The sequence below is a fragment of the Pseudomonas sp. genome (assembly GCF_017744435.1).
Taxonomy (GTDB): domain Bacteria; phylum Pseudomonadota; class Gammaproteobacteria; order Pseudomonadales; family Pseudomonadaceae; genus Aquipseudomonas.
In genome coordinates, this window is record NZ_JAGIBG010000008.1 from 1 (window position 1) to 56,037 (window position 56,037).

At 62.9% G+C, this 56,037-nt stretch carries 55 protein-coding genes (1 of these 55 only partly in view); 31 read left to right on the top strand and 24 right to left on the bottom strand.

The annotated features are described in order from the left end of the window. The 5 genes from J7573_RS07500 to J7573_RS07520 form a co-directional block, all read right to left on the bottom strand. The coding region (locus J7573_RS07500; RefSeq protein WP_294332583.1) for a hypothetical protein at positions 1-102 on the bottom strand (102 nt) is incomplete at its 3' end. A 101-nt stretch (positions 103-203) separates the two neighbouring features. Further along, complete coding sequence (gene phnX, locus J7573_RS07505) at positions 204-1,031, bottom strand: phosphonoacetaldehyde hydrolase (RefSeq protein WP_294331906.1); 828 nt, start codon at positions 1,029-1,031, stop codon at positions 204-206. Positions 1,032-1,055: 24 nt separating this feature from the next. Next, positions 1,056-2,396 carry an MFS transporter gene (locus tag J7573_RS07510; protein ID WP_294331909.1) on the bottom strand — a complete coding sequence of 447 codons (1,341 nt, stop codon included), beginning with the start codon at positions 2,394-2,396 and terminating at the stop codon, positions 1,056-1,058. Between the two features lie 224 nt (positions 2,397-2,620). Continuing rightward, a complete protein-coding gene (locus tag J7573_RS07515) occupies positions 2,621-3,787 on the bottom strand; it encodes a 2-aminoethylphosphonate--pyruvate transaminase (RefSeq protein WP_294331911.1) in 1,167 nt (388 codons plus the stop codon). Positions 3,788-3,914: 127 nt separating this feature from the next. Next, a complete protein-coding gene (locus J7573_RS07520; RefSeq protein WP_294331915.1) occupies positions 3,915-5,306 on the bottom strand; it encodes an FAD-dependent oxidoreductase in 1,392 nt (463 codons plus the stop codon). Between the two features lie 139 nt (positions 5,307-5,445). Between J7573_RS07520 and J7573_RS07525 the strand changes: the two genes are divergently transcribed. The 4 genes from J7573_RS07525 to J7573_RS07540 all read left to right on the top strand — a co-directional run bounded on the left by J7573_RS07525 (position 5,446) and on the right by J7573_RS07540 (position 9,855). Continuing rightward, positions 5,446-6,327 carry a LysR substrate-binding domain-containing protein gene (locus J7573_RS07525; RefSeq protein ID WP_294331918.1) on the top strand — a complete coding sequence of 294 codons (882 nt, stop codon included), beginning with the start codon at positions 5,446-5,448 and terminating at the stop codon, positions 6,325-6,327. Positions 6,328-6,427: 100 nt separating this feature from the next. Beyond that, positions 6,428-7,531 (top strand): polyamine ABC transporter substrate-binding protein, encoded by a 1,104-nt coding sequence (locus J7573_RS07530; protein ID WP_294331921.1) that lies wholly within the window; start codon positions 6,428-6,430, stop codon positions 7,529-7,531. A 36-nt stretch (positions 7,532-7,567) separates the two neighbouring features. Next, positions 7,568-8,986, top strand: coding sequence for an aminotransferase (locus J7573_RS07535; protein ID WP_294331922.1), 1,419 nt, complete (start codon positions 7,568-7,570; stop codon positions 8,984-8,986). A 53-nt stretch (positions 8,987-9,039) separates the two neighbouring features. Beyond that, positions 9,040-9,855, top strand: coding sequence for a LuxR family transcriptional regulator (locus J7573_RS07540; protein ID WP_294331926.1), 816 nt, complete (start codon positions 9,040-9,042; stop codon positions 9,853-9,855). Between the two features lie 6 nt (positions 9,856-9,861). Here the strand turns inward: J7573_RS07540 and J7573_RS07545 are convergent, their stop codons facing one another. Next, positions 9,862-10,503, bottom strand: a complete 642-nt coding sequence (locus J7573_RS07545) for a DUF1109 domain-containing protein (protein ID WP_294331927.1) — start codon at positions 10,501-10,503, stop codon at positions 9,862-9,864. Further along, positions 10,490-11,077 carry a sigma-70 family RNA polymerase sigma factor gene (locus tag J7573_RS07550; RefSeq protein ID WP_294331930.1) on the bottom strand — a complete coding sequence of 196 codons (588 nt, stop codon included), beginning with the start codon at positions 11,075-11,077 and terminating at the stop codon, positions 10,490-10,492. Before J7573_RS07550 ends, J7573_RS07545 begins: the two co-directional genes overlap by 14 nt. Before the next feature lie 195 nt (positions 11,078-11,272). On the opposite strand from J7573_RS07550, the gene J7573_RS07555 reads away from it, so the two are divergent. The 8 genes from J7573_RS07555 to J7573_RS07590 all read left to right on the top strand — a co-directional run bounded on the left by J7573_RS07555 (position 11,273) and on the right by J7573_RS07590 (position 17,332). Beyond that, the gene (locus tag J7573_RS07555; protein ID WP_294331931.1) at positions 11,273-11,560 is read left to right on the top strand and encodes a DUF2282 domain-containing protein; all 288 of its coding nucleotides are present in this window, start codon (positions 11,273-11,275) and stop codon (positions 11,558-11,560) included. Between the two features lie 16 nt (positions 11,561-11,576). Next, entirely contained in the window at positions 11,577-12,410 is an 834-nt protein-coding gene (locus J7573_RS07560) for a DUF692 domain-containing protein (RefSeq protein ID WP_294331934.1), read from the top strand. Next, positions 12,407-13,162 (top strand): DNA-binding domain-containing protein, encoded by a 756-nt coding sequence (locus tag J7573_RS07565; RefSeq protein ID WP_294331937.1) that lies wholly within the window; start codon positions 12,407-12,409, stop codon positions 13,160-13,162. Before J7573_RS07560 ends, J7573_RS07565 begins: the two co-directional genes overlap by 4 nt. A 10-nt stretch (positions 13,163-13,172) precedes the next feature. Further along, positions 13,173-13,640, top strand: coding sequence for a DoxX family protein (locus J7573_RS07570; protein ID WP_294331940.1), 468 nt, complete (start codon positions 13,173-13,175; stop codon positions 13,638-13,640). Positions 13,641-13,801: 161 nt separating this feature from the next. Then, on the top strand, positions 13,802-14,788 hold the full coding sequence (locus J7573_RS07575) for a DUF1852 domain-containing protein (RefSeq protein ID WP_294331943.1): 987 nt from the start codon (positions 13,802-13,804) through the stop codon (positions 14,786-14,788). A 27-nt stretch (positions 14,789-14,815) separates the two neighbouring features. Continuing rightward, positions 14,816-15,847, top strand: a complete 1,032-nt coding sequence (locus tag J7573_RS07580; RefSeq protein WP_294331945.1) for a methionine synthase — start codon at positions 14,816-14,818, stop codon at positions 15,845-15,847. Between the two features lie 24 nt (positions 15,848-15,871). Then, entirely contained in the window at positions 15,872-16,381 is a 510-nt protein-coding gene (locus tag J7573_RS07585; protein ID WP_294331948.1) for a flavin reductase family protein, read from the top strand. 15 nt (positions 16,382-16,396) lie between these two features. After that, positions 16,397-17,332 carry a LysR family transcriptional regulator gene (locus J7573_RS07590; protein WP_294331950.1) on the top strand — a complete coding sequence of 312 codons (936 nt, stop codon included), beginning with the start codon at positions 16,397-16,399 and terminating at the stop codon, positions 17,330-17,332. On the opposite strand, the gene J7573_RS07595 is transcribed toward J7573_RS07590, so the two are convergent. Continuing rightward, positions 17,324-18,238: a LysR family transcriptional regulator gene (locus tag J7573_RS07595; RefSeq protein WP_294331953.1), complete on the bottom strand. Its 915-nt coding sequence runs from the start codon at positions 18,236-18,238 to the stop codon at positions 17,324-17,326. The two genes, J7573_RS07590 and J7573_RS07595, sit on opposite strands and share 9 nt — an antisense overlap. Before the next feature lie 268 nt (positions 18,239-18,506). On the opposite strand from J7573_RS07595, the gene speB reads away from it, so the two are divergent. The 11 genes from speB to lipA all read left to right on the top strand — a co-directional run bounded on the left by speB (position 18,507) and on the right by lipA (position 33,816). Next, on the top strand, positions 18,507-19,478 hold the full coding sequence (gene speB, locus J7573_RS07600; RefSeq protein WP_103447747.1) for an agmatinase: 972 nt from the start codon (positions 18,507-18,509) through the stop codon (positions 19,476-19,478). A 15-nt stretch (positions 19,479-19,493) separates the two neighbouring features. Next, positions 19,494-21,002 carry an aldehyde dehydrogenase family protein gene (locus J7573_RS07605; protein WP_294331962.1) on the top strand — a complete coding sequence of 503 codons (1,509 nt, stop codon included), beginning with the start codon at positions 19,494-19,496 and terminating at the stop codon, positions 21,000-21,002. A gap of 94 nt (positions 21,003-21,096) precedes the next feature. After that, positions 21,097-21,276, top strand: coding sequence for a hypothetical protein (locus tag J7573_RS07610; RefSeq protein ID WP_196155382.1), 180 nt, complete (start codon positions 21,097-21,099; stop codon positions 21,274-21,276). Further along, entirely contained in the window at positions 21,273-22,742 is a 1,470-nt protein-coding gene (locus J7573_RS07615) for a cytosine permease (protein ID WP_294331975.1), read from the top strand. Before J7573_RS07610 ends, J7573_RS07615 begins: the two co-directional genes overlap by 4 nt. A gap of 4 nt (positions 22,743-22,746) precedes the next feature. Further along, complete coding sequence (betA, locus tag J7573_RS07620; protein WP_294331978.1) at positions 22,747-24,429, top strand: choline dehydrogenase; 1,683 nt, start codon at positions 22,747-22,749, stop codon at positions 24,427-24,429. A gap of 385 nt (positions 24,430-24,814) precedes the next feature. Beyond that, a complete protein-coding gene (gene cycA, locus J7573_RS07625; protein ID WP_294331980.1) occupies positions 24,815-26,239 on the top strand; it encodes a D-serine/D-alanine/glycine transporter in 1,425 nt (474 codons plus the stop codon). Positions 26,240-26,320: 81 nt separating this feature from the next. Next, a complete protein-coding gene (locus J7573_RS07630) occupies positions 26,321-27,853 on the top strand; it encodes a sigma-54-dependent transcriptional regulator (protein WP_294331983.1) in 1,533 nt (510 codons plus the stop codon). Between the two features lie 259 nt (positions 27,854-28,112). Further along, the gene (gene gcvH / locus J7573_RS07635) at positions 28,113-28,490 is read left to right on the top strand and encodes a glycine cleavage system protein GcvH (RefSeq protein WP_294331985.1); all 378 of its coding nucleotides are present in this window, start codon (positions 28,113-28,115) and stop codon (positions 28,488-28,490) included. Positions 28,491-28,504: 14 nt separating this feature from the next. Next, positions 28,505-31,375: an aminomethyl-transferring glycine dehydrogenase gene (gene gcvP, locus J7573_RS07640; protein WP_294331988.1), complete on the top strand. Its 2,871-nt coding sequence runs from the start codon at positions 28,505-28,507 to the stop codon at positions 31,373-31,375. Positions 31,376-31,436: 61 nt separating this feature from the next. Further along, positions 31,437-32,690, top strand: coding sequence for a serine hydroxymethyltransferase (gene glyA / locus J7573_RS07645; RefSeq protein ID WP_294331994.1), 1,254 nt, complete (start codon positions 31,437-31,439; stop codon positions 32,688-32,690). Positions 32,691-32,841: 151 nt separating this feature from the next. Beyond that, on the top strand, positions 32,842-33,816 hold the full coding sequence (gene lipA, locus J7573_RS07650) for a lipoyl synthase (protein WP_294331997.1): 975 nt from the start codon (positions 32,842-32,844) through the stop codon (positions 33,814-33,816). A 22-nt stretch (positions 33,817-33,838) separates the two neighbouring features. Here the strand turns inward: lipA and gfa are convergent, their stop codons facing one another. Continuing rightward, positions 33,839-34,417 (bottom strand): S-(hydroxymethyl)glutathione synthase, encoded by a 579-nt coding sequence (gfa, locus tag J7573_RS07655; RefSeq protein ID WP_294331999.1) that lies wholly within the window; start codon positions 34,415-34,417, stop codon positions 33,839-33,841. Between the two features lie 70 nt (positions 34,418-34,487). Continuing rightward, on the bottom strand, positions 34,488-35,621 hold the full coding sequence (locus J7573_RS07660; RefSeq protein WP_294332000.1) for an aminotransferase class V-fold PLP-dependent enzyme: 1,134 nt from the start codon (positions 35,619-35,621) through the stop codon (positions 34,488-34,490). A gap of 151 nt (positions 35,622-35,772) precedes the next feature. Between J7573_RS07660 and J7573_RS07665 the strand changes: the two genes are divergently transcribed. Then, positions 35,773-36,243 (top strand): hypothetical protein, encoded by a 471-nt coding sequence (locus J7573_RS07665; protein WP_294332002.1) that lies wholly within the window; start codon positions 35,773-35,775, stop codon positions 36,241-36,243. Between the two features lie 179 nt (positions 36,244-36,422). Here the strand turns inward: J7573_RS07665 and J7573_RS07670 are convergent, their stop codons facing one another. Together J7573_RS07670 and J7573_RS07675 are read right to left on the bottom strand one after the other, a co-directional pair. Continuing rightward, positions 36,423-37,658: a hypothetical protein gene (locus tag J7573_RS07670; RefSeq protein WP_294332005.1), complete on the bottom strand. Its 1,236-nt coding sequence runs from the start codon at positions 37,656-37,658 to the stop codon at positions 36,423-36,425. Between the two features lie 155 nt (positions 37,659-37,813). Further along, positions 37,814-39,046, bottom strand: a complete 1,233-nt coding sequence (locus J7573_RS07675; RefSeq protein ID WP_294332009.1) for a hypothetical protein — start codon at positions 39,044-39,046, stop codon at positions 37,814-37,816. 508 nt (positions 39,047-39,554) lie between these two features. Between J7573_RS07675 and J7573_RS07680 the strand changes: the two genes are divergently transcribed. Next, complete coding sequence (locus tag J7573_RS07680; RefSeq protein WP_294332011.1) at positions 39,555-40,256, top strand: alpha/beta hydrolase; 702 nt, start codon at positions 39,555-39,557, stop codon at positions 40,254-40,256. Between the two features lie 57 nt (positions 40,257-40,313). On the opposite strand, the gene J7573_RS07685 is transcribed toward J7573_RS07680, so the two are convergent. From J7573_RS07685 to J7573_RS07695, 3 genes are read right to left on the bottom strand one after another with little or no spacing between them, the layout of a single operon-like run. Beyond that, positions 40,314-40,652 (bottom strand): peptidoglycan-binding domain-containing protein, encoded by a 339-nt coding sequence (locus J7573_RS07685; protein ID WP_363263374.1) that lies wholly within the window; start codon positions 40,650-40,652, stop codon positions 40,314-40,316. Beyond that, positions 40,540-41,112: an N-acetylmuramoyl-L-alanine amidase gene (locus J7573_RS07690; protein ID WP_294332016.1), complete on the bottom strand. Its 573-nt coding sequence runs from the start codon at positions 41,110-41,112 to the stop codon at positions 40,540-40,542. The genes J7573_RS07685 and J7573_RS07690 overlap by 113 nt, the downstream gene beginning before the upstream one ends. After that, entirely contained in the window at positions 41,109-42,092 is a 984-nt protein-coding gene (locus tag J7573_RS07695) for a hypothetical protein (RefSeq protein ID WP_294332020.1), read from the bottom strand. The genes J7573_RS07690 and J7573_RS07695 overlap by 4 nt, the downstream gene beginning before the upstream one ends. Positions 42,093-42,404: 312 nt before the next feature. On the opposite strand from J7573_RS07695, the gene J7573_RS07700 reads away from it, so the two are divergent. After that, a complete protein-coding gene (locus J7573_RS07700) occupies positions 42,405-42,551 on the top strand; it encodes a DUF2986 domain-containing protein (RefSeq protein ID WP_294332023.1) in 147 nt (48 codons plus the stop codon). Positions 42,552-42,743: 192 nt separating this feature from the next. Here J7573_RS07700 and J7573_RS07705 read toward each other — a convergent pair whose 3' ends face one another. Both J7573_RS07705 and J7573_RS07710 read right to left on the bottom strand, forming a co-directional pair. Beyond that, positions 42,744-43,430 carry a hydrolase gene (locus tag J7573_RS07705; RefSeq protein WP_294332026.1) on the bottom strand — a complete coding sequence of 229 codons (687 nt, stop codon included), beginning with the start codon at positions 43,428-43,430 and terminating at the stop codon, positions 42,744-42,746. Positions 43,431-43,527: 97 nt separating this feature from the next. Next, positions 43,528-44,394, bottom strand: coding sequence for a pirin family protein (locus tag J7573_RS07710; protein WP_294332027.1), 867 nt, complete (start codon positions 44,392-44,394; stop codon positions 43,528-43,530). A 100-nt stretch (positions 44,395-44,494) separates the two neighbouring features. On the opposite strand from J7573_RS07710, the gene J7573_RS07715 reads away from it, so the two are divergent. Next, complete coding sequence (locus J7573_RS07715; RefSeq protein ID WP_294332030.1) at positions 44,495-45,400, top strand: LysR family transcriptional regulator; 906 nt, start codon at positions 44,495-44,497, stop codon at positions 45,398-45,400. Positions 45,401-45,426: 26 nt separating this feature from the next. Here J7573_RS07715 and J7573_RS07720 read toward each other — a convergent pair whose 3' ends face one another. The 3 genes from J7573_RS07720 to J7573_RS07730 form a co-directional block, all read right to left on the bottom strand. Beyond that, positions 45,427-46,263, bottom strand: a complete 837-nt coding sequence (locus tag J7573_RS07720) for an outer membrane protein OmpK (protein ID WP_294332033.1) — start codon at positions 46,261-46,263, stop codon at positions 45,427-45,429. Between the two features lie 78 nt (positions 46,264-46,341). Next, on the bottom strand, positions 46,342-47,271 hold the full coding sequence (locus J7573_RS07725) for a transporter (protein WP_294332035.1): 930 nt from the start codon (positions 47,269-47,271) through the stop codon (positions 46,342-46,344). Between the two features lie 73 nt (positions 47,272-47,344). Then, complete coding sequence (locus J7573_RS07730; protein WP_294332037.1) at positions 47,345-47,680, bottom strand: potassium channel family protein; 336 nt, start codon at positions 47,678-47,680, stop codon at positions 47,345-47,347. 196 nt (positions 47,681-47,876) lie between these two features. Between J7573_RS07730 and potE the strand changes: the two genes are divergently transcribed. The 3 genes from potE to J7573_RS07745 all read left to right on the top strand — a co-directional run bounded on the left by potE (position 47,877) and on the right by J7573_RS07745 (position 50,503). Continuing rightward, on the top strand, positions 47,877-49,208 hold the full coding sequence (potE, locus tag J7573_RS07735) for a putrescine-ornithine antiporter (protein ID WP_294332040.1): 1,332 nt from the start codon (positions 47,877-47,879) through the stop codon (positions 49,206-49,208). Further along, on the top strand, positions 49,205-50,119 hold the full coding sequence (locus J7573_RS07740) for a transporter substrate-binding domain-containing protein (protein WP_294332043.1): 915 nt from the start codon (positions 49,205-49,207) through the stop codon (positions 50,117-50,119). Before potE ends, J7573_RS07740 begins: the two co-directional genes overlap by 4 nt. 87 nt (positions 50,120-50,206) lie before the next feature. Then, on the top strand, positions 50,207-50,503 hold the full coding sequence (locus tag J7573_RS07745) for a hypothetical protein (RefSeq protein WP_294332047.1): 297 nt from the start codon (positions 50,207-50,209) through the stop codon (positions 50,501-50,503). Positions 50,504-50,528: 25 nt separating this feature from the next. Here the strand turns inward: J7573_RS07745 and J7573_RS07750 are convergent, their stop codons facing one another. Together J7573_RS07750 and J7573_RS07755 are read right to left on the bottom strand one after the other, a co-directional pair. Beyond that, positions 50,529-52,022, bottom strand: coding sequence for an oligopeptide:H+ symporter (locus J7573_RS07750; RefSeq protein ID WP_294332050.1), 1,494 nt, complete (start codon positions 52,020-52,022; stop codon positions 50,529-50,531). Positions 52,023-52,180: 158 nt separating this feature from the next. Then, a complete protein-coding gene (locus tag J7573_RS07755; protein WP_294332054.1) occupies positions 52,181-53,080 on the bottom strand; it encodes a LysR substrate-binding domain-containing protein in 900 nt (299 codons plus the stop codon). A gap of 161 nt (positions 53,081-53,241) precedes the next feature. Between J7573_RS07755 and J7573_RS07760 the strand changes: the two genes are divergently transcribed. Next, on the top strand, positions 53,242-54,411 hold the full coding sequence (locus tag J7573_RS07760; protein ID WP_294332058.1) for a M20 aminoacylase family protein: 1,170 nt from the start codon (positions 53,242-53,244) through the stop codon (positions 54,409-54,411). Between the two features lie 5 nt (positions 54,412-54,416). Here J7573_RS07760 and J7573_RS07765 read toward each other — a convergent pair whose 3' ends face one another. Then, positions 54,417-55,184, bottom strand: a complete 768-nt coding sequence (locus J7573_RS07765; protein WP_294332061.1) for a hypothetical protein — start codon at positions 55,182-55,184, stop codon at positions 54,417-54,419. Positions 55,185-55,368: 184 nt separating this feature from the next. Beyond that, positions 55,369-56,037 carry the 3' portion of a LysR family transcriptional regulator gene (locus J7573_RS07770; protein ID WP_294332063.1) on the bottom strand. 123 nt of this gene lie beyond the right edge of the window, so only the last 669 of its 792 coding nucleotides appear in the window; the start codon falls outside the window, past its right edge; the stop codon is at positions 55,369-55,371.

Consider the following 56,037-nt stretch of genomic DNA (forward strand, 5'->3'; position numbering starts at 1 on the left):
CTGGCCTTTGACCGGGGCCACGAACTCACCGCCGATGAAGTTGCCGTAGCGGCTCTTGAAAGTGACCTTGGCGCCTTCCGTGCCGGGATGTGCATAACGCATGTTGATTCTCCTGGGTGTCTCAGCGGTGCTGAGGGGTCGTTGTTCTTGTGTTGGCCAGGGCAGGGGCTGGCGCAGGGGCAAACCCCCGCCCTGGGCGTCAGTCAGGAGGCTTGCGGGGTTTCCCCCCGGGCCAGGCGCTGGTTGATGTCGTCGATCACGGCGGGCAGGTCGACGATGGTGTCGATCAGGTAGTGCGGGCGAGAAGGCTCGAACAGCTTGACGATGCGCGCACGCTCTTCAGCCAGCTTGTCCGAGGGCAACGCCTTGTAGAGCTGGTAGGGCAGCCCCAGCGCGTTGCCCGAACAGGTCAGGGCCACCGTCCACATGCCCGCCTTGCGGCCTTCGAGGATGCCGGGCCAGGTGTCGTCCACCTTCACGCAGGCCGCGACATCATCGATGCCCAGGGCGATGACGTTGGCCAGCGCCTGGGAAGGCCAGGGCCGCCCGTTGGGCGTTTCGTCGGTGGCCACGACATGGTCGGCGACGTAGCCGTTCTGCCGGGCCAGCTCGACCACCTTGTCCATCACCACTTTCGGGTAGCCAGAGCAGGAACCGACCTTCATGCCCCGGCGGCGTACCTCGGCGATGGTGTCCAGGGCACCCGGAATCAGCGCCGAATGGACGGCGATTTTTTCGATCTGCAGCGGCATGAAACGGTTGTACAGCGCCGTCACATCGTCGTCGGTCGGCGTGCGGCCAAACACCTTGCGATAACGTTCGGCAATGTCGGGGATGTCGCACAGGGTGCGGATGTGGTCCCACTTGCCCATGCCCATCGGGCCACGGGCTTCCTCCAGCGACACCGTCACGCCGAATTCGGCGAAGGCTTCAACGAAGATCTGGGTTGGTGCGAAAGAGCCGAAATCGACCACGGTGCCGGCCCAGTCCAGGACCACGGCTTGCAGTTTTGCTGGTTTTTCATAATTCATGGGCGTTGCTCCAGTGAGTGTTTTTCAGGCAGTGGTGCCGAGTGCTGCAGGTTGTACGGGCGTTGCCGCCGCGGCCGTGTGTTCCACCGTCCGCGGACGGCTGTTCCAGAAGGGCACCAGCATCGCGGCGGCCAGCAGGGCGGTGCCGGTGAACACCACGAACACCGTGATGGTGTCGAAATAGCCCGGCAGCAGGCCGCCGAGAACCGCACCGACCGAACCACAGCCGTTGACGAAGCCGGCGGCGGACGCTGCGCCATCCTTGCTGCCGAAATCGATGGCTGCCGACCCGCTGATCATCGAGTCCGGCCCGTACAGGGTGAGCCCCATCATGAACAGCAGGCCCACCACGACATACAGGCTGCCGCTCTGCATGGCCGGCACGAACAGCGCCAGGCAAGCCGTCAGCACCACCAGGCTGAGGACGCAAGCGGGGATGCGCCGGGCGCCGAAGTACTTGTCCGAGGCAATGCCGATGAGGATGGGCCCAACCAGCCCGGCCAGTTCGAAGGAGGTCGGGACGATGGCCGAGGCCACCTTGCCAATCTCGGGCATGCGCTCATAGATGATGGCCGGGCCCCACAGCAGGATGGCGTAGCGGGCGGGCTTGAGCATGAAGTAGGCCAGGCCCAGGAACAGCACGGTGCGGTTCTTCATCACCGTGCGCAGGCCGGCCCACACGCTGGTGCGGGGCCCTGCCGCCTTGCCGACGGCATCAAGCTCGATCTCCACGGGCGGCAGCCCTACGTCTTCCGGGCGATTGCGCTGCAACAGGAAGAACAGCAGGGCGACCACCAGCACCACGGCGGCGCTGCTGAAGAACGCGATGCGCCAATCGTGATACGCGTCGTAGGCCCACCAGCCGGCGAAGGGGGTCGCCACCAGCCCGCCGAACGCGTAGGAGGTACTCCAGTAGCCCAGTACGCGGCCACGTTCACGGGTGCTGAAGAAACTGCCCACGTTCTTGCACAGCCCGGACCAGCCGGTGGACTGGGCAAGGCCCTGGATCAGCATGCAGGAGGCAAAGATCGGCAGGGTGGCATAGGTGCCCATGAGCACCGCAGCCAGCGCAGAGATCAGCAGGCCGCTGAGGACCACGACCCGGGGGCCGAAGCGGTCGGAGAAGTTGCCCCAAAGAAACTGCCCGACGGCATAGGCCGTCAGATAGAGGGCATCCAGGTTGGCCATCATGGCCTTTTCAAGGACGAAATCCGGGTCTTCGCCAATGCCTAGCTTGGCGACGGAAAACGCCTTGCGGGTGAAGTAGAAGGCCGCATAGGCCACCCAGGTAATCAGGAAAACTTGAACGCGCCAACGCTGAAGCGATTTCCAGCCAGTCGCGAGAGGGCTTGCATCATGGTTCATGGTGTGCGGATCCCGTAGTGGGTGCCAGACAGCGCAAGGTCAGGGGTTTTGTTGTTGTTTTCGAGGCTGAACGATGCATCCATGCACACCCCGTCATCAGCTGCCCGCAAGCGGGCCTCGGCCAGACGTGTGATGGGGTTCCAGGGTGAAGAAAAGGTCCTTGCCCAGGGGGGCGATCCACTCGCCCCCCTGCTCGATCTGGCAAGGACCTTTAACCGGTGCGATCAGGCAGTGGCGTGCTGTATGTCGACATTCATCGCCAGCAGGCTGTCGGCGATGGCGCGCAGCAACTGATGAACGACAGATTCGTCGATCTGGCCGATACAGCCGATACGGAAACTTTCAGCGACGGTCAGCTTGCCGGGGTAGATGATGAAATTGCGCGACTTCAGTTCATCGTAGAAACGCTTGAACTCGAAGTTCGGATGTTCCGGGCTGAAGAACGTGGTGATGATCGGCGACAACCAGCGGTCTTCGAGCAGCGTCCTGAAACCCAGGTTGCGCATGCCGGCCACCAGCACATCGCGGTTGCGGGTATAGCGCGCCAACCGCCCGTGCACGCCACCTTCTGCGTCGTGTTGCTCCAGTGCCTTGTGGAAGGCCACCACGCTGTGGGTCGGAGGGGTGAAGCGCCACTGGCCGGTCTTCTCCATGTAGGCCCATTGCTCGTACAGGTCGAGGCTCAGTGAATTGGCGCGGCCTTTGGCGGCTTCCAGGAGGGTGCGGCGAATGATGACGAAGCCGAACCCCGGAATACCCTCGATGCATTTGTTGGCGGACGACACCACCACGTCGAACGGAATGTCCTGGACGGTCAGCGGTACCGCGCCGAACGAGCTCATCGCATCGATGATCAGGCTCTTGCCATGGGCCTTCACCACGTTGGCGATTTCACGCAGCGGGTTGAGGATGCCCGAACTGGTTTCGCAGTGAACCAGAAACACGTTGCTGACGTCGGGGTTGGCCTTGAGCAGGGCGTCCACTTCCTCAGGCTGGGGCGGCAGGTAGTCGCCCTTGTCCAGGGTGATGAAGGCGCGGCCCAGGTACTCCAGGGTCTTGGTGGCGCGCTGGCCGTAGGCACCGTTCATCAGCACCAGTGCCTTGCCATCGCGGGGGATGGCGGTGGCCAGCGCCGCTTCGACCGAGTAGCTGCCGCTGCCTTGCAGCGGCACGCAGGCGAAGCTGTCATCCGTTACCCCGGCCATGGCCAGCAGGTGCTTGCGAACATCCGCGGTTACTTCGTTGAAGGCCTTGTCCCATGAACCCCAGTCGCGGAGCATGGCTTCTTTGGTGGCCTTGGAGGTGGTCAATGGCCCTGGGGTCAACAGGTAAGGTTCGCCCAGTGCAGGGGCGGCCAGCGCTTGAGGAACGGGAAACTCGGCTTTGGTCATGATCTTCTCCGGCGGTCTTGTTTTTGTGGGGAGTGATGCATGGCGTGATCAAACCATTCGCGAAAAAATAAATAAAATCGATTTATCACATTTCACAAATAAGCCGAGCTTATGAGTTGATGCAAGCTCATGCCTTGTCCGCCTTGCCGGCTGCGGCAGCGAACCTGGCCAGGTGAACATCCAGCCGGCGAGGGCGCCGGTTGAGGTCCTCGGCATGCTCTTTGCGGCGAATGGCATTGCGCACCATCAATGAGCCCAGATAGCGGATGGGTTCCGGTGGGAAATGCCCGAGCGGGCCGTCGAGCAGCGGCGAACGTGTCCACGGGTTGTCCAGCCCCAGCACCAGCGATGACAAAATCTGACCGCCCATGTGGCAGGGGCCCACGCCACTTCCGGAATAACCGACGCCATAGAAGATATTGCCCCTGGCGCCCATGCGGCCGAAGAACGGCAAGCCGGTGACCGAGCGATCCGAAGGGCCGTTCCAGGTCGCCGCGATATCGACGCCGGTAAATGCCGGGAAGAACTTTTCCAACGCCCCACGCAGCAGGTTGGCATAGGGTGATGGCTGGTCGAACACCGGCAGCATGCGCCCGCCGAAGGCGAAGGTATTGCCGCCTTTGCCCAGCATGATTCGCCCGTCAGGGGTGTTGTGGTAGTAGTGGACGAAGATGCGCGAGTCGAGCACCGTCACGCCGCTGGTCAGGCCGATGCGCTCCAGCAGGTCCGGCCGGGGTTCGGTAATGATCATGTCGCTCGAGACAATGGCCACCGAACGCGAAAACTGTGGGAAGGCCCGGGCCATCCAGGCATTGATCGCCAGCACCACGTTGGCGCAAGTGACCTTGCCATGGGGGGTGATGACCGAGGTTGGCAGGCCTTCGTCCAGGCCGACCATGGGCGTGCCTTCATGGATACGCACGCCCAGCCCCAGTGCGACGCGGCGCAGGCCACGGACCAGTTTGGCCGGTTGCACGCTGGCTGCGGCGGGCGAGTACCAGCCTTCAAGGTGCTGGGCCGAGCCCGCCATCCGTTGCACGTCGGCGAGCGCGCGCTTGGTGAAGGTGTTGATGCCATGGCGCTCCAGCGCGGCGACCACCGCGTCGGTGGAGCCGACCTGCGCCTGGCTGGTCGAGGTGTACAGCGTGCCGTCGAGACGGTAGTCGGCATCCACACCGTACTTTTTGCAGAAGTCGCCTATTGCGTAGATGCTCTGCTCCGACGCCTTGACCAGGCGCACCGCCTCTTCGAGCCCGAACAAGCGCTCCAGGGTAAAGAACTTCGCCGACCAGGACAGCGCACAACCGCCATTGCGCCCACTGGCCCCCGCGCCGCAGATGTCCGCTTCGACGATGAGCACATCGAGTTCGGGGTTCTGTTCCTTGAGCATGATGGCGGTCCACAGGCCGGTGTAGCCGCCACCGACGATGCAGACATCGGCGCGGGTGTCCTGGCGCAGCGGCGGGCAGGGTTCGTCGGGCTGGTTCTTCAGGGCTTGCTCGAGCCAGAAAGGTCGCATCGTGTCTCTCCAGAAAGGGGGGCAGAGCAGGGCAGCGGTGAAGGCGCGCCTTGCGAAAAGCATCCTTGCAGTGCACTGTCCATAAATAAAATCGATTTATCGTATGCAGGCATAGGGCAGGGCTATAGAAGGCGGCGCCATGACAATCTCACACACCCAACTCAAGGCATTTCATGCCGTCGCCGTGAATGGCGGCTTCACGCGTGCGGCAGAGCAGCTGTGCCTTTCGCAACCCTCGGTGTCCGACCAGGTGCGCAAGCTCGAGGATTACTACGGGGTCCTGTTGTTTCTGCGCGAAAAGCGTCAGGTGCGCCTGACCGAGGTGGGGGAGCGCCTGTTCGGCCTGACCCAACGCCTGTTCGATATCAGCGTCGATGCCCATGACATGCTGATGGACTACCGCACGCTGTCCACCGGGGCACTGAACCTGGCGGTGGACGCGCCGGTGCACGTGTTGCCCTATGTCGCCCGCTTCTGCGCCCGCTACCCCGGGGTCGACGTGAAGATCGAGACCGGCAATACCGATGAGGTGCTGGAGCGGCTGTTCGGCTACAAGACCGACATTGCCCTGCTGGGGCGCAGCATCGAAGACGAACGCTTGCTGACCTTGCCGATTCGCAGCGACCCGATGCTCGCGTTCGTCGCCCATGACCACCCCTGGGCACACCGCACGTCCGTGTGCCTCGCCGACCTGGCCGAGGCACCGATGGTGCTGCGCGAAGAAGGGTCGGTGACACGGTTGTCCCTGGAGCAGGAGATGGCAGCGGCCGGGTTGCGCATTCGCAAGGTCATCGAGGTCGAGGGGCGTGAAGCGGCGCGCGAGGCCGTGGCGATCGGCATGGGGGTGGGCGTCGTGTCCGCCGCCGAACTGGGCTCGGACTCGCGCATCCGCGGCCTGCCGATCGACGACAGCCAGCACCGCTTTACCGAGACCCTGGTGTGCCTGCGTGCGCAGAGTTCACGGCGCATCCTCACGACGTTCTTCGACATGGTCCGGGAGCAGCTAAGACAAGGGGCCTGATCGACCCCACCCATTCGGGTTATGGCCCCGTGGGCAAATCCCCCGGATAGTGGCTCCATCCGCTCAGCCGAGCCGATCCTGATCACACGATGGAGTTGCTATGCGCAAGGCATTGAAGGTGATTTCCAGTCTGTTGCTGTGTTGTACCGCCACGGCCGCTCTGGCCACCGAGGCAGACACCAGCAACACGCTCAGGTTGTACAACTGGACCGACTACATCGGCGAAAACACCCTCGCCGATTTCGAGAAGCAGACCGGCATCAAGGTGATCTACGACACCTTTGACGGCTACGAGACGGTCCAGACCAAACTGCTCACCGGCCGCTCCGGTTACGACCTGGTGATGCTCAATGGCTCCCTGGTGCCACCGCTGATCAAGGCCGGGGTGTTCCAGCCGCTGGACAAGTCCAAGCTGCCCAGCTGGGCCAACCTCGACCCGCAAGTGGTGCAGAGCCTGCAAGCCTTCGACCCCGGCATGCGCTACTCGGCGCCCTATACCTGGGGCAGCTCCGGCATTACCTACAACGTCGACAAGATCAAGCAGCGCATGCCCGACGCACCGATCGGCTCGCTGGCCATGCTGTTCGACCCGAAGATCGTCTCGCGCTTCGCCGACTGCGGCGTGACCGTGATGGATGCGCCCAGCGAAGTCATCCCGCTGGCCCTCAAGTACCTCGGCAAGGACCCGCAGAGCGCCAAGCCGGCCGACCTCAAGGCCGCCCAGGACGTGCTCATGGGCATCCGCCCCTACATCAAGAAGTTCGACTCGGTGAACTACCTCACCAGCCTGCCCAACGGCGACGTGTGCATGGCCCTGACCTGGTCCGGCGACTACGCCACCGCCCAGGCCCGCGCGGTGGAGGCGAAGAAGGACATCAACCTGGCGTTCTTCATTCCCAAGGAAGGCTCGCTGATCTGGTTCGACAGCCTCTACCTGCCCAACGATGCCCCCCACGTGGCCAACGCCCACCGCTTCATCGAATACCTGTTGCAACCCAAGACCATGGCCGACGTGACCAACTACATCCACTACGCCAACAGCAACGCCGCCGCCACGCCGCTGGTGCAGGCCGATATCCGCAACGACCCGGCCATCTACCCCGACGAGCCGACCCGCGAGCGGCTGTTCACCCAGAAGTCCCAGGACCCCCAGGCCATGCGCGCCATCACCCGGGTCTGGAGCACGGTCAAGACCGGCATCTGACACCTTTCACCGTACCGATCTGACAAGGAATTGCTTATGGCTACCCCGACTCGCCCATTGGCCGCCACCGCGCACAACGACCAGCTGGTGAAAGCCGACAAAGCCCACTACATGCACGGCTACCACATGTTCGACGAGCACGCCGAGCAGGGCGCGCTGAACATCCAGGCCGGTGATGGCGCCTACATCCACGACACCCAGGGCAACCGCTTCCTCGACGCCGTCGGCGGCATGTGGTGCACCAACATCGGCCTGGGCCGCGAGGAAATGGCCCTGGCCATCGCCGACCAGGTGCGCCAGCTGGCCTATTCCAACCCGTTCTCGGACATGGCCAACCCGAAAGCCATCGAACTGTGCCAGAAGCTCGCCAGCCTGGCGCCGGGCGACTTGGACCACGTGTTCCTCACCACCGGCGGCTCCACCGCCGTGGACACCGCCTACCGGCTGATCCAGTACTACCAGAACTGCCGCGGCAAACCGCACAAGAAGCATGTGATCGCCCGCTACAACGCCTACCACGGCTCGACCTGCCTGACCATGTCGATCGGCAACAAGGCCGCCGACCGGGTGCCGGAGTTCGACTACGCCCACGAACTGATCCACCACGTCTCCAACCCCAACTTCTACCGGGCCGGCGACGAAATGGACGAGGCCGAGTTCCTCGACTTCCTGGTGGCCGAGTTCGAGGACAAGATCCTCTCCCTGGGCGCAGACAACGTCGCCGCCTTCTTCGCCGAGCCGATCATGGGTTCGGGCGGGGTGATCATCCCGCCCAAGGGCTACTTCCAGCGCATGTGGCAGGTGTGCCAGACCTACGACATTCTCTTCGTCGCCGACGAAGTGGTCACCTCGTTCGGCCGCCTGGGCACCTTCTTCGCCTCCGAAGCGCTGTTCGGCGTCACCCCGGACATCATCACCACCGCCAAGGGCCTGACCTCGGCCTACCTGCCACTGGGTGCGTGCATTTTCTCCGAACGCATCTGGAAAGTGATCGCCGAACCGGGCAAGGGCCGCTGCTTCACCCACGGCTTCACCTACAGCGGGCACCCGGTGTGCTGCGTGGCGGCACTGAAGAACATCGAGATCATCGAGCGGGAAAACCTGCTGGCCCACGTCAACGATGTCGGCAGCTACCTGGAGCAGCGCCTGCAGACCTTGGCTGCACTGCCGCTGGTTGGCCAGGTGCGCTGCATGAAGCTGATGGCCTGTGTCGAGTTCGTCGCCAACAAGCAGACCAAGGCGCTGTTCCCGGACGCGGTGAACATCGGCGAGCGCATCCATGTGCGGGCCCAGGCCAAGGGGTTGCTGGTGCGTCCGATCATGCACCTGAACGTGATGTCGCCGCCGCTGATCATCACCCACGCCCAGGTGGACGAGATCGTCGACACCCTGCGCAGCTGCATTCTCGAGGCGGCGCAGGAACTGACCGAGCAGGGCCTGTATCACGGCCAATGATCGACCTGCAGCCAAAGATGCGCGCGCGTGCCCCGGCCGGTAGACTGCGGGGCATGAGCCGAGCACACGAAAACACCACAATAAACCTGCCGTTTCATGCCCTGCAGCAATGGCACAGCGCCCTGCAACAGGCCTTCGCCCACAGCGAGGGCCCGGACGCGCTGGCCTGGCTGGCGGCGGCCATCAGCCAGCTGGTGGCCGCCGAGTCGATGCTGATCAGCCTCGAACGCAAGGGCCAGCCGCCGCAGCTGCTGTATCAGCAGGGCATCCCGGCCCGCTACCACGAGGCGGTGCTGGAGCGCTATTTCGCCGCGGGCTACCTGCTCGACCCGTTCTGCCTGGCGGTGCAGAAGGGCCTGGCGCAGGGTTTCTACCACCTGGAAGACATCGCCCCGGACAACTTCTTCGACAGCGACTACTACAAGACCTATTACCTGGGCACCGGCTGCAGCGAGGACAGCTACTTCATCGTCGACCTGGGTAACGACAGCAAGATCTCCCTGAGCCTGTTCCAGGGCTGTAGCGGTGCACGGCTGGGGGTGGCGCAGCTGCACCTGCTGCAGGCCGTGGAACCGATGGTTCGCGAGCTGCTGATGCGCTTTGCCCGGCATGGCCTGGAGCCGCAGCCGGAAGCGAACGAAAGCGTGCAGGCCGCATTCGACAGCTTTGGGTGCGGGGTGCTGACCGAGCGCGAGCGGCAAGTGGCGCAGATGGTGTTGCAGGGGCACTCGGTGAAATCCACCGCCCATGAACTGGGCATCTCGCCAGAGACGGTGCGCATGCACCGCAAGAACCTGTACCTGAAGCTGGATATCAACTCGCAATCGGAGCTGTTCGCCCAGTTCATCGGCTGGTTGCGGCGGATCTGAGCGGGCTCACCAGCGCAGCAGGCGCGGGCCCAGCCAGGCGCCGAGCGCGGTCGGCAGCAGCATGCCGAGCACGTACCACAGGCCCCAGAACGGCACGCCCATCTCCGGGCAGTGCAGGCAGTAGGCCAAGGTGGCCGTGGAGCCGGCCAGCAGGCCACCGGCGGCACCGGCCTGGCGCAAACGGGTCGGTGCCAGGCCGCGCAGCGCCCAGAAGACGCTGGCCAGCCCCGGCAGCGAGAGCAAGGTGATGTTCAGCGCACAGGTGCGCCAGGTGCGGCCGAACAGCAGGTCGGCGCGCGCATCGAGCGGGGCGCCGGCCAGGCTCAGCGCCGCCCCCAGCCACAGCAGCAGCAGGGGCAGGCCCAGCAGCCCCCAGGCCAGGCCACCGCGCACGCCCGGCCTGGCCAGCCGGCTGGTCAGCCACAGCCCGAGCATCGCCAGGCTGCCGGGCAAGGCCACCTTGGCCCAGAACAGCGGGGTGCGCGCCACTTCGGCCAGGTCGCTGCGCACGCCGTAGAGGGCCGCAGTCATCAGCGCTGCGGCCAGGCCGCCCAGCAACACGGCCAGGCCCAGGCGCCGAATCGTAGCGTTGTGCTGCACCGGGCCTTCGCCTGCAGCCAGCAGGCTGATCAGGTCATCGGTCTTCATCGTCGCTTTTACCTCCAATCAACCTGGCCAGGGCCTTCAGGCCGCGGTGTATGCCTACCTTGATCGCTGAGCTGGAAAGCCCGGTCAGTTGCGCGGTTTCCTCCACCGAAAGCCCCTGCAACTTGACGTGGACGATCGGCAGCCGCTGGCGCTCGGGCAGCTGTTCCAGCAGCCTGGCCAGGTCGCGGCTGGCTTCGGCAGGTTCCGCATCGCTGCTGGCGAACAACTCGGCGTCGTCATCCAGTGGCGCACTGTGCGCATCCAGGCGGGCCCGGCTGCGCAGGTAATCGACCAGCTTGTAGCGGGCGATCGCCTGCACCCAGGCGGTCAAGGGTTGTTGCGCCTGATAAGTATGCCGCGCGTTGTGCACTGCCAGCAGCACCTCCTGCAGCAGGTCCTCGATCTCGGCCGGGCGGCTGGCCAGGCGCCGCCGCAGAAACGCCCGGATATGCAGCGCCAGGGCCGCGAGGAAGGCCCGGTAGGCCTGCGCATCACCCGCCAGCCCGGCCAGCAGCAAGCTTTGCAGCTGGGCTTCACGCGCATCGAGCACTGCCTGTGAGTTAGTTCGCTGCATGGGCCGCCTGGGTTACACCGTGGGTGCATTTTCGGTGAGCCAGCCGTCGGCGACCCCCTGGATTGAAACCTTAGGTCGCCGCAGCCGGTTGAGCGAAAAATTTTTCCAGGGCTGTAACCGGATCCGCACACGCCACGAACTACTCCATGAGCCGCCGGTAAACCTGCCACGGCCACCCACTCTGGAGACTTCAGCATGAAAACCTTAGCCCTCGCCACCGCTGCCCTGGCCCTCGCTTCGCTGGCAAGTGCCGCCTTGGCAGCCACCCCCACTCAGCCGGCCGGCAGCGGCGCCGCCATGGAGAAATGCTACGGCGTCGCCATGGCCGGCAAGAACGACTGCAAGGCAGGTGCCGGTACCACCTGCGCCGGCTCTGCGAAAAAGGACTACGACGGCATGCACTGGAAGAACGTCCCGGCCGGCACCTGCACCTCGATCAAGACCCCGACCGGCATGGGCTCGCTGACCCCGATCCAGTCCTGAGCAGAGGAGGCCGACCATGAACGGCAAGGCAGCACTGGGCGCCGGGATCGGGCTCAAGGCCGAGCACTATGACGCGGCGCTGGCGTGCCGCGCCGAGGGGCTCTGGTTCGAGGTTCACCCGGAGAACTACATGGTCGGCGGCCCGCGCCTTGCCTGGCTGTTGCGCATCGCCGAGTGCCACCCGCTGTCGCTGCACGGCGTGGCGCTGTCGCTGGCGGCCGATGCCGAGCCGGACCCGCAGCACCTGCAACGCTTGCGCACGCTGATCGACCAGGTGCAGCCGGTGCTGGTGTCCGAGCACCTGGCCTGGTCGACCTGGCGCGGCGCCTATCACCCCGACCTGCTGCCGTTCCCGCGCAGCAGCGAGGCTCTGGCCCGCATCAGCAGCAATATCCAGCGCAGCCAGGAAGCGCTGGGGCGGCGGATCTCGATCGAGAACCCCAGCCATTACCTGCAGCTGGACGGGCATGAATGGGACGAGATCGATTTCCTCGCCGAACTGGCCCGGCGCACCGGTTGCGGCCTGTTGCTGGACGTCAACAACGTCCATGTCAGCGCACACAACCTGGGCTTCAGTGCTGCCGGTTATCTGGACCGCTTTCCGGCACAGGCGATCAGCGAAATCCACCTGGCCGGTTACAGCCACGACGCGCAAGGCAGCTTGCTGATCGACTCGCACGATGCGCGAGTCGCCGAGCCGGTCTGGGCGCTTTACCGGCGCCTGATCGCCCGGATCGGCCCGCGCCCGACGCTGGTCGAGCGTGATGGCAATGTCCCCTCGTTCAATGAACTGCTGGGCGAACGGGCCATGGCCCAGGCGACCCTTGATAGCCCTGGAGTGCAGCCATGAACCTCACCTTGAGCCAGTTCCAGGACGCGTTCGCCGCCGCCTTGCAAGGGCGCCCGGCGCCAGGGCTGGCGGCGCTCACCGAACAGCCGGCGTTCGCGGTGTACCGCAACACGGTCATGGCCGGCTGCGTGGAGGCGTTGTGCGACAATTTTCCCAGCGTCCTGACCCTGGTCGGGCGCGAATGGATGGAGGCTGCCGCGGTGGCCTACGCACGGCAAGCGCTACCCGACGATCCCCGGCTGATCCATTACGGCGCTGCCTTCGCCGACTTTATCGAGCAGGCGCAGGCACAACACGGCGTGCCGTACCTGGCCGAGGTTGCGCGGCTGGATGCCTGCTGGAACGAGGCCTTCAGCGCGCTCGATGCGCCTTGCCTCGACCTGGCCGAGCTGGCGGGCATGACGGCCGGCGACGTGGCGCGCAGCATTCTGTACCCCCGTAGCAATGCCCGCTGGCACTGGTGCGCGGCGCATCCGGCCTACCGCCTCTGGCGCTGCGGCCGCGAGCAACTGGCCTGGGCAGACGATCAGCCCTGGGTCGGTGAAGGCGCGCTGTTCGTCGGCGGCCCCGAGGGCGTTGCTCACCAGCCGCTGGGGCAGGGCGGCTGCGCGTTCCTGCAGGCCTGCGCAGTCGGGCAACCCCTCGAACAGGCCTCACAGTTTGCCCAACACACCCAACCGGACCTGGACTTCGGCGACCTGCTTGGCCGCCTGGTCGCTGCACAGGTTTTCCGCCCGCTGAGCTTTGCTTGAGGACACCGCCATGGACCACGTCCATACCACACCCTTGACCAGTAACCTGCGCCACGCTTGGAACCGGCTTGCCGATGCCCTGCAACAACACCTGGGCGACAGCGTCCTGTGCCTGGTTGCGCGGTTCGGCATTGCCTCGGTGTTCTTCCTGTCCGGGCGAACCAAGGTCGAAGGTTTTCTGACCATTACGCCGAGCACCTACGAGCTGTTTCGCACCGAGTACGCCTTGCCGCTGATTTCCCCCTGGCTGGCGGCGCACCTGGCCACCTACGCCGAGCACCTGTTCTCGCTGTTGCTGGTGCTGGGCCTGATGACCCGGCTGTCGGCCCTGGCGCTGCTGGGCATGACGACGGTCATCGAAGTGTTCGTCTACCCCGATGCGTGGCCCACCCACCTGACCTGGGCAGGTCTGCTGCTGCTGTTGATTGCGCGGGGGGCGGGGCGGTTGTCCCTGGATCACCTGCTGAAGGTGCGCTGATCGCTCACGTCGGGGGGCGGGGCTGGCGCTGTTCGCGCTGAAGGCGTCATGAGCATGACTAAAGGTTTTGTGAAATCAATTCAGTTCCACTCGCTCAGACCCTCAACCTAGAATACGTCTCAATTAAAGGCTATTTAAGTATTCGAGTGAGACGGTCGATCATGACGTGCACAGATTTCAAGTTTTCCATCAAGAGCATTTGTTTCGACGAACACTATCGTCCTGCCGAAACGACGCGCCTTACTACCAACTTCGCCAACTTGGCGAGGGGTGCGAGCCGCCAGGAAAATCTGCGTAATACGTTGCAGATGATTGACAACCGTTTCAATGCCCTGGCGCACTGGGATAATCCCGAGGGGGATCGTTACACGGTCGAGCTTGAAATTGTTTCTGTCGCCATGAGCCTCGGCGATGACAATAACGGTCAGGCATTGCCGTTGATCGAAATCCTGAAGACGAACATCGTCGACCGCACCACGGGCGAGCGCACAGCAGGCATGGTCGGCAACAACTTCTCTTCTTACGTGCGCGATTACGACTTCAGCGTCCTGCTGCTGGGGCACAACAAAAACCAGGCCGCCTTCAGCACGCCCGAGCATTTTGGCGAGCTGCACGGCAAGCTGTTCAAGAGCTTCGTCAACTCGGCAGCGTATAAAGAACACTTTGCCAAGCCACCGGTTATTTGCCTGAGTGTTTCCAGCAGCAAGAAGTATCACCGCACTGAAAATCAGCACCCTGTACTGGGTCATGAATACCAGCAAGATGAATATTCGTTGACGGATGAATACTTCGGGAAAATGGGCCTGAAGGTCCGTTACTTCATGCCGCCGAACAGTGTTGCGCCCTTGGCGTTCTATTTCGCCGGTGATTTGCTGGGTGACTACAGCAACCTTGAGTTGATCAGCACCATCAGCACCATGGATACCTTCCAGAAGATCTATCGGCCGGAAATCTACAATGCGAATTCCGCGGCAGGCAAATGCTACCAGCCCAGCCTGCAGCACCAGGATTATTCATTGACGCGCATTGTCTATGACCGCGAAGAACGTAGCCGGCTGGCCATCGAACAGGGACGCTTTGTCGAAGAGCACTTCATCAAGCCCTATCAGGCTGTGCTCGAACAATGGTCCGCTCATTACGCGTGCTGAATTACCAGGAATACAAGGTCATCCGCCATGAAAAAACTGTTACCCACTTCCACCGCTGGCAGCCTGCCCAAGCCTTCCTGGCTGGCGCAACCGGAAACACTCTGGTCGCCCTGGAAGTTGCACGATGAAGCCTTGATCGAAGGCAAGCAGGATGCCCTGCGCCTGGCCCTGCAAGAGCAGCAGCACGCCGGTATCGACATCGTCAGCGATGGCGAGCAAACCCGTCAGCACTTCGTCACCACCTTCATCGAACACCTCGATGGCGTGGATTTTGAAAAACGTGAAACCGTCAGGATTCGCGATCGCTACGATGCCAGCGTGCCAACGGTGGTGGGCGCCGTTGCTCGTCGCAAGCCGGTCTTCGTCGAAGACGCCAGGTTCCTGCGTCAGCAAACCGCGCAACCGATCAAATGGGCGCTGCCAGGCCCCATGACCATGATTGACACGCTGTATGACGCGCATTACAAGAGCCGCGAAAAACTGGCCTGGGAATTCGCCAAGATCCTCAACCAGGAAGCGCGCGAACTCGAAGCGGCCGGTGTCGACATCATCCAGTTCGATGAACCGGCGTTCAATGTGTTCTTCGACGAGGTGAACGAGTGGGGGGTGGCCACCCTGGAGAGGGCGGTCGAAGGCCTGAAATGCGAAACGGCCGTGCATATCTGCTATGGCTATGGCATCAAAGCCAACACCGACTGGAAGAAGACCCTGGGTTCGGAGTGGCGGCAATACGAAGAAGCCTTCCCCAAACTGCAAAAGTCCAGCATCGACATCATCTCGCTGGAGTGCCACAACTCCCACGTCCCCATGGACCTGATCGAACTCATCCGTGGCAAGAAGGTGATGGTCGGTGCCATTGACGTGGCGAACCACGCAATCGAGACCCCCGAGGAAGTCGCCAATACCCTGCGCAAGGCGCTGCAGTTCGTGGATGCCGACAAGCTCTACCCATGCACCAACTGTGGCATGGCGCCGTTGCCGCGGCGTGTGGCCAACGGCAAGTTGCGTGCCTTGAGTGCGGGGGCAGAGATCGTCCGCCGCGAACTCGCGCGCCAATAAGCCCGCCGACCCTCAGGATTTGCCATGTCACTTCTCAGTACGGCCATCGAGCCCGTGAGCTTTCGCCAGGCGCTGGGGCACTACGCCTCCGGCATCACGGTGATCACCTCATTGATCGAGGGCCAGCCGATCGGCTTCACCTGCCAGTCGTTCTACAGCGTATCGGTGAACCCACCGCTGGTTTCCTTCAGCGTGATGGCCGGTTCGGCCAGTTATCCCGGTATGCGCCAGGCGGGTCGGTTCGCGGTCAACATCCTTTCCGGCGAGCAGGTGGGGATTTCCAACCAGTTCGCCCGCAAGGGCACTGACAAGTGGCAGGGCGTCGACTGGCAGCAATCGCCGCTGGGCAATCCGCTGATTGCCGGCAGCCTGCACTGGCTGGACTGCGAGCTTCACGCCGAACACGTTGCCGGTGATCACCTGATCGTGATCGGCGAGGTGAAGGCGTTGAAGGTGCAGGACGCTACGGCGACGCAACCCTTGCTGTACTTCAAAGGACAATATTGCAACCTTGCCGCCCATGGCGCGCTGTGAGGTTGCCGGCTTCCCATGATTGATCTGAGACACCTGCGCACCCTGCATGCCCTGCGCGAAACCGACAGCATGCCCGACGCCGCCGAGCGCCTGCACCTGACCCAGTCGGCGCTGTCGCACCAGTTCCGCGAGCTGGAAAACCGCGTCGGCATGCCGGTGTTCGTGCGCAAGTCCAAACCGGTGCGCTTCACCACCGCCGGCCTCAAGCTGCTGCAACTGGCCGACCAGGTACTACCGCTGATCCGCACCACCGAGCGCAACCTGAGCAAGCTGGCCAACGGCACGGCCGATCGGCTGCACATCGCCATCGAATGCCACAGCTGCTACCAGTGGCTGATGCCCTCGCTGGACGAGTTTCGCAGCGCCTGGCCGGAGGTTGAGCTGGACCTGGCCTCGGGCCTGTCGTTCGCGCCGCTGCCGGCCCTGGAGCGGGGCGACCTCGACCTGGTGGTGACCTCCGACCCGTTGCCCCTGCCAGGGATCACCTACGTGCCGCTGTTCGGCTATGAGGCGATGCTGGCCATCGACAAGCACCATGCCCTGCGCGACAAGCCGTATGTGGAACCTGGCGACATCGCCAGCCAGACCCTGATCACCTACCCGATCGAGCGCAACCGCCTGGACATCTTCACCGGCTTCCTTGACCCCGTCGGCATCGAACCGGCCCAGGTCCGCACCGCAGAGATGACCGTCATGATAATGCAGCTGGTGGCCAGCGGCCGTGGCGTGTGCTGCCTGCCCAACTGGGCGGTGCACGAGTACACCTCGCGAGGTTATGTGATTGCCAGGCGCCTGGGCGAGCACGGCCTGCAGGCGACGCTGTATGCAGCGGTGCGCAGCGACATGCTCGAAGTGCCTTACATGAGCGATTTCCTGCTCACTGCAAAAGACATTTCCTTTGCCACGCTGGAGGGCGTGAACGCGGTGTCTGCGCGCTCGACATCAGGCTGAACCTGGCTGCGATGCGCAGGCATCGAGGTCTTCGAGGAACGCTTGGAGGATAGGCGGGCGCGATACGCCGCGGCGGGTGACCACATCGAACGGCGAGCAGAGGTCCAGCGTGCTGGCGCCCAGGCGGCGCATGTCGCCGGTCTTGATCCATTGCTCGGCGAAGTGCACCGGCAAGAAGCCGATATAGGCGCCGGAAATGATCAGGATCGCCGCCGCCTCGATGTTCTCCACGGTCGCATCGGCCTTGGTGATGCCCAGCTGTTCGAGGTCGTACTGCTGCATGTAGCCGCGCACCACGATCCGGCTCTGGCGCACGTCCTCCATCAGCCGGCCGTTGCTCGCGTTGCTGGCGAACAGCGGGTGGCGCCGGCCACAGTAAAGCCCCAGGGCCTCGTCATACAGCGGCTGGTAGGACAACCCCGCGACCCGCAACGGGAAGTGGCCGATGGCCAGATGCAGGCGGCCATCGAGCACGCGTTCTTCAAGCTCCGCCGGGGCGCCGATGTAGATGTGCAGGTGGGCATCGTGCCCGCGTGAAACAAAGCGCTGGGTGGTGCGCGGCAGGGGCGAGACGGGGTCGGTCAGGGTCGAGTCGATGATGCCCAGGTTGAGCTGGCCGCTGATGTGCTGCTTGAGCACGTCGGCGTCCATGCAGAAACTCTCCACGGCGCCGAGCAGGCGCAGGGTCGCTTCATGGATGGCCACCCCTTGCTCGGTCAGGCGAAAGCCGCTGCGCCCGCGCTGGCAGAGCTTGACCCCCAGGCGGGTTTCCAGGTGCGACATCTGTTCGCTGATGGTTGACTGGCCGGCATTGAGCGCCGCCTGCGCCGCAGAAAAACCGCCGCACCTGACAATCGTGGTGAATACCCTGAGCAGCTTCAGGTCGACATCGTGGAGCTGGATCACCGTAGCCTCCCGGCCGGGTTTCACATCGCCAGTGCTGATATGAACACCCGTGCATTGTTCTTGTCGCGCAAGCTAACCATGAGTGCCTGGCCACTGCAATGCCGGGCATCGCCAGGTTGAAGCGCCGACGGATACTTCGGATGGCGCGATGTATGTATCTGCACTTGCGCATTTTTCCCCGCCGCAACGCTAGCCATAGTGGATCGCAACGGTGGTCGAGCAGTCGCCCCGTCTCCTGAAACAGAACAAGAACTGGAGAAACCAGAACATGGCAAAGCACGGTTACGAGTCCGGCCGCCTGAACCTGCCCTTCGTGGGCCATTGCACGTTCGCCAAGGCCCCGGTGTGCACCGACTGGGCGGCAATCGACGCCGATGTGGCAATCCTTGGCGCACCCAATGACATGGGCACCCAGTGGCGTTCCGGGGCACGTTTCGGACCCCGCGGCATTCGCGAGGCATCGACCCTGTTCTCCTTCGGCCATGCCGGCGCCTACGACTTCGAGGATGACGCCACCTACCTGACCGAAGACCAGGTGCGCATGGTCGATGTCGGCGATGCCGATATCGTCCACACCGACATGGCCAGCAGCAACGCCAACATCGAGGCGGCGGTGCGGCAGATCCTTGCAGCGGGCGCCATGCCAGTGGTGCTGGGCGGTGACCATTCGGTGCACGCCCCGGTGATCAAGGCGTTCGAAGGCCACGGGCCGATCCATATCGTGCACTTCGATGCCCACCTGGATTTCGTCGACGAGCGCCATGGCGTGCGCTACGGGCACGGCAGCCCGCTGCGCCGGGCATCAGAGCTGGAGCACATCGTCGGCATGACCCAGATGGGCATCCGCAACGTGTCGTCCTCCAACCGCGATGACTACGATGCCGCGCGCGAGGCCGGCTCGCAGATTCTGTCGGTACGTGACGTGCGCCGGCTGGGCTGTGCGGGCGTGCTGGCGAAGATCCCTGAAGGCCGCAACTACTACATCACCATCGACATCGACGGCTTCGACCCGTCCATCGCCCCAGGCACCGGCACCCCGAGCCATGGCGGATTCTTGTACTACGAAGTGCTGGAGATCATCCAGGCGCTGGCCCAGCGCAGCCACGGCCGCATTGTCGGCATGGACCTGGTCGAAGTGGCCCCGGCCTACGACCCCACCGGCATTACCTCGATCCTTGCCGCGCAACTGCTGATGAACAGCATCGGCTTCATCTTCCACGCGCGCGCCAAAGCCCGCTGATTCGGAGACTGTACTGTGGACCACAAGGTAAAAGCCTACTTGCAGGCCTTCGGTGTCTGCGAGGCGACCCAGCACTTTCTCAGCAAGCCGCAGCGCATGTTCATCGACGGCGCCTGGCTCGAGGCCAGCGACGGCGGCAGCGCCGAGGTGATCGAGCCGTCCACCGAGGGTGTGCTGACGCGCATCCCCATGGCCACCGCCGATGACCTCGACCGCGCCGTGCGCGCAGCACGGGCGCAGTTCGATGGCGGCGCCTGGAGCCAGCTCAAGCCGCTGGAGCGCGAGCGCCTGATCCATCGCCTGGCCGACCTGATCGAAACCCACGGCGACGAACTGGCGCAGATCGAGGCCATCGACATGGGCAAGTCGGTGGTCCAGGCGCGGGCGGTGGATATCCAGGGCACGGTCGATACCCTGCGCTATTTCGCCGGTTGGGCCAGCAAGATCCACGGCCGCACGGTCGAGCCTTCGCTGCCTGGCAATTACCTGGCGTACACGCGCAAAGAGGCGGTAGGGGTGGTCGGCGCCATCGTGCCGTGGAACTTCCCGCTGCAGACCATGGCCTGGAAGCTCGGCGCGGCGTTGGCGACCGGTTGCACCGTGGTGGTCAAGCCGGCGGAGCTGACCTCGTTGTCGGCGCTGCGCTTTGCCGAGCTGGTGCAGGCCTCGGGTATTCCCGACGGGGTGATCAACATCGTCACCGGGCGCGGCAGCGTGGTCGGCGAGGCGATGTCGCGCCACCCGGGCATCGACAAGCTGAGCTTTACCGGCTCGACACCGGTCGGCTGCTCGGTGGGCAAGTCGGCGATGGACCAGATGAAACGCCTGACCCTGGAACTGGGCGGCAAGTCGCCGGTGATCGTGTTCGCCGATGCAGACATCGAGGCTGCGGCGCAAGCCGTGGCCAATGGGGTGTTCTTCAACTCCGGGCAGGTGTGCGACGCTGGCACCCGTGCGTATGTCGAGCGCAGTGTCTACCCGGCGTTTCTCGAAGCGCTGGCACGCTACACCGCCACCTTGAAGATCGCCCCGGGCCTGGACCCGGACTGCTTCATCAGCCCCATGGTGTCGCGCCAGCAACAGCAGCGGGTGCTGGACTACATCGCCCTGGGCAAGGCCGAAGGCGCGCAGGTGTACTACGGCGGCGAGCCGCTCCACGGCCCGGGCTTCTTCGTGCAGCCCACGGTCTTCGCCAACTGCAGCAACGACATGCGCGTGGTGCGCGAGGAGATCTTCGGCCCGGTGCTGGTGACCCAGCCGTTCGACACCCAGGAACAGGCGCTGGCCCTGGCCAACGATTCGCAGTTCGGCCTGGCGGCCGCGATCTACTCCAACGACCTGGGCAAGGTCCATGGGCTGATACCGAAACTGCGTGCGGGCACGGTATACGTCAACGCCCACAGCACCCTGGACCCGTCCATGCCGTTTGGTGGCTACAAGCAATCGGGCTATGGCAAGGACATGGGCGCCGAACAACTGGAGTTCCTGCTGGAGACCAAGGCGGTCTGGATCACCCTGCCCTGAGGAGGGCCGTCCTGCGCCGCTGAAAGTTGGCCGGCGGCGCAGGTTTATCGAATGCATCGAATTTCAATAACAAGAACCTGTCGAGGTGATGCCGATGAACAGCCAAGTGGATGTCGAGCGTGCGCAAGACCTGGAAAGGCGCCTGCGCGCCTATGAAGAGCTGGAGAACAGCGCCCGCTGGCCGGGCGCCCTGACGGCGGTCGACGTGGTGGCGCTGGCGCTGCTGACGCTGGTGATGGTGGCCGGCGCGTACTACCTGGGAGGCCAGCCATGAGTGCTTCCCGCGAGCAAGAATTTCGCCTGAGTGCGGAACGTGGCGACACCCCCTTGCTGCCCAATGAACGGGTGTGGGGGTTCTGGGGCTTTGCCTACGCCAACTCGGCGCTGGCGGTGGCCACCTGGGTGTTCCTGATCGGCGGCGCCACCGCGTTGTTCGTCGGGCCCTTGCAAGGGATTGCCGCGATCATCATCGGCAACATCATCGGTGTGGTCCTCGCCGCATCGTCCACCTGCCTGCCGTGTGGCAAGTACGGCGTCGAGCAATTTACCTTCCTGCGCAGCATGTTCGGCTTCAACGGCAGCCGCCTGGTGTACTTCCTGTCGGTGGTGGTGCTGACCCTGGGCTGGCTGGCGGTGCTGGGGCTGATGTGCGGGCGGGCGCTGGACAACCTGCAAACCTTGGTGCAGCAGCGCGAGGCCAACGCTGACGACTGGCTGGTGACTGCCGGGGGCTTGCTGGCCATCGTGCTGGCGGCGCTGGTGGCCATGCGCGGGCCGGACATGATCCGCCGGCTGAGCGCGGTGATCGCGCCCAGCCTGATCCTGATCATGCTGGCGCTGATGTACTTCATTTCCCGCCGCTACAGCTTCGACGAACTGCTGGCCATGCCGCCTTTGCAGCCGCCGTTCGAGAACCCCCACGTCAACTTCATGGTCGCCGTGGAAATCAACATCGCCGCGGGCTTCTCCTGGTGGCCCTACATCGGCAACCTGTCGCGCCTGTGCAGCAACCAGCGCACGGCCTTCTGGCCCAACCTGGTGGGCATCTTCGGGGCGGCGTCGCTGGGCGAGTCGGTCAGCCTGTTCGCCGCCACCACCCTGGGCAGCAGCGACCCTACCGCCTGGATGCGCCTGGCGGGTGGCATGGGCTTCGGCGTCATCGCCCTGAGCTTCCTGGCGCTGGCCAACCTGACCGGCATGGTCAACATCCTCTACACCGCGGTGATCGGCTTGCGCCAGCTGGCCGGCGAGCGCCTGCGCAGCGTGGGCTGGGGGGTACTGATCGGGCTGTTCTGCATCATCCCGGTGGTGATCGTGGTGTTCCTGCCGGGGATCTACGACGGTTTCTTCATCTTCCTGGTGTGGACGTCCGCGCTCAACAGCGCCCTGGCCGGGATCGGCATCGCCGATTACTTCTTCCTGCGCAAGCAGCGCCTGAACCTGCGCCAGCTCTACGCCGAGCAAAGCGTGTCGCCATTGCGCTACTGCAAAGGCTTCAACCCCATCGCGCTGCTGGCGCTGGTGGCGGGCTTCGCGATCTATGTGGTGGTGTTCAACCCGCAGACCCTGGCCCATACCGACTTCTTCACCTTCGCCACCGCCTCGCTGCCGTCCTGCCTGCTGGCCGGGCTGGTGCACTACGGCCTGACCCGACTGCTGGCGGCGCGCCTGGGTTGGGGCGGCTACCCAAAGCGTAATGAACACACCCTCCAGGCTGCCGGCCTGCGTGTACAGGACTAGAACCATGACCAAGCGATACGACTACATCATCATCGGCGCAGGCTCTGCCGGCTGCGTCCTGGCCAACCGCCTGAGCGAAGACGCCGGTACCTCGGTGCTGGTCCTGGAATTCGGCGGCAGCGACCGTAGTGTGCTGATCCAGATGCCCAGTGCCTTCTCGCTGCCCATGAACACCAAGAAGTACAACTGGCGCTATGAGACCGTCGCCGAGCCGCACCTGGACAACCGCCGCCTGCATTGCCCACGGGGCAAGGTGCTGGGCGGCTCATCGTCGATCAATGGGCTGGTCTACATCCGTGGCCATGCCTGCGACTTCGATGAATGGGAAAGCCTGGGGGCGAAGAACTGGAGCTACCGCAACTGCCTGCCGTACTTCAAGCGTGCCGAGCAGTACAAGTTCGGTGGCGATGACTACCGCGGCGGCATGGGGCCGCTGGCCACCAACAACGGCAACAACATGCAGAACCCGCTGTACGGCGCCTGGGTCGAGGCCGGTGCCGAAGCCGGCTACATCAAGACCGACGACTGCAACGGCTACATGCAGGAGGGCTTTGGTGCCATGCACATGACGGTCAAGGATGGCGTGCGCTGGTCCACGGCCAACGCCTACCTGCGCCCGGCCATGAGCCGGCCGAACCTGACCGTGATCACCCATGCCATGACCCGGCGCATCCTGCTCGATGGCAAGCGGGCAGTGGGTGTGGAATATGACCATGATGGCCAGACCCACAAGGTGCTGTGCAACCGCGAGGTGCTGGTGGCGTCCGGCCCGATCGGTTCGCCGCACTTGTTGCAGCGCTCCGGTATCGGCCCCGAAGCCGTGCTGAAGAAGGCCGGCATCGAGGTGCGCCACGCCCTGCCCGGGGTGGGCGAGAACCTGCAGGACCACTCGGAAATCTACATCCAGTATGCGTGCAAGGAGCCAGTGACCCTCAACGGCAAGATGAACCTGCTGGGCAAGGCGATGATCGGCCTGCGCTGGTTGCTGTTCAAGGACGGCCTGGGCGCCAGCAACCACTTCGAGGCGGGCGGTTTCATCCGCTCGTCCAAGGGCCTGCGCTGGCCGGACATCCAGTTCCATTTCCTGCCGGCGGCCATGCGTTATGACGGCGACAAACCGTTCAAGGGCCATGGCTTCATGGTGCTGACCGGGCCCAACAAGCCCAAGAGCCGCGGCCATGTGCGGGCGCTGTCGGCCGACCCGTACCAGCATCCGGAAATCCGCTTCAACTACCTCGAGAGCGAGGAAGACCGCGAGGGCTTCCGCCGTTGCGTGCGGCTGACCCGCGAAATCATCGCCCAGCCGGCCATGGACCGCTTCCGTGGCGAGGAGCTGGCGCCCGGGCCGCAGGTGCAGACCGATGAGCAGATCGACGCATTCGTGCGTGCCAACATGGAAAGCACCATGCACCCGTGCGGCTCGTGCCGGATGGGCGAGGATGACATGGCCGTGGTCGATTCGACCTTGCGCGTGCATGGCTTGCAGGGGCTGCGGGTGATTGACTCTTCGGTGTTCCCGAGCGAGCCCAATGGCAACCTCAACGCGCCGACCATCATGCTGGCCGAACGTGCTGCCGACCTGGTGCGCGGGCGCCAGCCGCTGGCACCGAGCGATGTGCCGGTTGGCCTGGTGGGGGGCTGGGAGGAGCAGCAACGCAGCCGCGCGCCGTTGCGTGAGATGCGCTAAATGACCGGCTGACGGGGTCTGTGGGAGCGCGCCAGCTTCAAGTAATTGAGCAAGGCAGTTGCTCTCAAGACAAAAGCGGCCAGCGCAGGCACGCGATCATGGACTGGAATCGCTCCGTTGGCACGATTTCGATACAGGATGGGGAAGGGCAGCGCTCAATGCGCCTGGGGCTGCTTGAGCGCCAGATTGGCACGCTTTTCTGGAGTGACTTCTTTCCAGCCAATAACACACCACTTCAATCAAACCCCGGTAACTCGGGCGTTTTCCGCCTGGCACAGTGCTTGCTCTCTACCTGGCACGCGAGCGGATTTGAAAGTTGTTCATCCGCCGCGAGGTTTGAACTTGTGACGTTATAAAAACAATTAGACTAGCAAGGTAGAAAACAATGAATAACTTGCCCCACGGTCACCGCCCGCCTGATGGTGACGCGCACGAACTCAAGCGTAACCTGTCCAACCGCCACATCCAGCTGATCGCCATTGGCGGTGCGATCGGCACCGGCCTGTTCATGGGCTCTGGCAAGACCATCAGCCTGGCGGGGCCCTCCATTATCTTTGTCTACATGATCATCGGCTTCATGCTGTTCTTTGTCATGCGGGCAATGGGCGAACTGTTGTTGTCCAACTTGCAGTACAAGTCGTTCATCGATTTCGCGGCGGACCTGCTCGGCCCCTGGGCGGGGTTCTTCACCGGCTGGACCTACTGGTTCTGCTGGATTGTCACCGGTATTGCCGACGTCATCGCCATCTCGGCCTATTCGCAGTTCTGGTTCCCCGACATCCCCTTGTGGATACCGGCGCTGGCCTGTGTCGGCCTGTTGCTCACCCTGAACCTGATGACGGTGAAGATGTTCGGCGAAATGGAGTTCTGGTTCGCCATGATCAAGATCGTCGCCATCTGCGCGCTGGTCTGCACCGGCTTCTACATGGTGGCGGCGGCCTACCAGTCGCCGGCCGGGCAGGCGGCATCGCTGGCCAACCTGTGGAATGACGGCGGCATGTTCCCCCATGGCGCCATGGGCTTCTTCGCCGGCTTCCAGATTGCGGTGTTTGCCTTTGTCGGCATCGAGCTGGTGGGCACCACCGCTGCCGAAACCAAGAACCCGGAACGCAACCTGCCACGGGCGATCAACTCGATTCCGTTGCGCATCATCGTCTTCTACGTGCTCGCGCTGGTCGCCATCATGGCCGTTACGCCCTGGCGTGAAGTGGTGGCCAACAAGAGCCCCTTCGTCGAGCTGTTCGTGCTGGCCGGCCTGCCGGCGGCGGCGGGCATCATCAACTTCGTGGTGCTGACCTCGGCCATGTCGTCTGCCAACAGCGGCGTGTTCTCGACCAGCCGCATGCTCTACGGCCTGGCGGTGGATGGCGATGCGCCTGGCAGGTTCGGAGCGCTGTCCAGCCGTGCGGTGCCGTCCAACGGCCTGATCTTTTCCTGCGTGTGCCTGACCGGCGGGGCGCTGGTGATCTACCTGGTGCCGAACATGCTCGACGCCTTCACCCTGATTACCACGGTGTCGGCACTGCTGTTCATGTTCGTCTGGTCGATCATCCTGCTGTCGTACCTGGCGTACCGCAAGCAGCGTGACCCGCTGCACCAGGCATCGAAGTACAAGATGCCGGGCGGCACGTTGATGTGCCGGGTGTGCCTGGTGTTCTTCGCCTTCATCCTGGCCTTGCTGGCGCTGGAGGCCGACACCCGCAGCGCGCTGTTCCTGATGCCGGTGTGGTTTGCCGTGCTGGGCCTGGCCTATCGCTCGATCCGGCGGAAAAGGCAGCAGGCCGTGCAGCTGTCATTCGATGCCGATTGATCGACCCCTTCGCCTACTACCCAAGGGGGACAGCGCCATGCGCTGTCCCCCTGTCGTCTTTTTACCCCGCAGGGAATTCTTATGAGAATCCACGTCAACTTTCTCGACCGTGTCGGTATCACTCAGGAAATCCTCTCGCTGCTTGGGGCGCGCAACCTCAACCTGGACGCCGTGGAGATGATTCCGCCCAACGTCTATATCGATGCCCCGACCCTGTCGCCAAGGGTGCTCGACGAACTCTACGCAGCCTTGCTGGGCGTGGACGGGGTGCAGGAGGTGGCGCTGGTCGACTTCCTCCCCGGCCACCGTCGGCGCCTGCAGCTGGAAGCGCTGCTGGCGGCGATGAGCGACCCGGTGCTGGCGGTGGACCCTGGCGGCCATGTGCTGCTGGCGAACCCGACCCTGGTCGCCCTGGTGGGTCGCGAGCCGGCAGGGGAGCCGTTGAACCGGTTGTTTGCCGAGCCGGACCTGGCCCAGACCCTGATCGACAAGGGCTTCCGCCTGCCGATGTGCGAGGTGGGCTTCCAGGGCCAGGCCCTGTTGCTGGAGGCCACGCCGATCAGTGGTGGCGCCGATGGCCTGGTGGGCGGCCTGCTGACCCTGTACCCGCCCAGCCGCATCGGCGAGCGCCTGGCCTCGCTGCTGCATGACAATAGCGAAGGCCTGGGAGCGTTACTGGGCGAGTCGGCCGCCCTGCAGGCGCTCAAGGCCCGCCTGCACAAGGTGGCGAGCCTGGAGGCGCCGGTATTGATCCAGGGCGAGACCGGTACCGGCAAGGAACTGGTGGCCCGTGCCTGCCACGCGCTGAGTGCCCGGCGCGATGCCTCGTTCCTGGCGCTGAACTGCGCGGCGCTGCCCGAGAGCCTGGCCGAAAGCGAGCTGTTCGGCTACGCCGCCGGTGCCTTCACCGGCGCCCAGCGGGGCGGCAAGCCGGGCCTGCTGGAACTGGCCGATGGCGGTACGGTGTTTCTCGATGAAGTGGGCGAGATGTCGCCGTACCTGCAGGCCAAGCTGCTGCGTTTTCTCAATGACGGCAGCTTTCGCCGGGTGGGCGGTGGCAGCGAGGTGCAGGTGAATGTGCGGGTGGTCTGCGCCACCCACCGCCACCTGGAAAGCATGGTGATCGAGGGCGGTTTTCGCGAAGACCTCTACTACCGCCTCAATGTGCTCAACCTGCAGGTGCCGCCGCTGCGTGAGCGCGGCAAGGACATCCTGCTGCTGGCCGAGCATTTCCTGCGCCAGGCCTGTGCACAGATCCAGCGCGCCCCGTGCCGGCTGGCGCTGGCCACCCATCCGCTGCTGCTGGGCAATCGCTGGTCCGGCAATGTGCGCCAGTTGCAGAACGTGATCTTCCGTGCGGCGGCCATCAGCGAAGGGGAGGTGATCGACTGTGATGACCTGGAACTGGCTGGCACCGCCTTGAGCAGCCAGCAAGCCGAGGGGCAGGAGATCGTCAGCCTGGAGGCGGCCGTGCAGGCCTTTGAAAAATCCTTGCTGGAAAAGCTGTACGCGAGCTACCCCTCGACCCGGCAACTGGCAGTGCGCTTGCAGACGTCGCACACGGCAATCGGCCAGCGTTTGCGCAAGTACGGCATTGCCAGCCGGGCCTCGTAGCCGACCCGGTGCGAATACGCTCCGCTGGAGTGATTGTGCTCCAGGCGGGCGTGGTCCCGGGTTCATTGGCCCGTGTTGTCAGGGTTGCCTGCCGGGCCCAGGCCACGGAGCGAATTCGCTCCATCGCGCAGGCGCCGGATTGATCGATATAATTTTGTAAGTCATTGAAATAAAAGGGTTTAAGTGAGTTGGCATCGCCCTTGCTCTGTATCAGTCAGTCCTGCATCGGGACCCATCTGATAACAAGAGAGGAAGATCCATGACCACGCTGCGTTTTACTCCTGAACACGAATGGCTGCGTCTGGAAGCGACGGGCGAACTGACCGTCGGCATCACCAGCTATGCCCAGCAGGCCTTGGGCGACGTGGTGTTCGTGCAACTGCCGGAGCCGGGCGAGTATGGAGAGGGCAACGAAGTCGCGGTGCTGGAGTCGGTGAAGGCCGCGAGCAACATCACCATGCCGTTGCGCGGCACCGTGGTGGCCGTCAACCAGGCCCTGGCCGACGACCCCGAGCTGGTCAACACCTCACCGATGCAGGACGGCTGGTTCTTCCGCATCCAGGCGGCCAACCCGGCGGAACTCGACGGCTTGATGGACCAGGACGGCTACGACCGCTTCCTGGCCGACAACGCCTGAGCCAGGGTGCCGACATGACCAACCCAACCATCCCGCTGGGCACCGACAACGAGTTCATCGCCCGCCACATCGGCCCGCGCGAAGGCGATATCGACGCCATGCTGGCGCTGGTCGGCCATGACTCGCTCGACGCCCTGATCGACAGCGTCATCCCCGCCAGCATCAAGGGCAGCAGCGTGCTCGAGCTGAGCAAAGGGCAGGGCGAGGCTGAAGCCCTGGCCGCCCTCAAGGCCATCGCTGCGAACAACCAGCTGTTCAGTAATCACATCGGCCAGGGCTACTACCCTTGCCACACGCCGACACCGATCCTGCGCAACCTGCTGGAGAACCCGGCCTGGTACACCGCCTACACGCCGTACCAGCCGGAAATCTCCCAGGGTCGCCTGGAGGCGTTGCTGAACTTCCAGACCCTGGTCAGCGACCTCACCGGCATGCAGATCGCCAACGCCTCGCTGCTCGACGAAGCCACCGCCGCCGCCGAGGCCATGACCTTCTGCAAGCGCCTGGCAAAGAACAAGGCCCCGGCATTCTTTGCCTCCAGCCATTGCCACCCGCAAACCCTCGATGTGCTGCGTACCCGTGCCCAGCCACTGGGTATCGAAGTGGTCATCGCGGATGACGCCGATCTGCATGGCCAAAGCCTGGACGGCTATTTCGGCCTGTTGCTGCAATACCCGGCCAGCACCGGCGCCATCAGCGACCACCGCGCCCTGGTGCAGCGCGCCCATGACGCGGGTGCGCTGGTGGCCGTGGCCGCCGACCTGCTGGCGCTGACCTTGCTGACCCCACCGGGCGAGTTCGATGCCGACGTGGTGCTGGGCAGCGCCCAGCGTTTCGGCGTGCCGCTGGGCTTTGGCGGCCCGCACGCGGCGTACTTCGCCACCCGCGACGGGTTCAAGCGCGACATGCCCGGCCGCCTGGTGGGCGTGTCCATCGACCGCTTCGGCAAGCCGGCCCTGCGCCTGGCCATGCAGACACGCGAGCAACACATCCGCCGCGAAAAGGCCACCAGCAACATCTGCACCGCGCAGGTGCTGCTGGCCAACATCGCCAGCATGTATGCGGTGTACCACGGCCCCCAGGGCCTGGAGCAGATTGCCCGGCGGGTGCACCGCCTGACCGCGATCCTGGTGCAAGGGTTGCAGCAGCTGGGGCACAAGGTCGAGCAGGCGCACTTCTTCGACAGCGTCAGCGTGGTCACCGCGAGGCCCGTGGCCGATGTACTGGCGGCGGCACAGGCCAAGCGCCTGAACCTGCGGCTGATCGATGCGCGGCGGGTTGGTGTGGCCCTGGATGAAACCTGCGAGCAGGCCAGTGTCGAGGCCCTGTGGCAGGTGTTTGCCGAGGCCGGCCAGGCGCTTCCGGACTTCACCGCCCTGGCCGCCAAGGTGGTCGATTGCCTGCCAGCGCCCTTGCTGCGCACGACGCCGTTCCTGCAGCACCCGGTGTTCAACCGGTATCACAGCGAAACCGAGCTGATGCGCTACCTGCGCCGCCTGGCCGACAAGGACCTGGCCCTGGACCGCAGCATGATCGCCCTGGGCTCGTGCACCATGAAGCTCAACGCCGCCAGCGAGATGGTGCCGATCACCTGGCCGGAATTCGGCGCGCTGCACCCGTTCGCCCCGGCCGAACAGACGCTGGGCTACCGCCAGCTGACCGATGAACTGGAGGCCATGCTCTGTGCGGCCACCGGCTATGACGCCATGTCGCTGCAGCCCAATGCCGGCTCCCAGGGCGAGTATGCCGGCCTGCTGGCCATCCGCGCCTACCACGCCAGCCGTGGCGAGGCAGGGCGCGATGTGTGCCTGATTCCGTCGTCGGCCCATGGCACCAACCCGGCCACGGCGCAGATGGCCGGCATGCGGGTAGTGGTGGTCGACTGCGACGCGCGTGGCAACGTCGATGTCGCCGACCTGCAGCACAAGGCCGAGCAGCACAAGGCGCACCTGGCGGCGCTGATGATTACCTACCCCTCGACCCACGGCGTGTTCGAGGATGCCATCACGCGCATCTGCGACATCGTTCATGAGCACGGCGGCCAGGTGTATCTGGATGGCGCCAACATGAACGCCATGGTCGGCCTGTGCGCCCCGGGCAAGTTCGGCGGCGACGTGTCGCACCTGAACCTGCACAAGACCTTCTGCATCCCCCACGGCGGCGGCGGCCCCGGTGTCGGCCCGATCGGCGTCAAGGCGCACCTGGCGCCGTTCCTGCCCGGCCATGCTCATCTGGCCAACCGGCAGGGCGCGGTCAGCGCGGCGCCCTATGGCAGTGCCAGCATCCTGCCGATCACCTGGATGTACATCCGCATGATGGGCGGGGAAGGGCTCAAGCGTGCCTCGCAGCTGGCGATCCTCAATGCCAACTACATTGCCCGGCGCCTGGAGGAGCACTACCCGGTGCTGTACACCGGCGAGAACGGCCTGGTCGCCCACGAGTGCATCCTCGACCTGCGCCCGCTCAAGGACAGCAGCGGCATCAGCGTCGAAGACGTGGCCAAGCGCCTGATCGACTTCGGCTTCCATGCCCCGACCATGTCGTTCCCGGTGGCTGGCACGCTGATGGTCGAGCCGACCGAGAGCGAGTCCAAGGAAGAGCTGGACCGCTTCTGCGCCGCGATGATCTGCATCCGCGAGGAAATCCGCGCCGTGGAAAACGGCACCCTGGACAAGCTCGACAACCCGCTGAAGAACGCCCCGCATACCGCCTCCGAGCTGGTCGGCGAGTGGCCCCATGGCTATGCCCGGGAGCTGGCGGTGTACCCGCTGGCAGAGTTACGCGACAGCAAGTATTGGCCGCCGGTGGGGCGCGTGGACAACGTCTACGGCGACCGCAACCTGGCCTGTGCCTGCCCGCCGCTGTCGAGTTATCAAGATGCCTGACCTGCCGGCCCGGACCCGGTCCGGGCCGTGTTTGCCGACCGAACAACAAGGAATCACACCCATGTTCCATAAAAGCCTGACCCTGTCCGATTTCGACCCTGCACTTTCCGCGGCCATCGGCCGTGAAGTGCAGCGCCAGGAAGACCACATCGAGCTGATCGCTTCGGAAAACTACACCAGCCCCCAGGTGATGCAGGCCCAGGGCACCGAACTGACCAACAAGTACGCCGAAGGCTACCCAGGCAAGCGCTACTACGGTGGCTGCGAGCATGTCGACGTGGTCGAGCAGCTGGCCATCGACCGCGCCAAACAGCTGTTCGGTGCCGGCTATGCCAACGTCCAGCCGCACTCGGGTTCCCAGGCCAACGCGGCGGTCTACCTGGCCCTGCTGCAGGCCGGTGATACCTTGCTGGGCATGAGCCTGGCCCACGGCGGCCACCTGACCCACGGCGCCAAGGTGTCGTCCTCGGGCAAGCTGTACAACGCCGTGCAATACGGCATCGATGGCAACGGCCTGATCGACTACGACGAAGTCGAGCGCCTGGCCGTCGAGCACCAGCCAAAGATGATCGTGGCCGGCTTCTCGGCCTACTCGAAGACCCTCGACTTCCCGCGTTTCCGGCAGATTGCCGACAAGGTCGGGGCCTACCTGTTCGTCGACATGGCCCACGTCGCCGGGCTGGTGGCGGCCGGCCTGTACCCCAACCCGCTGCCGTATGCCGATGTGGTCACCACCACCACCCACAAGACCCTGCGCGGGCCGCGTGGCGGCCTGATCCTGGCCAAGGCCGACCCGGAGCTTGAGAAAAAGCTCAATTCGGCGGTATTCCCGGGCGGGCAGGGCGGGCCGCTGATGCACGTGATCGCGGCCAAGGCGGTGTGCTTCAAGGAGGCCCTTGACCCTGGCTTCAAGGAGTACCAGCGCCAGGTCATCCGCAATGCCCAGGCCATGGCGCAGGTGTTCATGGAGCGGGGCTTCGACGTGGTTTCTGGTGGCACCGACAACCACCTGTTCCTGGTCAGCCTGATTCGCCAGGGCATCACCGGCAAGGACGCCGACGCCGCGCTGGGCCGTGCGCACATCACGGTGAACAAGAACGCGGTGCCCAACGACCCGCAGTCGCCGTTCGTGACCTCGGGCCTGCGCATCGGCACCCCGGCGGTGACCACCCGTGGTTTCAAGGAGGCGGAATGCCGCGCCTTGGCGACCTGGATCTGCGACATCCTCGAGCACCTCGGTGATGCCGATGTCGAAGCCCAGGTGGCGCGCCAGGTAGCGGAGTTGTGCAAGTTGTTCCCGGTCTATCCGGCCTGACACCCGGGGGCCGCTTTGCGGCCCTTCGCGGGCTCGCCCGCTCCCACAGGTAATGCGCAATGCCTGTGGGAGCGGGCGAGCCCGCGAAGGGCTGCAAAGCAGCCCCCAGTAATGCTGTCAGTCAATATCAGCGCGGGGCCAGGAGCCAGCCATGTCTACCGAACAACTGCAACACACACCGCCGCGCCCGCAGCCCTTGCAGGCCGGGGTAAAACTACGCGGCGCCGACAAGGTGGCGCGCATCCCGGTGAAGATCCTGCCCACCGAACAGGTGCCGCGCAAACCCGACTGGATTCGCGTGGAGATTCCCACCACGCCGGAAGTGGCCCGGGTCAAGGCCCTGCTGCGCAAGCACCGGCTGCACAGCGTGTGCGAAGAGGCGTCCTGCCCGAACTTGGGCGAGTGTTTTTCCGGCGGCACGGCGACGTTCATGATCATGGGCGACATCTGCACCCGCCGTTGCCCGTTCTGCGATGTCGGCCATGGCCGGCCCAAGCCACTGGATGCCGATGAGCCGAAAAACCTGGCCATCGCCATTGCCGACCTTGGCCTGAAGTATGTGGTGATCACCTCGGTGGACCGCGACGACCTGCGCGATGGTGGCGCCGGGCACTTTGCCGATTGCCTGCGCGAGATCCGCAGGCTGTCGCCGGGGATTCAGCTGGAGACCCTGGTGCCGGATTACCGCGGGCGCATGGACGTGGCCCTGGACATCACCGCCCAGGAGCCGCCTGATGTGTTCAACCACAACCTGGAAACCGTGCCGCGCCTGTACCGGGCGGCACGGCCAGGCTCGGACTTCGAGTGGTCGCTGGATCTGCTGCAGCGCTTCAAGCAACGTGTGCCGACGGTACCGACCAAGTCCGGCCTGATGCTCGGCCTGGGCGAGACCGATGCCGAAGTGGTCGAGGTCATGCAGCGCATGCGTGAGCATCAGGTCGACATGCTGACCCTGGGGCAGTACCTGCAACCGTCACGCAGCCACCTGCCGGTACAGCGCTTCGTGCACCCTGACACCTTCGCCAGGCTTGCCGAGCAAGCCAAGGCGATGGGGTTCAGAAACGTGGCCGCCGGGCCGCTGGTGCGCTCGTCCTACCACGCCGACCGGCAACTGCAAGCCGTATGAGGCTGCGCCCGACGGGGCAGGGTCAACGTTCGCGGTAGGTGCCTTTTTGCTTGGCGGCGTGCGTCGCCAATGCATCCATGAGCGCGGGCGACAAGCAGTCGTAGGGTTCCAGGCCAAGTTCACGCAGGCGCCCGCGAATCGCGGCCATCTGTGTCGGTGGCGTGCCGCTTTCGATCACCGAGGACACGAAAGCGGCAAATGCCGGTGCAGACCAGCCGGTTTGCGGGGACAGCTCGGTATGCACGAAGTCGAGGCCGTAGAAGGCATGCCCGCTGTTCTCGACGCGGCCGAACAGGTGGGCGCCACAGTCACGGCAGGCATGGCGCTGGATCACCGCGCCGGGGTCAACCACCTGGAGCTTCTCGCCATGGGCCAGCACGCTGACCTTGTCCCGTGGGACCACGGCCACCACCGAGAAGGTCGCGCCTGCGGGCTTCCAGCACTTGGTGCAGCCACAGGCATGGTTGTGCAGCGTTTGCGCGTTGATGGCGACCTCGACCTTGTCGGTCGGGCACAAGCACTGCAGGGTACCGCCGGTGAAACCGGGTTGCTCTGGCTGGATACCCTGGTCGATCGATGGATGTAACGGTACGGCGTTCATGGTACTGGTCCCTCCTGGCGCTGGTGTGAGGTCAGTCTGGAGCGTAGGCGAAATGCAGCCAGGATGAGGCTCAGTTCACCAGCACTTCGTCCAGTGCCTGTTCAAGGGTGCTGACCGTGCGCTCGATGTTGTGCAGTTTTTCGAGCCCGAACAGGCCGATGCGGAAGGTCTGGAAGTCGGCTGGCTCGTCACATTGCAACGGCACGCCGGCGGCGATCTGCAAGCCATGCTCGGCAAATTTGCTGCCGTTCTTGATGTCGGCATCATCGGTGTAGCTCACCACCACACCCGGGGCCTGGAAGCCGGCTGCGGCCACGCTCCTGATGCCTTTGCCGACCAGCATGGCGCGCACCCGATCGCCCAGCGTCTGCTGTTCGCCGCGCAGCTTGTCGAAACCATAGGCTTGCATCTCGTTCATCACCTCGTTGAACCGAGCCAGTGAATCGCTGGGCATGGTTGCATGGTAGGCATGCCCGCCCTGTTCATAGGCCTGCATGATCTGCAGCCACTTTTTCAGGTCGCAGGCAAAGCTGCTGCTCTGCGTCTGCCCGATGCGCTCCAGGGCCAAGGCACTGAACATCACCAGGGCGCAGCAAGGGGAGGCGCTCCAGCCTTTCTGCGGTGCGCTGATCAGCAGGTCGACGGCGCACTTTTGCATATCGACCCACAGCGTGCCTGAGGCGATGCAGTCCAGCACGAACAGGCCACCCACCGCATGCACGGCGTCGCCGACGGCCCGCAGGTAATTGTCGGGCAGGATCATCCCGGAAGAGGTTTCGACATGGGGGGCGAAGACCACCTGCGGCTTGTGCGTCTCGATGGCCGCCAGCACTTCGTCCAGGGGAGGAGGGGCGTAGGCCGCCTGGCGACCCGTTTCGACCGGTCGGGCTTTCAGCACCGTGGTGGCCGCCGGGATGTTGCCCATCTCAAGGATCTGGCTCCAGCGGTAACTGAACCAGCCGTTGCGAATCACCAGGCATTGCTGGCCGCTGGCAAACTGCCGCGCTACCGCCTCCATGCCGAAGGTACCGCTGCCCGGGACTACTGCAACGGCTTGGGCGTTGTAGACCTGTTTCAGGGTGCTGGAAATGTTCCTCATCACGCCCTGGAAGGCCTGCGACATGTGATTGAGCGAGCGGTCGGTGTAGACCACCGAGTACTCGACCAGCCCCTCGGGATCAATGGCGGGATAGAGCTTTGACATGGGGTGACTCCTTTCGGCAGAGAGGTTTCGGCAGAGATGTCAGTGCTATCGACCTTGGCCCAGGATTTGGCAAATGACAAGATTGGGCGGGGCTGATTGCAGGTACCGCTGATCCCCAGTCCACGTTGCTGCTTTCCAGGATGAACCTTATATGCCTGTATTTGAAATTCTGCCGCTGCATTCCATAGGCCCGGCGCGCCTCGGCGCTACACGCGTGGAAGTCAGGCAGGCAATGGACGCCAGCGGATTCCCGCTGCAAACGGTCCATGGCAATTGCGATTACTTCAGCAATGCGGCGATGCAGATCGAGTACGGTGCAGACGACAAGGCACTGTTCATTGGCGTGTCGGGAGGGGGGGAGTTCAGGGTGATGTTCAAAGGCGTTGATGTTTTCAACCTGCCTGCCAATGAGGTTTTCGCCCTGATGGCTGACGCGGATGGCTCTGGTTCGCATGACTTCAACAGTGATGAATATTGCTTTCCTGACCAGATTCTTACGCTTTGGGATGCGGATGAGCAGTATGACCGAGATGGCGATGGAACCCGTCCGATATGGGCGCAAGTGGGAATAGGCAGTGATGCTTATCTGGCGGCTATTGTGGCCATTGAAGCCAAGGCGTGAATGTCAGGTGGCCGCTATGAGTCGTTAGCTGCGCTCTGGCAACGGCAGCCATGGGCGGAAAGCCAATGTCCACAACTGACCGCTATCGACCCAGGGCGGCCTGAATGAAATTCGACACCGGACTGTCACAACAGGCGGCTTTCGGCCAAAAATCAAGCGTTTGTCTGGCGTCAATGTGCTCACCGGGAGATGTTTAGCGGGATGGCTTCATTAATCGACTGAGCATCTAACTGGTCATCTGCCGAGCTTGTCGGACACTGACCAGGCGGGGAGCCCTGGCTCATCCTCTGGCAACTGCTGGATTGTTCTCGAGCCAGCTTTCCGGTGCATACCGAATTAAGGCTTGCCAGCCATGCGTCACCTTGCGTGTATGTGGTTTTTTTGCCGCTTCCTTTGTAGATGGCCTCTGCAAGAGTACTCATGGAGTGTCGAGCAACCGGCCCCCAAGAGCCAGAGAGATTGAATGTCACTTCCTGTACAAAGGGAAGAAGTCCTAGGAACGTTTTGTGAGGCAGCCTCAGGTTCGAGAGGATTTCGTAGTCAAAGTAGACTCTCAGAATTCTAGCCTCTGATCCTAAATTGACGCCTGCATGTTTCAAACGCGTGGGCAAGCAGTTGCAGTTTTCAACTGCTCTGGCGGTTTTACTGACGTCCACCGAGGCCGTTACAGGGGAGGGGTCGAACGCGATAACTTGCTCGATGCGATCAGGAAACGCATAAAGCATGTGCTGTGCAATGCCTCCACCCAGGGAGTGCCCGGTCGTGATGAATCTAGGAGGCTTCATTCCTTTTTCCATCGCCTGGGCGTCGTAGTGGCTCAGTATCTGGCGCATGTGCACGCGTGCCATCTCGTATTGATTCGCCGTCGGCAGAACCCTTGTAAACCACCACATGTTTCCGTAAAGCCAGTCGTTTTTCCCCCCGGAAGTGCCTCGGAAGGCGACGACCACAATCATCTGGTTTCCAACGTGGCGTTCCCAGACGTAATACATCAACCCCGTGTCGTCCTCGCAACCAAAGCTGACCGGGCCAGTCCGGCTATGAATGCTTAGATCCAGACGCTCTTTCCATTGGGAGCCACTCGTGGTTTCAAGTAGGTGCCGATTGATATTCCTTGCATCTTCATCGGTTACACGAACTGGGTTTCCACGATCATCCGGACAACCCGCTGGCACCCGATAGGCATAGGCTGACATCAGCGCATAGGGGAGCACCCTTGCCGCAGCCAATGCCGGATCGGCAATAACTGCCCGGTAGTGCTCGGTTCGCAGCCGAACGGTGCCAGGTGTTCTTAGCCCAAGCACCGAATAGTCTTCACATGGTTCTATCGCAAAAGAAGAGCATGCCGTGAAAAAAAACAGGCCCGCCGCGATACAGAGGTGATAGCTCTGTTTCAGCAATCTAACAAAGCTCATAGGATGGCCTCGGTCCAGACAAGTAGAAGAGACGGTGTTAAACATGCGTCTGTAAACGAGAGGGTGCAGGCCTTGATGGTTACAACCTCACTCGAATGACCGCGGCTGGCCGATCCTGTTGAAGAAACCCTGCCCGACGTTTTCAACGGAGTCGGCTATTGGTTGTCCATCGCTTCCTTGCAGTACGCCGTAAAGATTTTTACATTACTTGCGTATTGTTGAGCCGCCGCGCCACTGCCGTTGTAGCGGCGTATGGCATCCCATAAATCTCCCTTGCTTGCGACAAGTTTTTCGTCAAGCTCCTTGCACGCTAGATTCAGGCATATTGAAAAATCGTACCACTGCTTCTCACGGAAGAAGTCCGGGTTAATATTTATGTGCTGAAGGTCATACTGAAAGATGCCGTAGCCCTTATACACCCAAGGTTTGTCGTCCCAGCCCTGCAGGCGGCGTGTAATATTGGCTTCTTCAACCAACAGCGTTGTCAGTTCCGCACCGTAAGCCGCCTTGAAATCAGCAGTGTTCTTGGGAAATGCGCCCCGTGTCGTGCCTGGGTAATCGCCGCTGGCATCGAATACGCAACGTTCGACTATGGTTTTCGGCGTCAGGGTACTGGTCCATTTCAGCCATTTATAGGCTGTTTCCTGGCAGATAATTGCGCATAAATGTTCCGTGTTGTAGGGCCTGCCCCGAACAGCCGCCTGCAGTTGGCCGCCATAGTTTGACATCAACCACCGCGCGCAAGTCAGTGCCGCGCTTTTGGACAGGGGCAATGAGGCAGGCTCGACAATCACGGCATCAGTAACCAGGTGTCGAACCGGGGACGCGACGATGCTTTCCATAGGTTCACCTTCGACAATCAGGTATGCCTCGGAAATGCGCGTCATGACTTCATGTGAGAACGCAGTGGGTGCGAACTGTCGCAAGCTTTCGATCAGGTCGATTACGCGGCCTCGTGAGTCAAAGTATTCCATCGTCTGGTCGGCGCTCAGCGGGCCGGTCGGATTGAAGCAGCCTGTACTGGACAGATAGAGCGTCGGCGGATGCCCTGGGTGAATCAGGATGCCGGTTCTTTCCCCGGTGCCCTGTATAAGAATGCCCGGCATCGGAGCGTCGCCGGGCACCGACAAATCTTGCGAATAACCGATGGAGCGATAGCGTCCAAATTGCGTCCACAGCGGATAGCGACCTGGTTCAATACGCTTGCCGTTATTGGCATGCTGATTATCGCCTGGACCCGGGCTTTCACACATGTACCCAGAAAGCCCGCCCACTTCTGCGCCATCCAGAAAAACCTGGTATCGACCAAGACTGCGTATCTTGCTGGCTGATTTCTGAATGCTTTCACGCTTTACGAATAACTCCCATCCTCGACCGGTGATTGCCATGATTGATTTCCTGCGATAGTCGTTATATGTGAGTTTTTAGTCGGCGATGGAAGTAGGTGCAGAGTATGGGGTCCCTTTGTGAAGTTTATGAAGAGGGAGGTCAAGTGGGTTTTGCAGGGGTTGTAATTATTCGTGGGGGTGTTTGTAAAGATAGGTTGTTGCTAAATATGTTATTGTATTTTGTCGTAATAAGATATATAGCAAAATTTTATATGCTGCTTTCTTTGGTGGCATTCGGGGTGGTTGCTTGAATGGCGAGTTGGTTGTTTGGTTAGTGCGAAATTGGCTGCGGTAATACTTGTTGGTATGAGTGCTTGTCGTCGGCTCATTATGTTTTAGTATGGGTAAGGCCGTCGACACGCCGGGGTGCTGCCGCTTTCAAGTGCCTGCGCGGGAGGAGACAATAACCCGCCGTGTCACGCCCATGGAATGACAACCTATAGTGCATAGGCAGCCGCCTCGGCAGCGGATGGGGCGGCTCAACTTCATTCTTGACGGACGTCCTATCATGAAGAAACCCACTGTGATCCTGGTTCATGGCTTCTGGGGTGGTGCAGCGCACTGGGCAAAAGTGATTCTTGAATTGAAGAAGCTCGGTTATGACGCCATCCAGGCGGTGGAGAACCCGTTGACTTCGCTAGCGGAGGACGCCGAGCGGACGCGCAAGATGATCGCGCAGGTCCAAGGCCCTGTCGTACTGGCTGGGCATTCGTACGGCGGGGCTGTCATCAGCGAGGCAGGCAACCAGCCCAATGTAAGGGCACTCGTATTCGTTGCCGCCTTCGCGCCGGACGCTGGCGAAAGCCCTGGCGGTATCACCCAGCAGCACCTGCCCGCAGCGGCACCCAACCTGGCGCCTGACAGTGATGGCTATCTGTGGCTGAAGGCCGAAAAGTTTCATGAAAGCTTCTGCCAGGACCTTTCCGCCGACGAAGCCCTGGTCATGGCGGCAACACAAAAAGCGCCACTTGCAAGCACGTTCGCCGATACGATCACCGCACCCGCCTGGAAGCACAAACCAAGCTGGTACCAGATTTCCAGCCAGGATCACATGATCACCCCGCAAAACCAGGCCTGGATGTCCGGCCGCTTGCAAGCCCGCAAGGTCATCACGCTCGATGCGAGCCATGCCTCTTTGGCATCACATCCTGTCGAGATCGCGGCATTGATCGATGAGGCAGCGCTGGCAACGCAGGATAGGGACTCCTGAGGGCGAGGTTGTTTTCGGTACGACGTGTGTTTCACTGAGCTGACTTACAAGGGTGGTTTATTGTAGGAACTGGTCGAGGACTTTCCAGGTTTTTGGCCCCACTATTCCGTCAGGAACGAGCCCGTGTGAGCGCTGAAACTCACGCAACGCCGCCTCTGTATTTGCACCGAAATGCCCATCCACCTTCACGCCGCACTGGGCCTGAATGTGCTTGACCCACTCACCTAACGCACCCCGTCTTAATGTCGGCCTACCAGAGGCCAATCCAGCCCGGGCAACGGGTTCAATGGCGGGTATCAACACTGGAGCAGGTACAGCCCCTGTCAGGATCGCCGACACCGAGGCGCGAAATGACACCATGTCCAAATTCGGGCTTTCGTCCCTTGGGCAAGGCATACTCTTTATGACCGACACAGAATTCAACGCTGCGATTGATATGGGCTAATAATGCAGCTACGCCACGCTGGAAACTGTCGATTTGCACGGGTGGCCAAGGCGAGTCGTCAGGCAGTCCCGAGTTCTCTGCCTCGATGGCGATGAAATTTGTATTGCCAGTAGTAATGCCCTTCCACTCGCCTGCGCCCGCATGATGACATCGCCCTGCAGCGATAACATAAAACGTACCATCACGCCCCAAACCCAGTTGAGCCAGTGGCCCTGATAAATCAGATCGTCCCTGAATCAGGGTTTGCAAACTCGGCATATTGCCCCTCTTGGGGCCTGCCGTGTGGTGGCACATAACACCCAATGTTTGCCCCAGGTCGCCATGCCCGCGGTTGCTCCAGCCATCGACCAAGGCGACCTTGAGCCCGGCGGCCTCTAACACGCTTGGCATCCACGTCAACGAATAAGTCATGATGCAACCCCTCCCGTAGAGGGCGGAAGATCTTTATCGGAGGTTTTAGACTCTATGACGCCGTCACAACCATCCCGATAGTCATCTTGAGCGCCTGTTGGCAGATTCGGGTTATTGGTTAGTGACTCGTCCGCGCCTGCAACGGTGATGCTCAAGGCGTTAGACAAACCTCCCCCCGGCCAAGGGTTAAACACGGTAATGCTCAGAACGCCCTCCTTGGCGACATCGTCAGCCAATACATCGACTGCCAACTGGTTATCCCCAATAAATTGGGTTTCCCTACTCGCACCATTAAACCGTACTGCGGAGCTTTTTAGGAATCCCGCACCATTTAACATCAAGTGCCGCGTTTGCGGAGTGAGGCGCGGAGGCTGGATATCTACAATCGTGGGGATGGGGTTGTCGAGGTTGTCTTTTCGTTTCGCATCTCCAAAATCTCGACTGGTCTTGAACAAGGAGTCGAACACCTCACTCAGTTTGTCCGTGGCCTGCTTTGCAAACATACCGGACATACAGGCCATTGCTGTGACGCTGTAAAGATTCAGGCTGCGAGCATCGTTACCGATAGATAAAAATCCTCCACGGATCACCAGATAAAGCACAATCGCTAAAATCATGCCGATAAATGGCTTTAGGATGTACCACCACATCCAGCTGCTCATGAGCTTGTCGTTCCCGACAAAGTCGCCGAACGATTTAGCCGTGTGAACAAAACTGCCTAAGCCTCCACTCACCATCACCAGCATCAACACCCTTGCATCTAAAGAAACCTCAAAACAGCCGATGAAAAACAGAGTACAAACTTTCTGCTTTTCGTTGCCCAGGCTAGATTGCGATAGGTCTGACGGCCACAGTTGCACAAAAAAATAGGCGAGCAGGAAAATCAGCCCAAGAAGTGCCACGCCCAATGTGCGAATCTGGACTTTACTAGCCCTGCGATTGTTGTTTTTTAGTGATGGCTCATCAGCGCCAGGTGTCATGACAATCTGCTCCTAAATGAAATAGAGAGATCGTGCGAGTCCGAGCCGACGTAGCGTCGACCCACTGAGTCCGCGCACCCGCGCCACCTTTTTAAAACTGTCCGCATACGAAAAAAATATAGCCGACACCATATGCTTCGCAAGACCAGCAACGACCTCGGCCAAAATAAAGTCAATCAAGCGATTCCTGGCGACTTTCAGGGTGAAGATGAGGAGCCAACAGCTCCACCTGTTTGTAAGGGTGATGAAACAACTCCTAGTCAGCGCATGAAGTCATGACAATAAACCCCTGATTTATCAAACTGCCCTCAGTTGCTCAAGGCTCACGCCAAGAAGGCCAGCGCCAAGCTGGCGCCGCGCAGCAACAAGTCCCGGTATATCAGCAAGGCCGAGCGGGAGAAGCTGGCCGCGCAGACGGTGAGTGAGCCGAGCGCAGATACCGAGCAAGGCTTCCACTGATCTCAGGCGGCGTTTGCTGAACGTCCGAGTTGGGTCGAAAGCGGCCGGCTGCAACTGACTGTAATCGACCCTAAACTGCCTTTGGCGAAAGGAAACAATCGACTAGAAGCAAACATAGATCATTCGTTCGAGATGCTTCCCACCACCAAGCTAAAGAACAGCCCGGCAGCAAACTGCCGGGCTGAAAAGGCCTCAACGTTCTGAGTCGAGCAGTTCGTGCTCGGTCACTACCTGTTGAGCCTTGGTATAGCTTTCGATCAACAGGCGGTAGTGCGGAAAGATCAGGCTGTAGGCTTCGGCCCACTGCGCGGCGTCAGGGCGGTTCCAGGTGCGCTGGATTTCCGAGGCGACTGCGGCGGTATCCATAGGCACCACACCTGCCTGGACGACTCGGGCCAGGGTGATTTCCTGGGCGGCCTTGGAATAGGTACCGGAGGCGTCGATCACCGCGAACACCCGGTAACCGGCGTTAACTGCGGCGATCGCCGGGAAGGCCATGCACACGCTGGTGATGGTGCCAGCAATGACCAATGTCTTCTTGCCGGTAGCCTCCACGGCGGCGACGAATTCGGGGTTGTCCCAAGCGTTGATCTCGCCTTTGCGCGCCACGTACTGCGCATGGGGCGCGGCCTCGTGAATCTCGGGGATCAGCGGGCCGTTGGGGCCCTGCGGCACCGAGGCAGTAGTGATAACCGGGATCTTCGCCAGGGTGGCGATCCTGGCCAAGGTGATGGCGTTGTTGCGCAGTTCGGTCATGGGCATGTCCTTGACCGTCTGGAACAGGCCGCTCTGATGGTCGATGAGCAGCATGGCGGTATCGTCGGGGTCGATCACCGGGCGCTGGCCATTGAAGTTGGCAATCTGAGAAAAGTTGCTCATGTCGGTTTCTCCTGGTAGGGCATCCAGCCCGGGAAACCCGCGCCTCTTGCGCAGGCGTTCATCCAGACCAGGCGGCGCCTGAGTCCGGGGTCTGAGGTCAGCGGGGCATCTGCTCGAAACTTCCGCTCTGGACGTCGGCAATGGCCTGCTGGATTTCGCTTTCGCTGTTCATCACGAAGGGGCCGTACCCGACGATGGGCTCGTTCAACGGCTCGCCACTGAGCAGCAGCAGCAGGGCGTCGCTCTCGGCTTCCAGCAGCAGGCTGTCACCGCGTCGGTCAAACAGGGCCATCTGGCCTTCGCGTAGCGCTTCGCCGCTTCCCAGCCGGATGTTGCCGCGCAGCATCACCAGGGCAGTATTGCGCCCGGCCTTGACGGCCAGTTCCAGCGGGCGACCGGGCTGCATGCGCAGGTCCCAGACATCCAGCGGGCTGAAGGTGTGGGCCGGGCCGGCGTGGCTGGCGTAGTCACCGGCAATCACCCGCAGGCTGCCGGCGCCATCGGCCAGCTCGATAAGCGGGATGTCGCCGGCCAGCAGTGTCTGGTAGGCCGGCGCGACGCGTTTGTGGTGGGCCGGCAGGTTTACCCAGAGCTGGGCCATGTGCAGGTTGCCCCCAGTGCGGGTGAAGTCCGGCGAGTGGTATTCCTCATGGAGGATGCCGTTGCCGGCAGTCATCCACTGCACGTCGCCGGGGCCGATGCGGCCACCACCGCCACTGGAGTCGCGGTGTTCCAGTTCGCCTTCGTAGACCAGCGTCACGGTCTCGAAACCTCGGTGCGGATGCTGGCCGACTCCACGGCGCACCGTGCTGGGGCTGAAAGTGTGGGGGCCGGCATGGTCCAGCAGCAGGAATGGGCTGATGTGCTCGCCCAGGCTGTCGTAGGAGAACAGCGTGCGAACCGAGAAGCCATCACCGACCCAGTGCGGCCGGGCGGCGCTGTAGATGCCAAGAATCTGTTTCATGGGGTGCCTCCTGTAGTGCATGGAGACACGATACGGGTGGAACAATTGCGCGAGTAGTCAGCAAAAATTAGTATCTGTGTTCTACCAGAGGAACACTGAAATGGACGATCTCAACGACTTCTACTATTTCGCCCAAGTGGTGGAGCACGGTGGTTTTACCCCGGCCGGCCGCGCCCTGGGCGAGCCCAAGTCGAAGCTGAGCCGGCGAATCGCTGCGCTGGAGGAGCGCTTGGGCGCACGGCTGATCCAGCGTTCGACGCGGCACTTCTCGGTGACGGAGATCGGCCAGGTATTCTACCGCCACTGCGTGGCGATGCTGGTGGAAGCAGCGGCGGCTACCGAGGCCGTCGAGCGGCACCACTCCGAGCCTCGCGGGGTGGTGAACCTGAGTTGCCCCACGGCGCTGCTGAACTTTTGGGTCGGCCCGATGCTGGCGCGCTTCATGGTGCAGTATCCGCTGGTGGAGTTGCATGTGCAGAGCAGCAACCGCCAGGTGGACCTGATCCAGGAAGGCATCGACATTGCTTTGCGGGTGCGTTTCCCGCCGCTGGAAAGCACTGACCTGGTGATGAAGGTGCTGGGCGAAAGCCGGCAGCAGGTGGTGGGCGCCCCGATATTGCGCGAGCGCCTGCCTGCAAGGGTGACACCCGCCGATGTTGCTGCCCTGCCGACATTGCACTGGGGTTCGGTACAGCGCGAATACCACTGGCAGCTGGACGGCCCCGAGGGTGCCAGCGCGCAGGTGCGTTACCAGCCGCGCATGGTCACCGATGACCTGGTTGCCCTGCGACAGGCTGCACTGGCGGGCGCAGGGGCGGTACATATGCCCGCCGTGGTGGTGTGCGAGGATTTGAACGACGGCAAACTGGTGAACCTGCTGCCGGACTGGGCGCCTCGCACTGGTGTGGTGCACGCGGTGTTCCCTTCCAGGCGCGGCTTGCTGCCTTCGGTACGCACTTTGCTGGATTTTCTTGGCGACGAGTTTTCAAGTAGTGGTATCAGCTAGCATTTCGCTCGAAGAAAAACGCCACGTCAGAAGTGATACTTGACCAAGGCACTCGCGGTGTTCTGATCGGTGGTAAAGCCTTGCGAGTCCCTGATGCCGTACTTGTCCGACCAGTAGTCATACTCCAGCCCCACATACAAGTGCTTGGCCTCATACCCCATGGCCTTGCCAAGGTCGTACTTGAGCTGCGGGTTGTAGTGCAGGTTAGCGTGGTAGTCCGACTGGTTGCGGTGGCTGGAACTGGCGTCCTTGTTGTTGACCACCCAATCCATGAAGCCGTCGAACAGGATGTCCGAGTTGCCGACGGGGATCGTGATGGCCCAGGCCGGCGTCACCTGCCACGCACCGGAGGGCACGCGATTGCCGTCGGGCTTGCGGTAGTAGACGTTCAGCTGGAAGTAGTCGAAACCGGGTATCGCCAGGTCAACGGCAGGGCCGAGCAGGTAGGTCTCGACATCACCTTCGCCGAATTCGTAGGTACTGGCGATCAGCACATCCTTGATCGGGCCGAACGAGAGGTCGGTGCCGCTGATCTTGCCCAGCGACAGGCGCGGGCTGAACTCGCCGTAATAGCTGCTCTTGCCGTTGTTGGCGCTTTCCTTGCCGTTGTAGTTGATCTGGTCGACGAAGAACCAGATATCGCCCCAGGTCCAGTTGCTCGCACTTTCGAAGGTGAAGGTCTGCTGGATGGGCGGGTCGACCTTGTAGTTCTTGCCCCACAGATAGGTCAGGCTTTCGTTGTGCCAGAGCAGCGGCCCATCGTTGACGGCCGGCCCTGGCGCCAGGTCCTTTCCGCCGGCAAGGGACTGCCCGGTTGCCAGCAGGCCGCTCGCGATCAGCAGGGAAGCCAGGGTACGCTCCATGTTCATGCTCCTCACATTGCGATTTGAGAAACCTATTGAGTAGTTTGCCTGGGGGCGTCTGTCAAACGGCGCAGTCCTTCACAGCCCGCCGCCGAAGCGATACTGCCAGACCACGCCGGCCACATCGAATTCGCTGCCGGTACGGGTGTGCGCACCATTGCTGGCAAACAGCTTCACCGAGTTGTTGCGGTTGACCGGAAGGGTGAGGGTGCAGCCGTAGCGGGTGTTTTCCTGGAAGTCGTGGTTGCCGACCCCGTCGACCGAGGTGTTGCCACCGGCGAAATAGGTGCCGTCCAGCGAAGCCCAGACACCATTCTGGAAGGCGTAGATCAGGTGCACCTGGGTCTGGTAGATCGGCCGCTGGGAAAAGTTGCGGTTACCGAGGTACTGGTCGTTGTCGGTGAAGAAGGTGCCGGCGCCTGACAACTCCAGGGTTACTGCGCCGATGCGCTTGGAGATGCCGATTTCAGGCTTGAACGACCAGCGATTGTTGCCGAGGTTGACCAGCCGGCTGGCGTCGTATTGGCCAAGCGGCGCGGTAATCGCCAGGCTGGAACCGATGATCACGTCCTGCTGGTAGCTGGGGAACTGCGCCAGCGACAGGGCCGGGGCGCCATACCAGTTGACCGAGAAGCGGAATCTCGGGTCGATCAGGCCGGTCACGTTGCGCTCCCTGGGTTCACCGGCGAACAGCGCAGTGCCGTTCAACCTGGCCTCGGGCACGACGACATCGAACTTGGCGGAGCGTCCCCAGAAATCCAGTGACCTGGCATAGGCAAACACCACCGTCTCGATGTCGAGCTTGGCATCCTCCAGCGGCACCGAGGGGTTGGCGGTCACGTTGCCCCGCAGTTCGCTGTAGCCCAGCAGCAGGAAGTTGATGCCGACCGGCGTATTGGCGTAGGCCCTGGGTTCGAGGTCTTCGGCGTTGGCGCCCAAGGCGACCAGCAGCGGCGCCAGGCCCAACGCAGCCAGCCTGGGCACGCAGAGACTGTATTTCGACGCCATTCGCTGGTTTCCTGTCAGGCTGCCCGGGTGCTATGTACTGTTGTAGTTGATCCGCCAACGGACGTCGCCCCGATTATGAGTGGATACCTTGGTCTTCCAGCACCTTGCGCAACGCATGTACGCCGACCGCGACGATCAGCCCGGTCATGACGATGCCAGCGATTCCGATCAGCATGGCCAGGCAGCGTGCCAAGCCCAGCTTGGGCACCAGGTCACCATAGCCAATGGTCAAGCCCGTCACGAAGGAAAAGTACAGGCTGTCGCCCACAGGCCAGCCTTCCAGCTCGCCGACGGCCAGGCCGAGCAGGGCCATGAACAGCAGCAGTAGCGACACGATCGGCCAGACGACCAGCAGCCCGCGCCAGAATTCACGGATGAAGTCATGCCGCAACTGTTTCATGGCTCGCATGGGACTCTCCTTGAAAGAAGCAAACGACGGATTTGTTCACCCCCGTAGCTGGCTGCACTGCCAATCACCAGCCATCATCATGTAGCTGAATCTAGCCGTACTGGCCGCGTTATGGGTGTGCTGCACCTGGCTGGCCGACGTTTTTGCAGTGCAATCACTCCCTTGGGTATCGACGCTTGGCACGGAGGTCATCATCGTGCGCGATCCTGCAAAAAAAATGGGCCTGGTCGGGCTCACCACGTTGGTCACGGTGAACATGATGGGCTCCGGCATCATCATGCTGCCGGCAAGCATGGCGCAGATCGGCGCCGTTTCGCTGTTGTCCTGGGTGATCACGGCGGCGGGGTCGATGGCCATCGCCTATTGCTTCGCCCAGTGCGGCATCTACTGCACGCGTTCAGGCGGCATGTCGGCGTACAGTGAGGAGGCCCACGGCAAATCTGCCTTTTTCCTCTGTTCCTACCTCTATTTTCTGTCGCTGATGATCGGCAACGTGGCCATTGGCATTTCTGCCGTGGGCTACCTCACGCCCTTCATCCCCTGGCTTGGCAGCGGTGCGGTGCCGTTGCTGGTCGGGGCGGTGGCGCTGATCTGGTTCACGACCCTGGCCAATCTGGGCGGCGCCGACATCACCGGGCGCCTGGGGGCGATCAGTGTCTGGGGCGTGATCGTGCCGGTGGCCGGCCTGAGCCTGATCGGCTGGTTCTGGTTCAGCCCTGCTACCTTCGAGCAGGCCTGGAACCCCGGGCAGGTACCGGTCGGCCAGGCGATCACCAACAGCATTCCGCTGACACTGTGGGCGTTCCTGGGCATGGAGTCGGCCGCGCAGAACTCCGACGCGGTGGAGAACCCCAAGCGCAATGTGCCGCTGGCCTGCCTGTTCGGCACGCTGGGCGCGGCGGTGGTGTACGTGCTTTCGACCAGTGTCATCCAGGGCATCGTGCCCAACCCCGACCTGGCCAACGCCAGCGCACCGTTCGCCCTGGCTTACGCGCGGATGTTCGATGACACCGTGGGCAACGTGATCATGGGCCTGGCGGTGATCGCCTGCGTCGGCTCGCTGCTGGGCTGGCAGTTCACCCTGGCGGAGACCGCCAAGGTCACGGCCGGGCAGGGGCTGTTCCCGAAACTGTTCACCCGCACCACGGCCCGGGGCGTTCCCCTGGCCGGGATGCTCACCTGTGCGCTGATGCAGAGCCTGATCGCCCTGTCGACCTTGTCTCCCAACGCCAGCGCCCAGTTCGGCCGGCTGGTCAACCTGGCGGCGGTCACCAACATCATTCCCTACATCACCTCGCTGACCGGCTTGCTGGTGATCATGTACAAGGCCCAGGTGGACATCGCCATTTTCCGCCGCAACAGCGCCATCATGCTGGTCGCGGTGGGCTATTGCTTCTACGCGCTGTACGCCTCGGGCCTGGAGGCGGTTTTCGGTGCGGCACTGATCATGGCCTTGGGGTACCTGCTGTTCGGCTTCATAGCCAAGCGCTTCATCAAGGGACTGGACATGATCGGAGGCGCACCATGAGCAGCAAGGCAAAGTTGGCCTGCCTGTGCCTTGCCAGCCTGATCGGCTGGGCGACACCCTATGCCACGGTTGCCGCTGCAGATGTCATGGGCCGGATCCGTGACAGCCAGGTGCTGACGCTGGGGTACATGGACGGCTTTGCGCCGTTTTCCTCGGGCAATGAACAGGCCCCGCAAGGCTACGCGGTCGAATTGTGCCGGGCCGTCGCCGAACGGCTGCGCCAGGCGCCCGGTTTCGCCGGGCTGCAGGTGCGCTGGCGGGCGCTGCCGGAAGAGGAGGTTGGACGCACCCTGAGCGAGGGGCAGATCGATCTGTTCTGCACGCCGGCGGTGGAAACCCTCGCCAGGCGCAAAACCCTGGACTTCTCCATCCCGGTGTTCACCTCCGGCCTGGCCGTCATGGTCAGGCGCGATGCGCCCACGACCTTGCTCGGCCCGCTCAACGGCCGTGGCGGCGCTAACGGCCCACGCTGGCGCGCGACGATCAATGCGGGCTTGAGCAAACACAGCTTTGCCGTGCTGCACGGCACGGTGAGCAGCGACTGGGCCCGCCAACGGATTCGCCAGCTGGGCTTGCAGTCCACCCTGCAGGAGGTGCCGACGTATCAGGAAGGGGTGCGCCGGGTGGTGGCGCGCGAGGTCGATGCGTTCTTCGGTGATCGGATGGTCCTGCTGGGCTATCAGGCCGGGCAGGCCGAACGTGAGCAGCTGTGGGTGCCGGACCGCCTGTTCGAGATGAACCGGGTGGCCCTGGCGATGGCCCGTGGCGATGAGGACTTTCGGTTGCTGGTGGACAGCGCCTTGAGCCAGGCGCTGACGGGGCAGCAGGGCGAGGAGCTGTTCAAACGCTACCTGGGGGCGCAGTCGGCACAGGACCGCTTGCTGCAGAGCCTCTACCCGCTGCCCGATTAAATCTGTATCAGTCGCGTTGCGCTATCGACCTTCTCCGCTATGGTGTGGTGAGCCATACACATAAGACTAAAGTCGTAGGAGGGCGGCATGCGGATTCGCGGGGATGTGTTTCGGGGCTGGGCTGATCCGATACTTCACCATCGGGCTCACGGTGAAACCCTGGACGATGGCACGACCATCGATGTCCAGGTACGACTGTCGCGAACAGGCAACACGCAGATGTTCATTGGCGTGTACGCGGGCTGCGGCATGGCGCTGCATGAAGAAGCGTTCGTTTCCAGGCCTGGCGAGTCGATGACCCGCGCGCTGGCCTGGGGCGTGGGGCAGGCCAGGCGTGTCGCCGTCGAAGGGCCGCCTCGATCCAGGCAGGCGGCTTACGCATGAGCCGAGGCTAGCGGCGAATCGCGGGTCATACCGCAGCTAACGCTTTGCCCCGTTCCGTCGCACAGTTTTGATGGGCGAGGGACAAACGTTTCAGCAAGGGCAACAGCACCAACGCCAAGGTCATGCCCGCTATTGCCGCCCAGCCGAGCCCGTTGAACAAGCGCATGTAGAGCGGCAGCGACAGGGCCGCCTGCATGCCTGCCGGTGGCAATTGCGCAAGGTTCGCAACCGCGCTGCCCGCGTATTGGGCCACGCCAGCGGCAACCAGGTAGGCGCCCATCATGAAGCCGCTCATCCGGATCGGCACATAACGTGAAATCATCGCCAGGCCCAGGCCACTGATCAGCAGGTCGCCCAGTGCGTACAGCGCATAGCTCCAGACCACGAACCAGGACGACACTCTGCCATCCACCGCGAACTGGCCGCTGATCGCGAGCAGAAAGAAGCTGGCCGCTACCGCAGCGAAGCCGAGGGTGAACTTCACCGCGACCGGGGCATCGTGGCCACGGCTGGCCAGCCGGTTGTAGAGCAGGACCAGGAACGGCCCCAGCACAATGATCCAGATAGCGCTGAGCGCCTGGAACTGGGCGGCACTCCAGGTGAACAGGGTGTGCCCGAAGAAGGTGAAGCGGGGGTCGACATTGCGCAGCGCGAACAGCGTGATGGAGGTGTATTGCTGCTGGTAGAAGATGAAGAACAGGAACACCTGCAGGGTCAGTATGAGCGCTGCCAGCAGGCCGGCGCGTTCCGCTGGCGCCGCTCTGACCGTCATGTAAACAAAGATCGACAGAATGCTGAGCCCGGCGGCCCAGATGGTGAAGGTGGCCAGCAGGGTGTGTTCGAGTACCAGGGCGGTGAACAAGCACAGTGCCACAGCGCCGGCCACGATGCCGGCGACGCGCTTCCAGCACACCGGTTGGCTATCGGCGGGCGACCCGATGTGCGCCAGCGTGCGGTACATCAGCAGGAAGTTGAGGATGCCGATGGCCATGCCGGCGCAGCACACCGCGAAGGCTGCGCTCCAGCCCCAGTAGTCCTTGATCCAGGGCGTCGCCAGCATCGAGGCTGCCGCCCCGAGGTTGATTGCCAGGTAGTAGGTGGTGAAGGCGCTGTCGATGCGCGCCTCATCGCCTTCATAGATGCGCCGTACCAGGCTGGCGGCATTGGCCTTGAACAGGCCGTTGCCGACCACGATCACGCTCAGGGCGGCAAACAGGTAGGGCAGTTCCTGTCGGGCCAGGGCCAGCATCAGGTAGCCGCTGCACAGCACCACGGCGCCAGCGATCATGGTGCGGCGCGCGCCGAGTACCCGGTCGCCTATCCAGCCGCCGATGGCGGGGGCGGCAAACGCCAGGGCACTGAAGGCGCCCCAGGTCAGGTTGGCGCGGCTGTCCTCGAAGCCGAGTTTGTCGATCATGAACAGCACCAGCAGCGCGGCCATGCCGTAGAAGCCGAAGCGTTCCCACAGTTCGACCAGGAAGACGGTAGTGAAGGAGCGGTGTTTCGATGTCGGGCGCATGAAGGGTGGCTCTCCGATTATTGTTTTTCGAGTGATCGAGCACAGGCGCCGCCCCCGTTCGACCTTGGGCGGCGCAGGGGCAAGGCTACGATCTCCACGGCGGGTTAACGAGCCAACAAAAAGCCACGGTGTTCACCGTGGTTTGCCACCCTCGACGCTCAGGCCAGCCCGCGTCTTCTGGCAGCGTCTCGCAGGCAGTCGATCAACAGGCTGGCCGCAGGGGTTGGCGGGCTGTTGCGCCGGGTGACGATCTGCATCGATATCGGCGGGATGGTGTCTGCAAGGGGCAGCACCGACACCGAGCTTTGCCACTTGAAGTCCAGCAACTGGCGGGGCATGGCCGTGATCAGGTCGGAGCCCTGGACCAGGCCATGGGAAACACCGTAGCTCAGGCATTCGACGATACGCGTCGGTGTCGGCAGGCCCTGCCGGTGGAAGGCATCGAACAGCACCTGGGACGAGCTGTCCGGCGCCAGGTTGAGCAGCCAGTCGGCATCGACCAGTTCTGCCAGGCGGGTGGCGTGCGACAGGGGGTGCCCGAGCCTTGCGACCACCACCAGCTCACTCCGGTACAGCGGCGCGTGCTCGAATTCGTCGGCGATCGTCTCGGCCCCCATCGCCAACACGGCGAAATCGAGCGTGCCGTCGTGCAGTTGCCGTAGCGCAGTACCCGGGAACCCCTCGCTGATGTTGACCCGCGCGCCCGGAAAGCGGCGGCGGAAGGCGGCAAAGGCCTCGGGCAGGATGGTCAGGGCCGTGGCCGGGGTGATGGCGGCCGCCAGCGAGCCGACGGCGCCGTCGCGTGCCTGCTCGACATCCTCGCGGGCGCGCTGCATCTCGGCAACGATGAGCCGGGCGCGGACGTTGAGTTGTTGCCCGATGGCGGTCAGTTGCACACCCCGGGTGGTGCGCACGATCAACGACACGCCGAGGACGTGCTCGAGTTCCTTGATGGCTTTGGTCAGCGCGGCAGGCGACAGGTGCAGGTGCCGTGCTGCCGCACGAATGCTGCCTTCCTCGACGATGGTGACGAAGGCTTTGAGCTGGTGGTATTTCATGGGCGATCCGTGGCCTGGACGGGGGAGCGGATTATCTGTGCTGCGCAGGTGACTGCCCAGCGGCAATCGTCGGTGAACACCAACACCATTCATTGGCTTATGAGCTGCCGCCAGGGGGGATAGGCTCCTGTCACACAAGAACCACCCCATGAGGAAACACCATGCACCCCGTCTTGCCCGACATCGCTGCCATCGCGCCAGAGTCGATCGAGCTGCGCAGACGTATCCATGCGCACCCTGAGCTTGCCTTTGAAGAAACCGTGACCAGTGACCTGGTAGCCGAGTGCCTGGCGGCATGGGGGTACGAGGTCCACAAAGGCCTCGGCGGCACCGGCGTGGTCGGCGTGTTGCGCTCCGGCAACGGCACGCGCACGGTCGGCCTGCGGGCGGACATGGATGCCTTGCCGCTGACCGAGCACACCGGCCTGCCTTATGCGAGCGTGAATGCGGGGAAGATGCATGCCTGCGGGCATGATGGTCATACCGCCATGCTGCTGTGTGCGGCCCGCCACCTGGCGCAGACCCGCGCGTTCAACGGCACCTTGAATCTGATTTTCCAACCGGCGGAAGAGGGCTTTGGTGGCGCCAAGGCGATGATGGATGACGGCCTGTTCGACAGATTTCCCTGCGACGCCGTGTTCGCCCTGCACAACATGCCCGGCATTGTCGCAGGGGACATGGCCTTCTGCGTGGGGCCGATGGCGGCTTCCTCCGACAACGTGACTATTACCTTGCGCGGCGTGGGCGGGCATGGCGCATTTCCGCACCGCGCGTGCGACCCGATGCCGGCTGCCGGCGCCATCATGGTTGCGCTGCAGACCATTGTCGGGCGTGACGTCGATCCGCTCGATGCCGCGGTGATCTCGGTGGGTAGCGTGCATGCGGGCGAGGCCTTCAACATCATCCCGGAAAGCGTCGAGATGAGGCTGTCGGTGCGCACGCTGGATGCCAAGGTGCGGCAACGGGTCGAGCAACGCATCCGGGCGCTGGTGGCCGGCCAGGCGGAAAGCTTCGGGCTGCATGCCGAAATCCACTATGAGCGCGGTTACCCGGTATTGGTCAATGATCGGCGGATGACCGAATTCGCCACGTCTGTTGCATTCGATCTACTGGGCGAGGCGCACGTAGAGTCGCAATCCAGGCCAGTGATGGGCAGCGAGGACTTTGCCTACATGCTAGAACAGGTGCCCGGCTGCTATGCCTATATCGGCAATGGCATCGGCAGCCGGGGAGGGTGCATGGTGCATAACCCGGAGTATGACTTCAACGACGACATCCTGGCGGTCGGTGCCAGCTTCTGGGTGCGGCTGGTGCAAGCCTGGCTGGCCTGATCACTTCACAGGCATTTCAGCGATTGCGCCGGGTCGACGAATCGGTACCCCTCGGTTATCAGCCCGTCGACCTTCAGTGCCGTCCGATTGCGTTCCGCCTGCTCACGCATGGCCGCTGTGACATTGACGTTGAGCTCGATCTGCCGGGGCGTGAAGTCGGCATCCGACTCTTTGACCGGGACCGCCGATTTCTGCAACTGGGCAAAACCCTGCTCGGAAAGCTGCACCGGGTTGATATTGCGTTGCACGTCCCGCTCGCTGCGCGGGTTGTTGCTGCGGATGGTGAAGTCCGGCTGGGCGACGCGGCCCGTGGGGTTGTAGAAGATCGAGGTGGCGAGCCGGTCCAGGGCGCAGTCTTCTTCCTTGCGCCGATGCAGCAGATCACGCGCCGGGCGTTCGGGTAGCGCCAGGCGGGTGATGCCGAAATCGTTGATCGCACCGAGAATCTCGCGGTGGTCGTCCGACACCTGGATCTCACGGCGCGGCGGCCAGAAATCGAAGTTGCCATGGCCGCCCCACCAGCCGCCCACATGGATCGCGAACATCTCGGGGTAGACCTTGCGCTCGCTGCGGCGCATCGGCTTGATGTCGTAGAAGCACATGCACGCCAGCTGGATGAGGTGGGTCGCCCCCAGCGCGGCCAGTGGTTCGTAGATGACGATGCCGAAGCGATCATGGGCGTTCCAGCCCGGGAACACATCCCACATGCTGGCCGGTTTGTCTGCGCACTCGACTTCGTAGAAGGCCGAGCTCAAAGCGTTGATCACGTGCATATCAGTCCCTTGCCGAGGCGATGGCCGACCAGTAGACGCCCGGCAGCGCCTGATTGCATTTCAGCGCGCGCCTTGTTGTCGACAGATCGCGCCGCCGGTTGGCTGATGAGCGAGTCTTTGCAGGAAAGCTGGGTGAGGCGTTCACCGGTTGCATCACCACGAGTCAGATGCTGGGCAATGCCAGCTAGGTCGGCTGGCCAATCGAAAGTTGCAAGGCATCGCGCAGTTGAATGACCCCTTCGAGCGCCAATGCCTGAGCCGAATAGCACAGGCCGATGCGCCGACGCATATCCAGTTGCGGCAGCGGTTCGGTGCGCACATCACGCTGTTCGGCGGCCAGCGACTGCGGCACGATCGCCGCCCCCAGCCCGGCGGCTACCAGTTCCAGGGCCAGTGCAAAGGTTTCGGCTTCGGCCACCGGGACGCCGTCGTAGAACGGCTGCAGCCGCTGATGGCTTGGCTGTGCAGGGCAGATGATCCAGCGTTCATGCCCGTCGCTGGCCAATGGCAGGGCCCGCACGAACGGGTCACTGTGCAAGGGTAGAAACAGCTCATCCTCACAGCGCAGTTCTTCGCTGGCCAGCCGCGCAGCGCCCATGCAGCCGGTCACCAGCTGCAGGCGCACGGCAGGTGTGATGGCTGCCGCAGCCAGCGCAAGCTGCTTCACCGTCGCCGAGCTGACATCGTGCTCTACGCCGATCTGCAAGGCTGCACAGACGCGGTCGCTGCGAAACCGGGTCAGCAGCCTGCTCGCCTCGGCGACCATGCGCTGGGCTTCGGGGTAGAGCGCACGCGCATCGTCGGTGACTTCCACGCCCCTGGGCCGACGCACGAACAGCGTGGTGCCCAGTGC

What these genes read in the sequence shown, in the direction of transcription:
- phnX (WP_294331906.1), bottom strand. Translation starts at nt 1,031, where the DNA reads ATGAATTATGAAAAACCAGCAAAACTGCAAGCCGTGGTCCTGGACTGG.
- J7573_RS07510 (WP_294331909.1), bottom strand. Translation starts at nt 2,396, where the DNA reads ATGAACCATGATGCAAGCCCTCTCGCGACTGGCTGGAAATCGCTTCAG.
- J7573_RS07515 (WP_294331911.1), bottom strand. Translation starts at nt 3,787, where the DNA reads ATGACCAAAGCCGAGTTTCCCGTTCCTCAAGCGCTGGCCGCCCCTGCA.
- J7573_RS07520 (WP_294331915.1), bottom strand. Translation starts at nt 5,306, where the DNA reads ATGCGACCTTTCTGGCTCGAGCAAGCCCTGAAGAACCAGCCCGACGAA.
- J7573_RS07525 (WP_294331918.1), top strand. Translation starts at nt 5,446, where the DNA reads ATGACAATCTCACACACCCAACTCAAGGCATTTCATGCCGTCGCCGTG.
- J7573_RS07530 (WP_294331921.1), top strand. Translation starts at nt 6,428, where the DNA reads ATGCGCAAGGCATTGAAGGTGATTTCCAGTCTGTTGCTGTGTTGTACC.
- J7573_RS07535 (WP_294331922.1), top strand. Translation starts at nt 7,568, where the DNA reads ATGGCTACCCCGACTCGCCCATTGGCCGCCACCGCGCACAACGACCAG.
- J7573_RS07540 (WP_294331926.1), top strand. Translation starts at nt 9,040, where the DNA reads ATGAGCCGAGCACACGAAAACACCACAATAAACCTGCCGTTTCATGCC.
- J7573_RS07545 (WP_294331927.1), bottom strand. Translation starts at nt 10,503, where the DNA reads ATGAAGACCGATGACCTGATCAGCCTGCTGGCTGCAGGCGAAGGCCCG.
- J7573_RS07550 (WP_294331930.1), bottom strand. Translation starts at nt 11,077, where the DNA reads ATGCAGCGAACTAACTCACAGGCAGTGCTCGATGCGCGTGAAGCCCAG.
- J7573_RS07555 (WP_294331931.1), top strand. Translation starts at nt 11,273, where the DNA reads ATGAAAACCTTAGCCCTCGCCACCGCTGCCCTGGCCCTCGCTTCGCTG.
- J7573_RS07560 (WP_294331934.1), top strand. Translation starts at nt 11,577, where the DNA reads ATGAACGGCAAGGCAGCACTGGGCGCCGGGATCGGGCTCAAGGCCGAG.
- J7573_RS07565 (WP_294331937.1), top strand. Translation starts at nt 12,407, where the DNA reads ATGAACCTCACCTTGAGCCAGTTCCAGGACGCGTTCGCCGCCGCCTTG.
- J7573_RS07570 (WP_294331940.1), top strand. Translation starts at nt 13,173, where the DNA reads ATGGACCACGTCCATACCACACCCTTGACCAGTAACCTGCGCCACGCT.
- J7573_RS07575 (WP_294331943.1), top strand. Translation starts at nt 13,802, where the DNA reads ATGACGTGCACAGATTTCAAGTTTTCCATCAAGAGCATTTGTTTCGAC.
- J7573_RS07580 (WP_294331945.1), top strand. Translation starts at nt 14,816, where the DNA reads ATGAAAAAACTGTTACCCACTTCCACCGCTGGCAGCCTGCCCAAGCCT.
- J7573_RS07585 (WP_294331948.1), top strand. Translation starts at nt 15,872, where the DNA reads ATGTCACTTCTCAGTACGGCCATCGAGCCCGTGAGCTTTCGCCAGGCG.
- J7573_RS07590 (WP_294331950.1), top strand. Translation starts at nt 16,397, where the DNA reads ATGATTGATCTGAGACACCTGCGCACCCTGCATGCCCTGCGCGAAACC.
- speB (WP_103447747.1), top strand. Translation starts at nt 18,507, where the DNA reads ATGGCAAAGCACGGTTACGAGTCCGGCCGCCTGAACCTGCCCTTCGTG.
- J7573_RS07610 (WP_196155382.1), top strand. Translation starts at nt 21,097, where the DNA reads ATGAACAGCCAAGTGGATGTCGAGCGTGCGCAAGACCTGGAAAGGCGC.
- J7573_RS07615 (WP_294331975.1), top strand. Translation starts at nt 21,273, where the DNA reads ATGAGTGCTTCCCGCGAGCAAGAATTTCGCCTGAGTGCGGAACGTGGC.
- betA (WP_294331978.1), top strand. Translation starts at nt 22,747, where the DNA reads ATGACCAAGCGATACGACTACATCATCATCGGCGCAGGCTCTGCCGGC.
- cycA (WP_294331980.1), top strand. Translation starts at nt 24,815, where the DNA reads ATGAATAACTTGCCCCACGGTCACCGCCCGCCTGATGGTGACGCGCAC.
- J7573_RS07630 (WP_294331983.1), top strand. Translation starts at nt 26,321, where the DNA reads ATGAGAATCCACGTCAACTTTCTCGACCGTGTCGGTATCACTCAGGAA.
- gcvH (WP_294331985.1), top strand. Translation starts at nt 28,113, where the DNA reads ATGACCACGCTGCGTTTTACTCCTGAACACGAATGGCTGCGTCTGGAA.
- gcvP (WP_294331988.1), top strand. Translation starts at nt 28,505, where the DNA reads ATGACCAACCCAACCATCCCGCTGGGCACCGACAACGAGTTCATCGCC.
- glyA (WP_294331994.1), top strand. Translation starts at nt 31,437, where the DNA reads ATGTTCCATAAAAGCCTGACCCTGTCCGATTTCGACCCTGCACTTTCC.
- lipA (WP_294331997.1), top strand. Translation starts at nt 32,842, where the DNA reads ATGTCTACCGAACAACTGCAACACACACCGCCGCGCCCGCAGCCCTTG.
- gfa (WP_294331999.1), bottom strand. Translation starts at nt 34,417, where the DNA reads ATGAACGCCGTACCGTTACATCCATCGATCGACCAGGGTATCCAGCCA.
- J7573_RS07660 (WP_294332000.1), bottom strand. Translation starts at nt 35,621, where the DNA reads ATGTCAAAGCTCTATCCCGCCATTGATCCCGAGGGGCTGGTCGAGTAC.
- J7573_RS07665 (WP_294332002.1), top strand. Translation starts at nt 35,773, where the DNA reads ATGCCTGTATTTGAAATTCTGCCGCTGCATTCCATAGGCCCGGCGCGC.
- J7573_RS07670 (WP_294332005.1), bottom strand. Translation starts at nt 37,658, where the DNA reads ATGAGCTTTGTTAGATTGCTGAAACAGAGCTATCACCTCTGTATCGCG.
- J7573_RS07675 (WP_294332009.1), bottom strand. Translation starts at nt 39,046, where the DNA reads ATGGCAATCACCGGTCGAGGATGGGAGTTATTCGTAAAGCGTGAAAGC.
- J7573_RS07680 (WP_294332011.1), top strand. Translation starts at nt 39,555, where the DNA reads ATGAAGAAACCCACTGTGATCCTGGTTCATGGCTTCTGGGGTGGTGCA.
- J7573_RS07685 (WP_363263374.1), bottom strand. Translation starts at nt 40,652, where the DNA reads ATGCCTTGCCCAAGGGACGAAAGCCCGAATTTGGACATGGTGTCATTT.
- J7573_RS07690 (WP_294332016.1), bottom strand. Translation starts at nt 41,112, where the DNA reads ATGACTTATTCGTTGACGTGGATGCCAAGCGTGTTAGAGGCCGCCGGG.
- J7573_RS07695 (WP_294332020.1), bottom strand. Translation starts at nt 42,092, where the DNA reads ATGACACCTGGCGCTGATGAGCCATCACTAAAAAACAACAATCGCAGG.
- J7573_RS07705 (WP_294332026.1), bottom strand. Translation starts at nt 43,430, where the DNA reads ATGAGCAACTTTTCTCAGATTGCCAACTTCAATGGCCAGCGCCCGGTG.
- J7573_RS07710 (WP_294332027.1), bottom strand. Translation starts at nt 44,394, where the DNA reads ATGAAACAGATTCTTGGCATCTACAGCGCCGCCCGGCCGCACTGGGTC.
- J7573_RS07715 (WP_294332030.1), top strand. Translation starts at nt 44,495, where the DNA reads ATGGACGATCTCAACGACTTCTACTATTTCGCCCAAGTGGTGGAGCAC.
- J7573_RS07720 (WP_294332033.1), bottom strand. Translation starts at nt 46,263, where the DNA reads ATGGAGCGTACCCTGGCTTCCCTGCTGATCGCGAGCGGCCTGCTGGCA.
- J7573_RS07725 (WP_294332035.1), bottom strand. Translation starts at nt 47,271, where the DNA reads ATGGCGTCGAAATACAGTCTCTGCGTGCCCAGGCTGGCTGCGTTGGGC.
- J7573_RS07730 (WP_294332037.1), bottom strand. Translation starts at nt 47,680, where the DNA reads ATGCGAGCCATGAAACAGTTGCGGCATGACTTCATCCGTGAATTCTGG.
- J7573_RS07740 (WP_294332043.1), top strand. Translation starts at nt 49,205, where the DNA reads ATGAGCAGCAAGGCAAAGTTGGCCTGCCTGTGCCTTGCCAGCCTGATC.
- J7573_RS07745 (WP_294332047.1), top strand. Translation starts at nt 50,207, where the DNA reads ATGCGGATTCGCGGGGATGTGTTTCGGGGCTGGGCTGATCCGATACTT.
- J7573_RS07750 (WP_294332050.1), bottom strand. Translation starts at nt 52,022, where the DNA reads ATGCGCCCGACATCGAAACACCGCTCCTTCACTACCGTCTTCCTGGTC.
- J7573_RS07755 (WP_294332054.1), bottom strand. Translation starts at nt 53,080, where the DNA reads ATGAAATACCACCAGCTCAAAGCCTTCGTCACCATCGTCGAGGAAGGC.
- J7573_RS07760 (WP_294332058.1), top strand. Translation starts at nt 53,242, where the DNA reads ATGCACCCCGTCTTGCCCGACATCGCTGCCATCGCGCCAGAGTCGATC.
- J7573_RS07765 (WP_294332061.1), bottom strand. Translation starts at nt 55,184, where the DNA reads ATGCACGTGATCAACGCTTTGAGCTCGGCCTTCTACGAAGTCGAGTGC.